This window comes from Streptomyces sp. NPDC107498 (assembly GCF_055582805.1).
On the sequence record NZ_JBVJPE010000028.1, the window covers coordinates 1 to 57,671 of the forward strand.

Genomic DNA, 57,671 nt, shown 5'->3' on the forward strand with positions numbered 1-57,671 from the left:
CCGCTACGACAAGACCGCCACCATCTACCTCGCCGGACTCCACATCGCCGCCATCTTCATCTGGTCGGCGAGATGATCCGAAGGAAACGGCCTAGGCGCCGTGGTCGGTGTGCAAGACCGCGGCGGCGAGGCTGCCGCGGGCTCGCTCGGCGGCGGCCAAGGCGTCGGTGACGAGTTCGGTGCGCATGTGATCCGCGATCGACCAGCCAGCCGGGTGGCGCGCGGCAAGGACGGTGACGGTGGTCAGGTGGAGGAACTTTCGGCCGGCCAGCGGGAGATAGGTGATACCCCGGCGTACTTCGTGTTCGGTCACTCGCGGTGAAGCCGCGGCCGATCAGGTCCGGGGGCTTCGCTGTGGCCCGGTCCGCGACCGTGGTGCGGTGCCTGCGACACAGTCGTACTCCTGCCAGGCCGGTGCTCTCATCACGCGCGCGATCCGCTTGTGGTTGACGCGCCGGACCGCTTCGCGGAGCTCGGCGGTGATCCTGGGGACGCCACAGGTGCCGTCCGATTCGAGCTGCACCACCCGTATCCGGGCGGCAAGCCGAACGTCGGCCGCCTGCCGTGCGGCCCGGTTCGCGGCCGTCCGTCGCCAGTAGCAGAAACTAGACCGGGCGACGCCGAGGATGCTGCACAGCCGCTTCACGCCGAAGCGGCGCTAATGGTCGGTGACGAACAGGAAGCGGTTCACCAGCGCGTCTCTCTGGCGAAATACTTCGCCGCCTTCCACGGGATCTCGCGCTCCTCCTCCCCCCAGCTCGCGGACCTTCTTGCGCAGAGCGGCGTTCTCCGCCTCCAGCGGCGTGGGCGGTTCGGCCGACGCCTCCGCCCGGCGGCCCCGGGACCGGCTCGCGCCGACCGCCCGGACCCACTTCCGCAACGTCTCCGGGTTGACTCCAGATCAGCGGCGACCGACCTGATCGTCGCCTCGGGCCGCAACTCGTACAACGCGACCGCGTCCGCCTTGAACTCCAGCGGATAGAGCTTCGTGACCACGAGACACCTGTTCTCCTGAACCTCGAGATCCAAGTGTCTCGGGAGTCCAAGAACCGGGGTCGAGCCCCAGCGACTGATATACGGCTTTCTTCGGGGGCTCGACGGTCAGTTGGGAAGCCAGGAACCATGCAGTCCGAGAGGAACCCGAACAGGAACCCGGACACGGGCGATCGGTCCCGCCGTGGGGTCATCCGCGGGAATGATCAAGAACCAGCTGGACCCATCGGTCCGGTCGGTCGCAAAGGTCATCCAGTAGCCGCGTTCGTCGGAGTCCTGCCCCGGCTCGGGGGCGAAGACGGGTTCACCGAGAGAAAGGTCGCCCGACGACCAGACGCGTACGGTACCAGTGACGGTGTCGTACCAGCGCAGGGCGTTGTACTCCCCCGCGAGCAATCCCGCCTGGCCCGTCTCTGAGGCCAGTGCGACGTGCCGGTGCCTCCGGCCGATCCGTCGGTCGTCGACCCGGGGCAGCTCGACACGCGAGTCGTCCAGCTCGGTGCGGATCATTCGGCCCGTCGCCGGATCGATCCGGGCGCGGACCAGGCCGCATCGCACCGGCTCCGCGGCGAAGGTCGAGGGATCGCCGCCTACAGTCAGCCGGCTCCATTGCACGTAGTCGAGGACGACGCGAGCCTCACCGTCCGTAGACTCGTCATACGCGTTGACGGTATGCCACAGCCAGAACGCTTCGTCGGAGGCCCAGACGGGGCGTCCGCCGTCTCTGGGGATCAGGGCCACTCGAGTGCCGCGCTCCGGTCTCCAGGCCAGGAAGGAACCGCCCGTCATGGCAGCCCCGATGTCGATGAAGACCGGCGAGAGAACCAGGACGACATAGCGCTCGGTCAATGCCATGTCGTGGATCATCATGGGCTCGTCGACGCTGTCGATCGGTGTCGGTTTGCGCACGACGGCACCTGTGGGGTCGATGACCGACCACGTGAGGTAGGGAGGCTCCAGCGCGTAGCAGAAGACCACCATCTCCCCCGTCACCGGGTCGATCTTCGGATGTGCGGTGATGCCGGCCGGCAAGGCGCCGCCGAAGTCTTCTTTGCCCACCGTCCGCAGCCCCGCGTCCACCCGGAACGGGCACGCGGCTTCTGCGAGTGCCAAGGTCCGACCGGCGTGACGGACTACGTTGATGTCCGGGATGTCCTTGAAGTCGTTGGCGAGTTCCGGTCCCACCTCCTCAGGGCCGGGCAGGATGAATGATTCGACGCCACCCCACAGGGCTCGACCGACACGTTCCTCTGCCGCCATGGCCGGCGTCCGGACGAACCGATTGCGGTAGCGGGCACGCCCCTCGCCGAGCCACACGCCGTGCAGCATTCCGTCTCCGTCGATCGGATACAGGTAGGACCCGATCGGGGAGAACCGGGGGTTCGGGCCGTTGCGGACGTAGAGGCCGTCCAAGGATGTCGGAATCTCTCCGGTCACCTCCAGGTCGATGAAATCGACCTCCTCGGTCACCGGCGCGAACGACCCGAGCAGATGCGGCACACGAGTCGGGTCGAAACGCGGTTGAGTCTGAGTGTTCACGTGCCCTCGCTCTCGCCCTCGCAGATGCGATCCGGTGCAGATAGCAGAGGTCTGCTCACGCCTTCGACGCGGTGTTGGCGCCTGCGTCAAGCCTGAGCAGCGCCGGCGGCTTCGAACGTGCCGATTTCAACGTAACTCGACCTTCATCCAGCATCACACGAGGCACGGGCGTGCTCAAGGCGGTACCGCGTGCGCAGCGGAAACCACGGGTTCAGGATGACTGTGCGACGGCCGGCCCTCGGGGCGCCCTGCTTCGCCTCCCGTCGGCTGGCCGACTGCTCGATCACGGATCACATGCGGACCGAGCCGACGGTTGCCACCGTCGGGGATCCGGCCGAGTTCCTTCACGTCGACGTGAACCCGGCGTCGTCCCTCTCCGAGGCGGAGGCCTCCCTCGCCGCAGACCCGTCGCGTTGATCCGCTGCCGGTTCGAGCACGAGCATGGTGACGTCGTCCTGGACCTTGGGGGCGAACTGCTCGAGGTCGGCCCAGACCATGTCGGGCAACGCTTCCAGAGGGGCGTCGGCCAGGCGGGTCAGCCGCTGTTCGAGGGGGTAGAAGACGCCGGCCGCGTTCCTGGCCTCAAGGACGCCGTCCGAGGTCAGGAACAGCCGGTCCCCGGGCAGCAGCCCCAGCTCCACAGCGGCCGCCGGAGCGAACTCGGCCAGACCGAGCCCGAGCGGCGGGCCCGACTCGAGATCGATCGCCCCGACCGCGGAGCCGCGCAGCAGGGCGGGCGGGGGGTGCCCGCAGGAAACGACGCGGACCGACCGTACGTCCGGCGAGAACTCCAACAGCACCGCGGTCGCGAACAACTCCGCGTGTTCCGTGTCCTCCGAGTCGGCCCTCAGCCTGCGGTCCAGCCGGGCGGCGATCGCCTCCAGGTCCGGTTCGTCGAGGACCGCCTCACGAAACGCCCCCATCACGGACGCGACCGTCGCGATGGCGGACAGACCATGCCCCTGGACATCGCCCAGGACCGCCCGGATGCCATGAGGGCCGGTACGCACGTCGAAGAAGTCGCCTCCTACCAGGGTGCCGCGCTGCGCCGCTCTATAGAGACTCGCGCACCGCACCGCCCCCACCCGCTCCCCCACGGCGGGCACGAGGGCACGCTGTGCCGCCTCGGCCACCGTGCGCTCCAGATCGAGCTGGGCGTCACGACGACTGCGGACGAACGAGACGAACACGCTCAGCGCGGCGACGAAGCCGAGAGTGAGCAGATCGGTGCTTCCCGGGCGGTCCAGGTGGAGACCGGGAACGACGAGAAGGCCGACCGACGCGGCGCCCAGCGCGGCAGTCGCCAGCGGCCCGTAGGAAAGGACGGCCAGCGGGCAGATCGCCCCCAGCATGAAGTCGATGTCGAGCGGCTCGGAACTGGCGAGCGTGGCCGCCCCCACCCCCACGACCAGCACGACGGGCAGCAACCGCACCCACCGCGGCGGCGGGGCACCACGCAGCCAGCCACGCCGGTCCCGGCGCGGCCTCGCAACACCCCGCCTCGTCACTCCTCGCTCGCTGTGGATCATGCGAACCATGGAACCCCGTTCCAGGCAGCCGCGGACCAGGAGAAACCCCTAATGGCGCAAAAAGCGCAAACGGGCTCCGATCGTCGGGCCGTGGTCGGCGGACCCCCGGGGAGCCGGGCGGACGACGGAGACCGGTTCGGCCGCCCTCCACGGGGGCGAGGGCGCCCGGACCGGCAGAGTACGAGAGTACGAGGAATCAAACAGCTGGTTGGATGTCGAAAGGGCGGCCAGAAGGGCAGCCTCGAGGGCCGAGACGTGCTGCGACGATGGAGAGGGTGAGCGGGACGGCGCCTTTCAATCTCCGAGAGTGACGCAACGACGCCGGGCCGTCCTGTGCGGCGCGTTCCGTTGACCTGTGCACGGCGGACAACCGGCGAAGGAGGTTCGGAGGGTGATGCGGTCGAGGCGCCCCAGTCGGCCTTGTCACTGCTCCTGAGGAGATGAGAAGACCCGTCTGCCCGGACGGCGGCCCCGGCCAAACCAAGTCGTCCGGGCATATCGTCCTCCCCCGGTGGAGCCTGTCGACGCCGTACCGCTCGTGCCGTGCGACTCGCAGGCGCATGCCGAAGCCGGAGACCTGGAATCGGGAGCGCCCGTCTTCGTGCACGCCTTCGTCCTCGACTGGTTACCGGCCCGGTGTCCCTACGGCGAAGGACCGATGGCCCCGCCGACCGTCCCCGCGACCCGAAGCTCGTACGTGGGGCCCGCACCAGAGCTCGACGCCGCCCGGGCGCCCCGTACGTGACCTCACCTCCGCGCCGCCCCGCCCCTCCCGCGCGTACCGGTCCAAGGACGAACCATGCCGCCCACCGCCCTGCCCCGCCCAGCCTCAACGAGGAAGACGAGGGCGAGGACGGCGGCCGATGGGCAGACAGGAGAGAGGCCTCGGTCCCACAGCGCGCCGGCGGCACGAGCGTGGCGGCTGCCACCGCCGGTCTGAGCAGCGAGACAGTGACGGTCAACGAGAAACCCGGACGGGTCGGCGGAGCCGTTCGTACGTCCCACGCAGCGACCGGCCCGGTGTAGCGCGCGGCGAGCAGGCCGAGCACGGCCAGAACCGGGACATAGGCAGTGAGCCGTTTTCATCCTGAATAACTGCAGTCCAGGGGCGTGTGGAGGGCCTGGATGATGGTGCCGATGCGGCGGGTGGAGCACCTGGCCCGGCGGAGGATTCGCCAGGACTTCAGCTGTGCGAAGGCGCGTTCGCCGGGTGCTCTGAGCCGGGCGTGGTCGCGGTTGAACTGCTGGTAGTGCTCGGGCTGTTCGCGGTGGTTCTTGTACGGAGCGCGGACGGTGGCGCCGGCGCCCTGGCCGGCACGGTCGGCGAGGACGAGGATCTCTCTGGGGAGGCAGGCCTGGACGATGCCGTGGGCCCGTGCCGCGCCCAGGTCGTGGGTGCGGCCTGGGGTCGCGCGCGAAAACCAGAGCGGTGTGCCGTCAGGCCGGGCGGTGAAGTGCACGTTCGCGGCTGTGCTTGCGATGTTTCATCGAGCAGTACGACTTGTCTGCGGCGATGCTGTCCGGGGAGCGGGACGGCCGTCAACGATGACGTGGTCGCCTTCACCGAGGCCGGCAAGGGCTTCGTGGAGGCCGGGTGCCCAGCCGGCCAGAACGTCCAGCGTCTCGTCGACGTACCGCCAGGCGGTGGCCTGCGATATCCCGAACCCTGCTCCGGGCTGACTGCCCGGCCCGGCATCACGTCTTCTGCTCTGCCTCTTTTGTCCTGCGGTCTCGTGGTCGCCGTGCGGTTTGAGACTTCGGTGAGACTACCAGGACGCAGACCCGGCGATAGCTTGCGATCCGCCCAAGGACACGGGCAGACCCCGCCCGCGCAGGTGTGGGGCGTCGATCGAGAGGATTCACTGTGAAACTGGCTCGCTGGCCGGTCATGCTGGCCACCGCCGCCCTGGCCGCTGTATCCATGCTCACCGGCATGTCATCTGCCATAGCGGCCGAAGCCTCCGCAGCAGCACCGGTCGCCCGGGCCGTGGCCACCGCCGAACCCACCGCGCCCAAGTACTTCCTCGGCACCGGATACGGCCCGTACAACATCGCCCTGGATGCCGCCTACAACACCGCCTATGCGGCAGCGGCCAATGAGGGGTACGCCAGCTCGTCTTGTCGGCTGTCCGCCGGCCCGGTGCCCAACGAACTGAGCTCGGGCTATTACCAGATCATGCTTGAGATCTACTGCGTCCCGCCGGCCCCGGCCGGCGCCGGCCAGATCGTCGGCGTTCACTCAGGCAAGTGCCTGGATGTACGGGCGAGCGGCACCGCCGATGGCACACCGGTGCAGATCTACTCCTGCAACAACGGCTCGAACCAGTCCTGGAAGCTGTACCCGGACGGCACCTTGCGGTCCCTCGGCAAGTGCCTGGACGTCCAGTACGGCAAGACGGAGAACGGTTCGCTGCTCGGCATGAACACCTGCCACGGCGCACCGAACCAGCAGTGGCAGCTGCTGGAGGGCGGGCTGCTGCGCAGCGCCCACTCCGGCAAGTGCCTGGACGCGCTGGGCTGGGGTACCGGCAACGGCACCCGCGTCGGGATCTGGGACTGCACCCCCCACCACACCAACCAGCAGTGGCGGGGCCCCGGTCTGGGCATCTGAGTCCAGGTGCCCGGGTCTCCCCGGTGCCCGTAGGGGTACCGGGGAGACGGCCGCCGTCAGCCGCCCGTGCGAAGGCGGGCGGCAAGGGCGAGCAGCCCGCGTCGGTGACGGCGGAAGTAGGTCGCGCGGCCAAGGTGGAGGCGGCCGGCGACCTGATGGTGGGTTGCAGGTGTGTGGCCCAGGTAGTACGCGCACAGCACCGCCCCGGCTTCGGCATCGACGGCATCGTCACTGGCAGCCAGGTCATGAGCGGCGTCGCACAGCCATCGGCGCAGCGCCTCGGGTGTCGGCGTGGGCAGGTACGCCAGCAGGACGCTTTCGCCCAGCGCTGCGACGTCACGGACTCGGGCCAGCGTATGCGCGATTTCAGGCACCAGGCGCCCGTCCGCCTCAGGGTCCGCGATGCCGCTCGCTGGCCCGAGTCGGTCGAGCCACGAGCCCAGGGAGGCTGGGGTGAACTCGTTGCTGAACACCTCAGGCCGCCGGCCGCACCGAAACACATCATCACGAACGGTGCCGTGCACCCGGAAACCGAGAACCCGCACAAGCCGCTGGTAGTCACCGGTCGCCGTCGACACCACGAGCCGCCCTGCGTGCACCGCACGCTCCAGGATGTCCAGCAGCACCCGGGAGTGGGCCACCGGGTCGGGAGCATACGCCGCCCCAAGGAGAAGACCACCGGGCTGCCGACCAGTGACGAACTGCTCGGTGTGCTGCTGGAGCAACTGTTCCACACCTTCCGCAGTCCCCTCGCCGACAGGCAGCAGCGAAGCAAGACCCGCGGCACGGCCCTCACCATCCCGCGCCAGCCGGAACGCCGATGGACCGTGGGCCATCCAGAGGTCGGTGATCCGGTCGGCCCGCACCCGGTCGAACCCGCCGCGCTGCGCCCACTGCCGCATCAGCACACGTACCTCGTCGGCATCATCCCAAGTCGCCTCCTTCACGGTGACGGGCGACTCCGCGGCCGGGAAAAGCGCCGAGCGCAAGGCCGGATCTCCCGTCAAGAAGAGTCCCTGCCGCACCAGAGCAGCCTGCCGGTCGGCTTCGTGCGCCCCTCGCAGCAACGTGTGCCGGTATGCCGCGGCACGTGAACGTACGGTGTGATGGGCCAGCGGACGGCGCCAGCGATACGCGCTCTCCAGCACTGTGCGAAAGGGCTCCTCGACGGCGAGGCCAAGGGCCGTGCGCCGTACCACGCTGAGCCGCCCCAGACGGGTGAACTGCTCCGGGCCCGCAGACAGCAGGTGCTCGTCGCCCGCCCCGACGGTGGCCAGCAGCCGTAGGGCGTGCAGCATCCGCCCGCCGGGCACCTCACGCCTGAGCCGGGCCGCCAGTTCATCGGCCATCCGGTCCGCGACAGCCCCCTCATCATCCGCGTAGGTCCCGGCGTGCAGGGCCCGGCAGGCAGCGTGCGCGAGCGCCGGAACACCGCCGGCCAAGCGGACGACCAGAGCGCGGGTCTCCGAATCATCAATTCCCGCCGCCCTGGCCAAGTCATCGATGTCCTCATCGGCAAGCGGCATCAGCCGCACGGTGCGGATGCGGTATCCGCTCCAGCCCTCCTCCGCGAGCAGCGGCCGACGGCTGACCGCCACCAGGCGCCCTGGCTCGGCGCGCTTCACCCAGGCGAGCAGCGCAGCGGCCCTGTCCGGACCATCCACACTGTCGATCACGACACCACCGTCCTCACCCCCGACCGCCACGCTGGCACCCGAATCCAGCCGGGCGGCATCCAGGTCCACGACAGGCAGCCCCATCTCCCCAGCGAGAACAGACTTCCCCGCCCCCGGCGGGCCCACCAGATTGACCACGCCATAAACGGCCCACGCCGCACGCAGCGCGTGCCGTTCCGTATCCCGCGACACCCGCCCGTGCCTGGTCGCACTCATGCTCCGCCGTCTCCCGCCCCACCCGGTCCCCACCGGGCGCACCGAAGATACGACCGCCTCCACCGCAAACAACGACAACCGGCCACCTGGAAGCGCGAATTCCACTCCTGCCAACTCGCTCCCGACGCATCTTGCTTCGTCGGCGTCCCACCGCGGCCACCATCACTGTGCGTGGCGAACCCAGTCCGACCACCCTGAACGGCGGACGAGATTTCCCACCGTTATAACGCTCACCTGGAAACCGAGCCTTTCAAGGCATCTGGAAGCGCCGTGGGCGCCAGTACCGTCCGGCAGGACTGCAAGGTGCCGTCATCCGGGGCAGCAATCGGCCACACCGCCGTAGCCGGCGCCTTTGGCCCTGGCTACGAGTGGCTGAAAGGCAACCGTGCAACAGCGATCCGACCAGGGACACCCGCGGAACTGGTCATCAGGCCACCCGAGACAGGCGCCGAAGACGCCCTCGAAAACATCGCGGGCCACCCGATCCCTGCCAACCGGCTGTACGAAGAGGCCTGACCGATAGCAGCTGCGTGAGCGCCCCAGAGGACCGTGTGCAGGACGACAGAGAGGGAAGAGTCCAACACGCGACTCCCCGACTGATGAGACATCATGTCTGCGGCCGGTGCCGAGTCGGTCCAGGGACATCACCGTGAGGTGAACGCACTTCAGTGCGGCGTTCTCCGAGGGGAAGTGGCCGCGGATCCTGACTGCCCGGCGGATCCTTGCGTCGGCGGACTCGATCGTGTTGGTCGTGCGGACGACCCGCCGGATCTCCGCGTCGAACTGCAGGAACGGCGGCGTTCTCGGCCCACGCGTTCTCTCACAACCGGACGATCGCCGGATACTCGCCGTCCCCCTCCTCGCGGAATCGACTGGTGGCCGTGTCCTCTGTCGGAGCGGTGTAGGCCGGCTTCAGTGCCTTCGCGGTCATGTCCCAGTCCTGACGGCCGGCATAGCGGAACGACACCGTCAGCAGGTGAACGACGCAGGTCTGTACGACAGTCCTGGGCCAGACCTCGCCGACCGCGTCGGGCAGATCCTTCAGTCCGTCGCAGACCAGCATCAAGACGTCCTCGACGCCGTGGTTCTTCAGTTCGGTCAGGGCCCATAGCCAGTGCTTGGCGCCTTCGCCGTCCTCGGCGACGGCCCACAGGTTGAGAAGGGCGCGGTGGTTTTCGGACCCGTGAGCCGCACCCGGACGTCCGGTCTCGCCCGTGGACGCCGACGCGCGACGAGCCGCTTCCCGGCCGCTCCCGGTGAGGTTCCGCGCCGACGGGCCGCACCCGCCGGGCCACCGCGTCGACGGGGAAGCACGTCGCTTGCCTTTTCGTCTGGTCACAGGGGAGGGAAGGGCGCATGCACACTGGTGGAAGATCGGCTGAGACGGAGCGGGACGCATGGGATACGTGCTGATGGGCCGTGGGGGACTGTTCACCGACGGGCGTACTCGGCCTGGTACGCAGATTGCGGCCATCCCAGCGGGGACGACCCTCCAGTTCTACGCGGGCACGGGTCAGGTCCTGGCGAACGGAGATGCCCAGCTTGCTCAGTGGCGGCAGCCACCGCGTCGAAGTCCACGATCGCCCGGAGGATCGCACCCACACTGGGGGTCTGCTGAACGAACGCGGTTCCTCGCGTAGTGGGTTGCGGGCACGTCGGCAATCACGGCTCCGGGTGGGAACCAGCGGGCTACGGCCCGGAATCGTCGCCACCGAACTCCTCAGGGGCCTCAGCCGCAGCGTGAAACCAGGGAAAGGTGTGGCGCGCGTGCACAAGCGCAGCATGGAGCTGACGCGGTCCGGGTGGGTGAGGGCGAACCGCTGTGCCACCTGCGTCGAAGGAGCGGTCAGATCGACCGCCGGGACACCGCGGAGATCGAGGAGCACGGCGACGTCATCGGCGAAGATCTGCGCCTTGATTCGCGTTCCGGGAATCCTCATCGCTGTTTCCCGCCGGATCGTGCCGGTCATGGCCGAGATGATCGCTCCTCTTGCCCTCAAGGGCGGACTCCAGCAGCCGCTTCATCAACCACAGCAGCCCACCCCCGCCCCTCAACTGCGGATCTTCGGTGATCGAGTGTGCGGTTCACCGAGCACCCCGAGATCGAAGACACCCGGTCCTCGATCGGCAGCGTCGGGGACGACGTGTATGACAGTGCGCTGATGGAGACCACCGACGCCGGTGCACGCGACTGTCCTGGCGAGTGCCCGCTCCACGAGATCAGGTCGGGGAAATTCACCGCGCTTGCCAGAGCCGGGGGACAAGCACAGCAGGCGCTTCTGAGTGCCGGAATTCGCTGCTCGGTCGTGGAGCGTCTCACCGTTTTGCATTCCGGGTGACTCCCCAACCCGCCTTTCAGGCAATCAAAAGGGCCGGATTTTGTGCCTCAAAGGGCAGTGCCGCACTCCCGCTACGTCATCCACATAGACCTACCGCCTTCAGAGCGGAGCCTTAAGCTTGTCGGAATCCGTCGGCCGCCGCTTCGTCCCGAACCAGCCCGTAACGCTCTATATGTCCATTTATGGGCTCCGTCGAATCCTTTCTGCATGTTTCACGATATCTAATAGAAACCAGGAACACTGTGAATCGGACCTCGCAGTCAGCCGCACGCCCCGATGAGCCGAACTTCGTGCTGCCCGCTCCGCGGACGCCGTGCCCCCGTGAAGCGCCTGCTCTGAGGTGGGGGGTCCTCGCACCGGGAGTGATCGCGGAACGCTTCGTCGACGCGTTGCGGAACCACACTCGGCAGAGCGTGGTCGCGGTCGGATCGCGCGACGCGGGACGAGCGCGGGCGTTCGCGGACCGATTCGGGATCCCGGCCGCGTACGGAAGCTACGCCGAAGTGCTCGACGATCGCGACGTCGACATCGTGTACGTGGCCTCGCCGCACTCCCAGCACTTCGACCAGGCCATGCAGGCCATCGAGGCGGGCCGGCACGTGCTGGTCGAGAAGGCGTTCACCCGCAACGCCCGTGAGGCCGAGCAGTTGATCGCTGCCGCCCGCGAGCGGGGGGTGTTCCTCATGGAGGCCATGTGGACGCGCTTCCTGCCCCACATCGACGTCGTGCGACAGGTCCTGGAATCAGGGCTGCTCGGCGAGGTGCGGACCGTCACCGCGGATATGGGGTTGCCCGCGAAGCCCGACCCGGCCCACCGTCTGTTCGACCCCGCGCTGGCGGGGGGAGCGCTCCTCGATCTCGGCATCTATCCGGTCTCCTTCGCCTCCATGGTGTTGGGACGTTTTGCGTCGGTGACAGCCGTAGGGACGAAGACCTCCACCGGTGTCGATGGGCAGACCTCCGTCATCGTCACCGGTGAGTCCGGAGCGCACGGCGTGTTGAACACGACGCTCTTCGCACGCACGCCCACCACAGCGTCAATCTCCGGGGACCGTGCGAGGTTGGACATCGTCAGTCGCTTTCACCGCCCCACAACCATCCACCTGATAAGCCCGGATGACGAAGTTCTCGACACCTTCGTCCCCGAGGAAACTGAAGGTGGACTGTGCTACGAAGCCACGGAGGCAGCACGCTGCGTCGCCGCTGGAGAACTGGAGTCCAGCCTCATGCCCCTCGATGAAACCCTGAGCATCATGCGTGTCCTCGATACCATCCGTCGCGACCTCGGAATCACCTACCCCGGCGAGTGACCCCGGCTGAGGAGAGAAGGTGCCGCCCCGACGCCCGGCTGGTGCACGACCTCTTCAGATTGACCAGCCCTCTGACCTGCGATAGCACCCGGCTCTTGCGGGCGTAACCGTCACCCGAGCCATGGCCACTCTGAAGCTCGCAAGGGAGAACCTCCACAGTTGGCCCGCCCTGATCGGTGCCGCCAGGTGGAAAGTTGCCCGAATGTGCCGTACCAGCGGTCCGATGAGGAAAATGGCGCCTCCCTCATGGCTGGTTCCCTTTTTCGGCGACCTGTCGCAGAATAAAGCGACATCCTTTCCGAATGGCAGTCGGTGGGGTTGTCCAGGCTCGTTCACAAGGAGCGAGCGGCTTGGAGAGCGGTTATCAAAAGGGGACGGCTGCTCCTCCGGGCGGTTTGAGGCCCACTCTGGTGGACAGGCCGGAGTGGGCCTTGCCGCATTCTCCCGGCAGATGATGCGGAGGTCATAGATTGCGGTCGATCGTTCCCTGCGTGCACATTACCGGCTCCGCGGTCTAGCGCACTCTTCCCCATGACCTGCACGCCTGGGGCCAGTCCCACTCCCCCGGGGCTTTCGCCGAATGCGAGGGCCTGGGCGATCTGGGCCATGTCGGCTCCGATCTGATTCCTCGCACAGCAGCTGCGGCGGCGGCACCGCCGTGCGATCGGCTCTCGGTGGCGGCGCCTGACCGCCGGCCGCCAGGCCCTTCACACCCTCACCCATCTGCGGATGGGCCACACCTATGCCCAGCTCGCCGTCGGCACCACGACGGCCTACCGCTACGTCACCGAAGCGGTCGACCTCCTGACCGCTCTCACCCCCGGTCTGACCGACGCGATACGGACCGCGTCGGCGAAGGCGTACCTGATCCTGGACGGCACGCTCCCGCCGATCGACCGCATCACCGCGGACCGGCCGTTCTACTCCGGCAAGCACAAGAAGCACGGCATGAACGTGCAGATCCATGCCGACTCCCTCGGGCGACTGCTGTGGGCCTCACTGCCCCTGCCCGGAGCCGTCCACGTCATCCGCGCGGCCCGCGAACACGGCATCGTCGACGCCCTGCCAGCATGCCCGGCCTCGGCGTCATCCGCAGGCACCGCAACCGTGGTCTACGCCCGCAAGCGCTCTGTCGGCGAGAGGACCTGATCCGAAGTCAGACGGTCCTACCTGCTTCTCCGCTCCTCCCGACCGGCGTGCCTTTGCACGCCTTTCCGTATGACGTGGTTGTTCGTCGAGCCGTGCAAGGCGGATCTGGTCGAGCGGTTGATGCCGGACGAGTTGTAGGTGTCGCTCCCGTGGGTGGGGCCACCGACGGTGCTGCTACGTCCGGAGGGCGGGGGCCGTGGGCGGGCGGGTGACCACGAAACTCTGGCGGTGGTCGCCTTCGCGGCGAGGCCGAGGCGCACGTGGCGGCGGTTGCCACCGGGTTCGGCCCGGCCTGGCCCAAGGTCTGCCTCCGGTTCGCCCAGTGGAGCCGGGACCAGGTCTGGTCCCGGCTCCACCACGTGATCCTTTCGACCTGGGCCTGCGCCTGCGGCTGCTGGAGCAGCCGTAGCCAGGTTCATTCGCCTTGGCGGATCGCAGGGCGTCGTCACGAGCGATGGTGGTCGGCCACGCGGTTGCGGTCGGCGTCCTCAGGCCGGCCCGGAATAGCTGGAAGGCGACGGGTACGGGGGCAGCCCTGCCCGGAGACGGCCCGAGTTCTCCGCCCACTCGGGAGAAGGCGACCGCCAGGCGGCTCGTGAACCTCCCCCCGGCCTCCGAAGCGGACCACGGCAACCAGCTCGCAAGGGAAAGGGGCACATGGACAGGACACAGTGCCCCGCCCCTCCGGAGCGGACGGGCGCGGTCCAGAGCCGTCCGCTCGGTGACAGGCAAGGCGCGATCGCTGTCCCGCTCCGCTCCCGTGGGGAACCGCCCCGGGCAAGCGCCGGCCACAGCTGTCGTCAGGCCGGGGGGCCGCCGTCTCTCGAACCCTCGTTCACCATTCGGGTCGTCTCCCCTCCCAGGCCGACGAACACACAGTCCCAGCGCCTCCCCACTTCCTGAAGGGCCTGTACGGACGGATTGCCGTCCGTAGAGGCGTTCAACTCCGCCATCTCCGCGAAGAAGCCGTCGAGAGCCGGTGAGGTGATGAACAAGAACGTCACTTCATCGGTACTGGTGTTGTACGGACGGTGCACCTCGCCTCTGGGAACGATGGCGTACTCGCCCGCCCGCACTGTCAGCGTGCGATCACCTACATCGAGCGTCAGCTCGCCCTGGAGCACCCGGAACGCCTCCTCATGGTGCTCATGGACGTGCGGAGGAGGGCCCGGCGCACCCGGAGCGTGCGAGTACTCGATCAGTGAGTAGGCCCCTCCGGTCGCCGCGCTGTCGATCTTCACCGTCATCGGCCTGCCGGTCGGACCGGGAAAACGTCGTCCCTGGCCGGCCGCGATCACCACGGGATCACTCATGTGCCACCACCTCGCGTTCGGGTCGGCACGTTCATCGTCCCGCTGCGGCCCCGGAGGCGCAGCCCGGCCTCGGCGGGCACCGCCGGTGCGTGCACACGACATCCGGGCCACGAGACGCCGAAGAGCGTGACCGCCCGCCGGTGGGCCGCCACGCCTCGGCTCCCGCATGCCGACAAAGACCTACGGCGTCCCTCACCTGCGCAGCCGTCGCCCTCGGCGAATCACGCGAGCCGGGATTCGACGCCCGCGGCTACTGCCGAGACGAGGGCATCCTCCGGACCTGTTCCGCCCTCACTGGCGACCGCCTCTGCTGTCGGCGAGGACCCGGACCCGTCGACAGCAACACGAGCTCGAACGGAGGATCGCGCACGGCGCGGGTCGCTAAACGGAGGGGGCGCGAGGCACGGGACTCGTAGGGGCGGTGGAGGCCACGGCGCCCACCAGTTCGGCCGCCGCATCGACCACGTCGAGTTCGACCAACTGGGGGTCGTCCAGTACGAGCAGAAGTTCATCGAGGGCGCGAGCGAACAGCCCTTTGTTCCTGTACAGCATGGTCATGCCCCCCTCGCGCAGAGCGGCACGGACTCGGGGGGACGTCAGCATGCCGTCGTCCGCGGTCGAGGCGAGGAGGCGCTGGGCGATCTGTGCCTCAAGAGGCGACGGGATCCAGGTGGCCATGCGAAAGGCCATCATGAGCTCAGCGACGTGACGGCGGGCTCGACTGGTGGCCGCGGGCTCCAGGTCGAGTTCGGGGTGCAGAGGGGAGAACGTGGTCACGTGGGGTCCTCTCGGAATGCGGGCGGGAGCCGGGTCCTTGACGGCCTTCGCGTACACGAGGCGAGACAGGTCGGCGTGCGGCCCGGCGACGCGGGTGGCATCGCGCGTGGATATGGCCCGATAAGTCCATTACCTGCTCCGTTTCATTAGCCCTCCACCAGGGGTCGTCCGGACCGGGGAATGTCCCTAGTCCGGGCGGACGTGCGTCTCCCCGCCCGACCGGATCGACGGCAGGCGCCCTCGATGCCCCGGCGCCGCCGGGACGGCCGCCCGAACAGGACGTGGCCCCTTCGGGGGTGCCTTCGACCGGCCACAATCCCGTCAGCTCGATGTGGAGTCCGGTCCGGGGACCCTGTCCGCCAAGCCCGTGTCTCTTGCGGTCCGGGCGGGACGCGGGGCACAGCGGGCGGGTCAGGGCGCGCTCCGCCCGCGACGGGGCAGAGCGGAGCCGATGGCCCGCGAGGACTCGATGTCAATCTTGTGCGCCTCGTCCAGCCGGAACAGCGCAGGCACGCCTTCGAGCAGGGGTCCAGCAGATCGGTGACGGCCGCCTCATGCCGAAAGGCGAACTCCAAAGGATCTCTCATCCGTCCGAACGCCCGATGAAGCGATGACCGCGGGATTCGCGCACGCGCCCTCCAGACACCGATGCTCGACGGGACCAGCAGTGCGCCCGTTCTTCTGAGAGCGTCGTGCGGGCATCGAGAGCGGCGGGCGGGGAGGGCACGCCGGTCTCGGGACGCAGGAGGTCCCGCGCAGGCCGGTGCCGGTGGGCGGCTCCGCCGTGACGAGGTGCTCGCTTCGGCCGGTGTGCGGGACGGCGAAGCCCGGCTCTCCGCGGCCCCGCGCCGTCGAGAGCCGTCAGTGGCGCTCCGCTGCCGGCTCCAGCACGAGCATGGTGACGTCGTCCTGGACTCGGGGAGGGCGAACTTTTCGAGGTCGGTCCAGACCATGTCGGGCAACGCTCCCAGCGGGGTGTCGCTCAGACGGGTCAGCCGCTGTTCGAGGGGGTCGAAGACGCCGGCCGCGGCTGCTGGAGCAGTACGCCCTTACCGGCTGGGGCTCTACCGCCTCGCTGGTCCCGGCCACACCGAACGGTTTACCGTCCCTCTCCTCTGCCGATCAGCGGCGGCTCCATGGAGGGCTTCTCGATCAGGAACTGCATCGAGGCGAGCAGGCTTCCGTCGGTACCGGCCGCGGTGATCGTGCCGAGGGTCGGCGCGGCCGCGCGTCCCACCGGGAAGTACGCGGTGAACTCACCGGTGCTCGTGACGGTGACGAACTGGACGGGACCGGTCGTGCCCCACGTCAAGCTCACCTTCGCGTTCGGGGTGAACCCATGGCCGTGGACCCGGGTCACGCGTCCCGGATGTGCGACGGACGGCACGATGCTCAGCGAGCCCGGTGGCACGATCCTGGGCCCTGGCGGAGGCGTCGGGCCTGTCGTGGCGGGTCCGGGCCCGCCAGTACCGGTTGGAGGGGGCGAGGTCGGCGGATTCGAGGGGGAGACAGTCGGGGACGGGTCGGGAGCGGGGCGCACCTCGGCGCGTAGCGTCGTCCGGGCGGCCTGTTGGGCGCGCGGGGGGCCGCTGCTGCCCCGTACCTCGAGAACACCTTCGTATGTCCCGGCGCTTGCGGGGGTGAAGGAGACGACGGTGATGCAGGTTTCGCCGGCGCTGAGGGTCCGGCCCGTGCACGTGCCCTGCTCCCGGAACGGCGGAGGGAGCACCACGGCGTCGATCTTGACGGCGCCCGGCCCCGCGTTGGTCAGGGAGAGCGGGAGCCCGATGCCCGCCGTAGAGGGATTGTCGTGCGTCCCGAAGTCCAGGCGCGTGGGGTTGATGGTCAGACGGCCTGGGAGCGGCTGGGCATAGGCGTCGTCCTTGGTGTTGGTGTCGCTCTCCGTCAGTGATTCCCGCGAGGTGAAGAACGCGCGGGTCGCGTAGGTGTCGAACGCCGCGGCCGGTCCCTCCCCGGCGCCGAGGCTCGCGATGGCGGTGGGACTCTCGTCTCCGGCGAGGGCCCTGACGAAGAGCCCGGGAGCCGACGTATCCGCTGCCGTGCCGAGGTTGGAGGCCGTCGAGCTGAAAGCGACGACCTTGCCGTCCGGAGAGAGCGCGGGGCGGTCGCTGTCCTTGTCGCCGGGCGTGCCGTCGGTGTTCGCCGATACGACCCTGGGGTTGTCGCCCTGGGCATCCGTGACGACGACCTGCCTGGGTCGCGCGTCCGAAGCCGCCTGGGGGCCTCGGACGAAAGCGAGCGTCGTTCCGTTCCGTGACACGGCCGGCGCGGTCAGCGCATCTCTGTCGCTGTCGACGATGACGGTCGCCGGACCGGGCCGGTTGTTCGCCAAGGAGGCGCTCAGGATGGCACTTTCGCTGGACGACATGTCTGGCCTGTCCTGAATGGACGGACGGGCGAAGAACAAGGTCTTCCCGTCTCCCGAAAGTGTGGGCTGGACGCCGTCGACGATCTTCGTCCCGGAGCCGCCCCCGTCAGCCACATCGGCGATGGTGGCTGGTCCGGGTATGAACCCGGGGGTGGAGGCGGTGTCTTCCCGCAGCTCGATCACTTGGCGCTCGACCTGCACGGTGATGGACAGGCCGTTGATCGGGACCCCCGAGGACCCGTACGGGGAATTGTTCGCGCTGAAACGTGCGGTGTGGGTCCGGGGGCCGTCGTGCGTCACCCCGGGCGCGTCAGTTCCGGCCACCTGCGGCTTCGGGTTGATAAGAAGGTAGAGGGAGCCGGCAACGGTTCCGGATTGACCCGCCAGGATCGGTACGGATTTGCTGCCGACCTCCTCCAAGGCTGCGGCGCGAGCCCGCACACGTGGGCCGGGATCCACCAGTTGGATGGCGGAGCAGTCGTCGGCGCTGAAAGTGAAATCTCCGTTGAAGGGATCATAAGAGGGAACCACGGCGATGAATGGACGGCCGGGAAGGGCGCTGCCTACGGAGACCACGTTTCCCCTTGTCTGATCAAACCCCATGACCATCCTGCTGAGGCGCAGGGGGAGATTCGCCATCTGTTGTTTCGTGAGATCCGGGCCGGATTCGCACCAAGGGGCGCTGAGGGGGCCGGCGCACCGCGCGACCAGGCCGATGGTGGACTGCCCCTCAGGGGTGGCTCCGTTGGTCCGAAGCTGTCCGAAGTAGACGTTGGAGGGGGAGCCGTCGCACACTGACGGGTGGAATGTGACCTCGAAGCGGCACCTGCCGTCGGTGTCACACGTCTTGCTTCCGAGCGAGAACGCGGGAGGCGTGGAGTCCGGCTTTGTGTTCTCGATCGTGGGCTGGCCAGTGAGGTCCTTCTGCTCCTGCCCGTGCAGTAGCGACCAGGTGCCGAGGGTGACCGTATGGTCCGCGTCCCGCCCCTGGAATCCCATGTGGGAGATACCGGCCAGGCCGTTGAAGTCGACGACGCTCCCGAGAAGGGCGAGCGTCGGTTCAGTGCGCCCGTTGGCGACCGCGATCTCCAGATACGGCGAGACCGAGGAGAGGACGCTGGGTTGGACGATCTTCGACCCGTCGTCGGAGATGCGCGGTCCGCAGTCGCTCTTGCACAGACTCGGGAAGGAGGACGCGACCGCGCCGGGCGCGTTGCCGAGGTCGTAAGCCTTGATGTTGCCCGCCTGGTCGAGGGTCTTCCGGCCGTCGACATCGCGGTCGACGACGGCCGTCGACACACGGGGTGCGTAGGCGCCTCCGGAGGTGGACGTCCGGTAGGTCACGACCCGCCCATCTGCGGAGAGTTGAGGGGCGGTGGAGTCGACGGAGGGGTCGCTGAGGAGGGTGACGATGCCGGTACTCAGGTCTCTGCCATAGACACGGCTGGTGTTCCCCTCCGCCCGGGGGTACAACGGTGTCAGCGCCGGCAGGTCGGCGTTGCTCTGGAAGACCGCGTGTCGGCCGTCCGAGGAAACCTGAGGCGCCGCCCCTCCGGCCGCGGACTCCTGTCCGTTGCCTGACGAGAGCAGTTCGGCCCCCGCGCTCGGGGTGGCACTGACAGTGGTCCGGTCCAGCAGTCCGACCCCGTACAGGGCCAGTACCAAGGCCGCCGTCAGTAGACCGACGAGTGGAAGGGGTCGCCATCGGCTCCGCCGCTTGTGCCTGTGCTCCATGAGTCGATGAGATCACCGTTGCTCGGGCAGTCTGTGCATCTGGAGACGAGCCCACCCGATGGGGCCGCAAGGCCTGCCCTTCGGGGAAGGCCAGCGCTCCCCCTTCCGCAGTCTGTGGAAGCACTTGCGGGCGGCAGGGGTAGTCGTGCCGTGAAGGCGATGATCCGTGTGCCGTCCTCGACGCCTTCGGCGAAGGAAACGTCGGGCAGCGGAGAGGGAGGGTCGGCGACTCCGCGGCGGGCGATCACCGGTGTCGGCGGCCTTCCCGGCGTCAGTGAGCCGCTGAGAACGCTTACCGCTTGACACAGGCCATAGAGGCGCCCTCCTGGCGCAGGCGAGCCGATGGCCGTGCGGGACGGGTCGAGCAGGCCGACTCGTCGATACGGTGCGGGATCCCGTGCGACCGGCCCCGGACGGTCGCTCCGTACCGGGTCGGGAGCCGGCGACGGGTACCGGCTTCGATCCCCCTGATCAGGGCCTGAAGACCGTCAGTCACAACCACTGCCCAGCATGTCGATGATCACGGTGAACGGCGTTTCCCGGAGTCAGGTCCTGCGGGCGTGCATCAAGTCCCGCAGCTCTCGCCTCCCCCTGAGATCATTTCTGACATAGATGTTCGCCAAGTGGTATTCGACCGTCTTGACGCTGAGGTAGAGCTCCGCCGCGATCTCGCGGTTCGTCCAGCCGCGGGCGATCAGTCCGGCGACGTCCCGCTCCCGGTCCGTCAGCGATTCCCAGAACCCCTCGTCGTCCCGCTGCGTCGACGGGCCCTCGAGCGCTTCCGCCAGTAGTGCGCGGCACCGCTGCCGGAACGGTTCCGCGCCCAAGTCGGCGAAGGCCTTCTCCGCGGCTCGCAGATGACCGCGTGCCGCTTCCGCATCGCCGGCTTGCAGCAGCACGGCGCCCAGGTCCTGCCGCGTGGAGGCTTTGTGCAATACGGGGTTCCCGCCATCAGGAGGCACGGCGACACCCTCCCTGTAGAGGCGCACAGCCGACTTCAGATCGCCCTCGGCGGCCGCGATCGCCCCGCCGACCCACCGCACCACTACGGGAAGCAGCGCTCCGCGCGGTTCGGCCGCCGCCAGTTCCCGCAGCACCGATCGGGCCCGGCGGGTGTCGCCGGTGCGTGCGTACGACACCCCGAGCAGTGGCATGTGTCGGAGGGCGTAGAGGCGCGAGCGGCTCTCGTTGACGGGGTCCTTCACGGTCGGCCCGATGAGCTCCACCACCCTGTGGTGGTCGCCGGCGGCGAACTCCACCGTTGCCTGCGTGGCCGCGAGATGGAAGGCGGGACCTTCGAAATCGGCTGGTGCCCGGGCCTGTGCCTCCCCCAGGGCCGACCTGGCTTCGTCGAACCGGCCGCTGAAGCCCTCCAGGACCGCGATGAAGCAGTTGAGACCGAACGAGTCCGAGGGCCGGCCGGTGGTGTGGGTGATGTCCAGCGCGACGGAGAGATGTCGCCGGACGTCCTGCCACTGACCGAGCGCGAGGTGGCACCAGAGGATGTAGGTCAGTGCCGAGACGCTGCTGATGTTCGACAGCCCCACGTCGCGCCGCTGGGCCGCTGCGGTGAGGTCGTGGACGCCACCCGTGAGGTCTCCGGCGAGACCGCGGAACATGCCTCGGTAGATGAGCGCGTCGGTGTGGGTGGCCGGTACGCGCCCGGGTGGGTCCGGCAGGTGGTCAAGGTGTTCCAGGCCGGCGGCGGGACCACCGATGAGGGCGCGACCATAGGCGAGGGCGGCCTCGGCCATTCCCCTCACCGTCTCGTCGTGGGCGTGCCGTAGGGCGAACCGGGAGGAGGCGAGCGATTCCTGTCCGAGCCCCAGGGAGCCTTCCGCGATGCCGAGCTCCGCCGCAGCGGACGCGGCCGAAGTCATCTCTCCGCGAGCGGTGAAACCCTCGAGCGCACGGTCGAGGTGAAACCGGGCGCGCGATGCCTCACCCCTTGCCAGACTCAGCAGGCCCAGGGCCTCGTCCCGCTGCGGCCCGTCCGGGGACTCCAGCACGGCGTCCTCATGGCGCAGCGCGGTCCGAGGCCGGCCGCCCGTCACGTGAAGGCGCACGGCCGAAACCAGCGCCTCCTGCCTGCGCCCTGCCTCCGGATCCACGCGGGACGCGGCGAACAGGTAGTCGGCGGCCAGTGCCACCTGCCCGGCTCGCACCTCTCGCGCGGCCGCGTCGCGAAGCTCACCGGCCAAGACGGGGTCGTACGTCTCCGCCGCCGCTACCCTATGGCGCCAGCTCGCCGGTGGCTCCAGGATCTGGGCTGCCCTGCGGTGCATACGGTTGCGTTCCGCTCGAGGAAGGGCCGCGTACAGTGCGTCCCGCTGGCCGGCGTGCACCAGAGCCAGAGTGGGTACCGCGCCGGGCACCCACACAACGGCGTGCTGCTCCACGAGTACGTCGGCATCGGCACCCGCTGATTCCGAGCCCAGCAACTCGTTGAGGAGCGGTACGGTCGCCGGGGTGTCGAGGACGGCGAGCATGTTGAGGATCGCGCGGCTCGCCGCGGGGAAAGTGCGCGACCAGGCGCCGACGGCGTCGCTGAGGGAGGCGGGTACGCTCGCCGTGGAGGGCTCGTCGGGCAGCTCGCCTCCGAAGGCTCCGATGACGGCCTCAAGGAAGAGCGGGTTGCCACCGCTCCATACGGCGAGACCGTGCAATTTGTCCCGCGAGTGCGGCCGGGAGGTTCGGTCCTCGATGAAGTCACGTGTCTCGTCGGGTCTGAACCCGCGCAGCCGGATGTGTTCAGGTCCTGGCACCAGGTCCGTGAGCCCCATGTCACGCATCGTCTGCGCGGAGTGCTGGGTGCAGACGACCGTCAGCACCCGCTCCGCCCGCTGCCTGTGCAGGGCGAAGCCGACCGACTGCAGCGACTCGATGTCGATCTTGTGCGCGTCGTCGAGCCAGAGCAGCAGGGGCGCGTCTTCGAGCAGCGAGTCCAGCAGGCCGATGACGGCCGCCCCCACGCCGAGGACCGAGAGCTGAGGTACCGCGGTTTCCCTGGGATGCGTCGCCGGGAGGTGGGCACCACCATCGGTGAGCAGGCCGGTGACGGTGTAGAAAGGCAGATCCGGCCTCGGAGGCACGTCCCACGCCCGCAGGACGGTGAATTCCTTTGAGGCCTGCTCCGCGAACTTCTCGACGAGCACCGTTTTACCGATGCCATCCGGGCCCGAGATCACGATGACCCGGGGAATCCCTCGCGCAGCGGCCCGGGCGGAAACCCGCAGAATCTCCAATTCCTCGGAACGTCCGATGAACCGGTGGCCGCGTGATTCCTCCACACGTACTCCAGACGCCGTTGTCGGAAGGGACTACCCCATGCGCCACTCTACTGAGAGCGCTGTAGTGTCGCCGTCACATAGGGCAGGGCGCGCCGCGAAGGCTTCCAGAGCGTCTGGATGACGGGTCCGACTGAGCGATGGATCCCCGCAAGCGCGGGGTGAACGTGCGGATCACCGCCCCTCGGACCGGAAGGCCTCGTGATTCTCCCCGCCTTGCCGGGTGCCGGGCTCACTGCCCGGCCTCGGCACGGGCCCATGGCATCACCCCAGCCCCCCGTCTCACCCGCCGAGCCCCGTGCCGACGGACCGCTCCTGTTTCATCGGCTCCAGGACCTCGAGGGGAGCGGGGCATCGCAGCTGCCCGGTTCGAAGGCGGCGGACCTGGGGCGACAACGACACTCCCGACCCGTCGACCCGGGCGCGACTGCCCGGTCGGAGGCGCCTCAGACGCCTCTCACCGGAGAGCGGAAATTTCGTCGTCCGTGATCCAGTTCCCGTGGAACCCGAAGGGGACACGGCGCGGCAGGTGAACGCGGGCTACCGGGTCGGCATGGATGTCCGCCGCGTCGAGAACCACCAGTTCGGACCGGTTGATGTTCGCGTCGTAGACGACGGAGAGAATCCACCCGTCGTCCTCCGATTCTGCGTTCTGCCGCGGTACGAAGGCGGGTTCCATGGTCACCCGACCAGGACCGTAGTGGCGAATCTCCGTCGTGCCCGTCAGCATGTCGACCTTCACCAGGGGACCGGTTTCGAGGCCGTCCCTGGTGTGCAGGCGTTCGACGTCCTTCGTGATCTCGATGCCGTGCTGTCCCACGCCGGCGAACCAGCCGTATCGATGGCGACGACCCACGAGCCTGGAGTCGATGCGGGGAAACTCCACGCTGTAGGCGCCCACGATCTGCTCGTTGACGTTGCGCGTTGTGGGGTTGATGTTCCAGCGCACGAGCGTGGGGACGCTGCCGCCGGGTCCGTTCATGTCGCGGAGGAACACCTCGTCGTACCGGATCACGTCGAGGGTGATGGACCCGTCCGGATTGTCATGGGCGTTGAGCGTGTGGAACACGTAGCAGCGCGGCACCTCCACCCACACGACTTCTTCCGCCGTGCCCCGGAGCGGCAGGACGCCTACCCGGGCAGGGTGGTTGTCGTCCCACACGGCGGGAAGGTTGGACACCGGTTGGCCGGCCCGAGCACGGCGCATTCCTGCGGCGTAGGTGACCGGGAAGTCAAAGACGAGGACACGTGTCTCGGTCACGGCGACATCGTGGATCATGGGGCCGTCGTCAAGGGGGATGTCGGTGGAGTGGGCGACCTGACCGAGCTCGTCGAGGACGATGTAGCGTGCACCGCTGAGCTTCGGCCCGTAGACCATGGCATGCATGTCCCCCGTGGAGGGATCCACCTTGGGGTGAGCGGTGAACCCGCGGTCCAGAGCGCCGTCACAATCCCAGATCGCCACCTCGGAGAGATCCGGACTGACCTCCACCGGAGGACGTCCGCCTTCGACGAGAGCGAGGATGCGGCCGCCGTGGGCGAGGACGTTCGTGTTGGGAGCGTGCCCTTCCGCCTTCGTGAAGCGGCTGCGGTACCACTCCGCCTTCCCGTCGCGCAGTTGAATGCCGTGCACCATTCCCTCACCGGAGAACCAGTGATAGGCGGCGGGATCCTTCTGGTGCCGCGGGTTCGGACCGATGCGGAAGTAGCGGCCGTTCAGCTCGGGCGGAAGTGTTCCGGTGACCGGCAGATCCGAATAGTCCGCCTCATCTTCTACCGGCGCATAATTCCCGGTGAGGTAGAAGTTTTCAGTCGATTCGGCCATCACGTTCTCCTTAGACGACGACTCTGGGCATCGTATGATTCGGACGGTTCACGCAGAAACCTTGAGATTCAGACCGTCGCGACCGGGCCGTTCCCAGCGGAGGGGATTCGGCCGGCGCCACGTTTCCCGTCGTTCGGGATCGCCGGCGGTCGCGGTGAAAGGGAAGCCCGGTGCGCGTGCGCACCGGGCGGCAGGAGGGCGGAACCGTCTGTTCCCGCCGTGGGCGGTCCAGGAGGAGCGTCGGGCACCTGTCGAGCCGGGTGGCCTTCGCCGGACGTCCGGGGCCGCCGGATCGGCGGCCTGTGCCGTCAGCGCACGACGGGGCCCGCAAGGCTGGTCATCCCTCGCCCAGCGGGTCTCCGCCCGGCGTGCCGGGACCGCGGCGGATCTGGGACTTCACGAGCTTTCCGGACGCCGTGCGGGGGAGTTGGTCAACGTAACGCACGGTCTTCGGAACCTTGTACTTGGCGATTCTCCCGGCGAGCCCGTTCAGCAGATCTTCCTGCGCGATGACCGCGTCCGGCCGGAGAACGACAAGCGCATGCCCGACTTCGCCCCATTGGGGATCGGGTACGCCGATGACGGCGCAGTCCAGCACTTCGGGAAGAGCGAGCAGGGCGTTCTCGACTTCGGCTGGATAGACGTTTTCGCCGCCCGATATGTACATGTCTTTCAAACGGTCCGTGATGGAGACGTACCCGTCTTCGTCGACGTGGGCGGCGTCCCCGCTTCGGTACCAGTCGTCGGTGAACGCCGATGCCGTCTCCTCGGGGAGGCCCCAGTAGCCGGAGGAGACCTGGCGGCCGCGGACGAGAAGTTCGCCGGTGACGCCCGGCGGTGCATCCGTCCCCTCAGGTGCGACCACTCGTACGTCGGTGAAGAAGTACGGAATTCCGGCGGCGCCGGCCTTGGAGGCCGCGTGTTCGAGATCGATGCCCAGCACGCCGGGACCGGCTTCGGTCGACCCGTAACCCTCCAGCAGGTGCAGGCCGCGCTTCCGGTAGGTGTCGAGCAGGGGCAGCGGCACGGGGGCGCCGCCGCAGATGAGGTACCGCATGCTGCTGAGGTCGGCTGTGGGCCAGTTCGACTGCCGCGCCATGAGGTCGTACATCGTCGGGACGCCGAACATGTACGTGATGCGGTGCTTCTCGATCAGGGAGAGCACGTCCGCCGGATGGAAGGACTCCGTGAGGTAGCAGGTGCCGCCCTTCAGGAGAACGGGCAGCGCCAGCATGTTGAGGCCGGCGGTGTGGAACAGAGGTGCTGAAGCCAGACCGCGCTCGTTGACGCCGAGGTCGAGGTGGACGAGGGCGTTGAAGGCGTTCCAGATCAGGTTGCCGTGGGTGAGCAGCGTGCCCTTGGGGCGTCCCGTGGTGCCGGAGGTGTACATGATCACGCACAGGTCGTCGTGCGTGACGGGTTCGTCCAGCGGGGTCGTCGGTGCGAGCGCCAACTGCTCTTCGTACGCGGTGTCCACTTCGAGCGCCTGTCGGGCACCGGTGGCGACGAGGTCCTTGCAGATGGACGCGTGGACGACGATCGTCGCCCCGCTGTCCGCGAGCTGGTAATCGATCTCGGAGGCCGTCAGACGGGTGTTGAGGGGAACGAAGACCGCCCCCAGCATGCCCGTGGCGAAGAACGCCTCCAGGAAGGAGGGGTGGTTGGGGCCGAGATACGCGACCCGGTCCCCGGCGCCCACGCCGGAGGCTCGGAGAACGTGAGCGAAACGGGTGGCGCGTTCGTGCAGTTCGGCGTAGGTGATGGTTCGGTCCTTGAAGACGACCGCACAGCGATGCGGAGTCCGACGGGCCCGGCGGGCCGGCCACGAGCCCAGTCCTTGGTTGAGCATGGTCATGCGCCTTTCGCCTGGAACGAGCAGGGGAGTCGCTGCGTGCTGCCTAGCGGATGTGAGGGAGGGGCCCGGTTCGCTGCTCGCCTGGAGTAGAACGGCTTTGGCAGCGGAAGGGCTCTGGCCGTCCGCGTCGGCGTGCCGGGGAGTCTCCCCCGAGCTGTGGTGGGAGGTGTGTCGCGGCGGGGAAACGGGCGCCTGCGTGGTCGATGGGTGCCGGAAGCCACCACGCGACGTGTTGTGATCTCTTGCGGAGGGGACACATGGGGTCCCGCGCCGTCTCGGGGGAGACCGCCTCCGTTGTCCGGGGTGCTGACCCCCGCAACGGGGTCCGATCGGGCGGAGATCGGGCACCTGCGGCAAAAACTAGGGTCAGCCGTTGGCCTTGTCAATGAGGGTGCAGGGCGCGGAACCGGCCTGTGGACGAGCCGGCGGCCATGAACGCGTGAGCCACGGCGGGGGTGGGCCGCCCGGATCCGACCGCGTCGCTGGCCGGCGACGCGGCGCTACCCGCCGCTGCGTCATCGCCTCGCACGACGACGGCCGGCGACCCGCCGCGGGCCTCGGGGCGGCCTGCGGCGGTGCTCCGTAGGAGAGTCCGGGACTCCCAGCGGAACATGAAACCTTCTAACAGGTTGCACTGCATCATGCTTCACACTAGCGTACGTGGCATGGCACGGGAACACGGAATTCTGCTGTCCTCGCAGGCCCCACGAATCGACCGGAGAGCGCCTGCGTCCGCACCTGGTCCTGCTCGGAGGCGATCGACGGCATTCCCTTGGTGGATCGACGTGTGCGCCAGAGCGTCGAGGAGTCCGTCGAATTGACCGGCCGTCGGTTTCCCGGCGCTGTGGGGGACCGGGAGCTCCCGCGTGGGTGCGCGATTACCCGTATCACCTGCGTGAGGGGTGAACTGGCGGACGTGGGCGTGACAGGTCGGCCTCACAGCCCGGAGGGCCCTTTCGGCCATGTCTCCCTCGCGAACTCGACAGGCGATGCTCAGACCCTGTCGATCTTCACGAAACGTTGCGCTGTGTGTAGTTCACGTTCGATCCGCTGTCGCGTCTCGCGCAGACGAGGGAGGATCCTCCGCTCCCAGTCATCCGCTGGACTGTGTCCACTGTGCAGGGCGACGTTCAGCGCGGCCATCACCCCGCCCGTGCGATCACAGACGGGCACGGCGATGGAGCGGAGTCCCGGCTCGAGCTCTCCGTCGATCTTCGCGTAGCCGTCTTGGGACGCCCGGAGAAGGGCGGTCTCGAGCTCGTCGCGGTCCGTGACGGTGCGGGAGGTCAGTTCTCGTATCTCCACTCGGTCCAGAAGCGCGCGCCGATCGGCAATGGTCAGGCCGGAGAGCAGTACCCGTCCCAGGGACGTCGCGTATGCGGGCAGGCGGGTTCCCACCGTGAGGTCGACGTTCACGACGCGGCGGCTGGTGGCTCTGGCGATGTACTGCACCATGTCGTGGTCGAGGACGCCGAGGGACACCGATTCGTTGATCTCCCCCGCGAGCGCTTGCAGGTGCGGTTGGGCGAGCTGCGCGAGCGTAGTCCTGGCCAACAGGGGGTAGCCGAGGTCCAAGACACGGGGAGTGAGCCGGTGCTCGCGGTCGGCGACCGACACGAGGCCGAGGTGGGTGAGCGTGATCAGCGCGCGACGGGCCGTGGCGCGGGGAAGGCCCGTGATGTGCGCGACCTCGGCAAGTGTCGGGGTCGGACGGGCTTCGAAGGCGGTCATGACCGTCAGCCCTCGGGCGAGGGACTCGATGAACTCGCGGCCCAGAGCCTGCTTCGAGTTCCCGGTCCAGGTAGCGGTTCCGGCGGTGGGAGGGCTCGCGGGCGGCGGTGACATGCGTTGGACGTGCTCGGCCATGGAGGCCGCTGCCTCGCGCAGACGCGGCAGCAACCGCTCGCGCAGATCTCGGACGCTGTACCGGCTGGTGTGGCTGACGACGCTGACGGCGCAGGCGGTCGGTGTCCGAGGGATGCGGACGGCAAGCGCGACGAGGCCTTGTTCGATCATCTGGTCGTCGGCGGCCCAACCGGATTCCTGAGCGGTCGCCACCCGGGCCCTGAAGTCGTGCTCGTCCGGACCGGGCCCGTGGGGAAGCCGGGGAAACCGGCGGCCGTCGGGGTCTGCGGCTTGCCAGTCGCGCCACGCCTGCCATTGGCCGGGGTCCCAGTCGGCGGCGAAGAGCGCCCCGGGCGCGGTGCGTTCGACGGGGAGTACGTCGCCGGTGCGGAAACTGACGGACATCGCACGGCGTCGAGGCGCCTGATGGATGAAACGGATGGCGTCCTGGTCGGGAACGGCAAGGGAGACGGACTCGTCGAGTTCGTCGGCGAGCCTGTCCACCTGCTCTCCGAGGAGGGCGGGCAGGCGCAGGGATGACAGGTAGGCGTTGCCGAGTTCCATGAGCCGAGGCGCCGGCCGCACGTGCTTGTCGACGACTCGCAGGTATCCCATGGTCGCAAGCGTTCCGACCGAGCGATCGACGGTGGACCGGGCGAAACCGGTGGCGCGTTGCAGTGAACTGAGGCTCAGTTCGCCGCGAGCGTTGCTGAGGGTGCGCAGGATCTCGATGCCGCGGACAAGTGGGGCGACCACCTCGGTCGGTGTCCTGCTCGGTGAGGGGGTCGGCTGCGGCATCTGCGCTCCAGGGCGGTTCCAGTCGGGCTGATCACTGTGTCAGGGCCGTTGACGGCCACACAAGTGATGGGCGACCTGCGACCCCCCGAGTGAATCGCACTTCACCATACGAAGACAAAGCGGCCCACCCTCTCCCGGCCGGAGAGCCGGAGGCCGGGCGCTGGCGCCGGAAGCGCGCCGCGCACACAGATGCACCCGATTCAACCGTACAGAATGTACGGTGCAATCTGCTATATTACGGGAGCGATCATCCAGAACGGGAGATTCACGTGAATGCCCTGCCGGTCAGCACCTATGTCGTCCTCGGCCTGCTCGCGAGCCGAGGGACGTCGACCCCCTACCAGCTCGATCAGGCCATTCAGCGCGGCCTGGGACATTTCTGGGTGTTCCCGCGGTCCCAGCTGTACGCCGAGGCCGGACGCATGGCGCGACGGGGCCTCATCGTCGAGAAGCGGGAGGCGGGCGGTCGTCGGCGGCGGACCCTGGCGATCACCGACGTCGGCCGGGCGGAGCTTCGCCGGTGGCTCGAGACGCCGACCGCTGCGGCGACCGAGATCCACGACGAGGGGGTTCTCCGCCTCTACTTTCAGCCTCTCGGCCGACACGAAGGCGACGCCTCCGAGACGTCCGCCGCTCAGACGATCGCCAGGCTGGCCGCGGAGCAGGAGGAGGCGCACAAGAGGCGTTTGGCGGTCTACCACCGCGCCGTGGCCCATGCCGATGCCGATGCCGATGCGAACGCCAGGGCCATGAAGCCGGGCTCACCCCAACGAGCCGCTCTGGAGCTCGGGATCAGATTCGAGCAGATGATCACTGATTTCTGGCGTGAGATCAGGGAGTCTCCGCATCTGCTTCCCCCCGCGCACGGTGGCGAAGCAGACGGCGGGCAGACTTCCTGACGACGACCTTGGAACGCTGTCGACCGGAAGCCACGGGGCTTTCATGGCCCGACGGCCGGAGGCAGGACCGCGGGCTCCTCCACCGAGGACGGCCGGCGAACGGATGCCCCCGGTCTCACGAGGCGGCCTCAGAACGGGAAGTGCGCCTGGTCCCCGGCGATCGTGACCCAGCGAATGTTGGAGAAGGCCTCGATTCCCCAGCGGCCGCCGAAGCGGCCGTACCCGGACGCCGCGATGCCGCCGAAGGGGGCCTGCGGTTCGTCGCCCACGGACTGATCGTTGACGTGGACGATGCCCGTACGGATCCCCCGCGCCACCTGGAGCCCCCGAGTCGCGTTCTCGGTGATGATGCCGCACGTCAGCCCGTATTCGGTGTCGTTGGCCAGCTCGACGGCCTCGTCGTCGGTCGAGAAGGAAGAGATCGCGACGACCGGACCGAACGCCTCGCCACGATGCAGCGCCGCGTCGGAAGGAAGGTCCACGAGCACGGTCGGCGGGTACACCGCACCGTCCGGCCGGCCGCCGCCCGCCAGCAGTCTCGCGCCCTTGGCCACGGCGTCGTCCACCCGCTGCGCGAGCCGTTCGGCCGAGTCGGCGCTGATCATGGGTCCGACGATGGTGGAGGGCTGGAACGGGTCACCGACGCCCAGACCGCCCGTCTTCGCGACGAACTTCTCGGTGAAGCCGTCCACGAGGGACTCGTGGACGAGGACGCGGTCGGCTGACATGCAGATTTGACCGGCGTTCATGAACGCCGCGAACGCCGCGGCGTTGACGGCGTAGTCGAGGTCGGCGTCGTCCAGCACGATGACCGAGTTCTTGCCCCCGAGTTCGAGAACAGCGGGCTTCAGGTGATCGGCCGCGAGTCGGCCGATCACCCGGCCGACCGCTGACGAGCCCGTGAAATTGACTGCGCGTACACGTGCGTCGGCGATCAGGGTCTCAGCGATCGTCGCGGCGTCGGCCTTGTCGTTCGTCACGACGTTGAGCACGCCGTCCGGCAAGCCAGCCTCTCGCAGAACGTCTGCGATGAACAGGCCGCCGGCGATCGGCGCCTCTTCACTGGGCTTCATCACCACGGTGTTTCCGGCGGCGATCGCCGCCGCGACCGCGCGTACGCCGAGTATGAGGGGCGCGTTCCAGGGCGAGAAGGCGGCCACGACGCCCACCGGCTCACGCACGGCGAGGCTGAGGACGTTCTGTTCCTGGGAGGTGAGAACGTCACCGCGCGGTGCTGTGACGGCGGCGGCGGCTTCACGAAGAGTGCCGGCCGCCAGAGCGACGTTGAACAACGCCCACGGACGAGTTCCGCCCACCTCCGCGGCCATCATTTCCACGGCTTCCTCACCTCGGCGCTCGAACAGCTCCGCAGCCGCGAGGAAGATCTCCCGTCGACGGGAGGGCCCCGTCCGGGCCCAGGCGGGGAACGCGTCATCGGCCGCCTTCACCGCCGCCGACACGTCCTCGGGTCCGGCGGCGGCGACAGTGGCGTACGGCTGACCGCCGAAGGGGCCGACGTCCTCGGTCGTCCTGCCCGACACGGCCGGGACCTCGTCGGAGCCGATGAGAAGAGAGCGTTGCAGAGGCATGGCTGGTTCCTTAGCTGAGACCGCCCACGTGGGCCCACCAGGCAGGGCGTGACCGGCGACGTCGCCCATCGCGGATGATGTGTTCGCCTGGTGAAATCTTATTCAATCGATGCCCCGAGTCTGAGGTGCGCGAAGCGCCGATGTCAACGCATCGGGCGGATGGAGCCCCCGGCAGCGGATGCGCGCCCTCTGACACACCGGCAACGGCCGGGCGCCCGGACTCAGGTACCGAGGCCGGGGCTCCGCCACTGCTGGTTCGGCGCACCGTGGCGGGGGCGGCGATCGCGGAATCCGGTTCGAGGACATCGCGATAGGCGCGCACGGAGCGCGATGCCCTCCCTGGCTGGGGGGCGGAGCAGGTGCGGTGGACGCACCGGCCCCGAGGGGCCGCCCGCCCCCACGACGTCGCGCCGTCCGCCGTGGTCGGCCCTCCGGCGGCTTGAGGTCCCACGCGGCAGGGGCCCACGGCCGAAAGAGGGGACCGACGGCCCGACCGGCGCGGTCCAGGGCATTTCCGACTGGGCTTGACCAGGGCCACGGGGACACGAGAGAGTGATAAAACTTGCACTGCTAGTTTCGAGGCCGGTCATCGTGAATCTCGAACTTTCCGAAGAACTGACCGCCGTCCGCCCCGCCGCGGACTTCGTGAACCGCGCGATCGCCTCCCACCAGCCGGTACAGGAGATGCTCGCCGACACCAAGGTGGAGCTGGAGGCCGCCCGGCCGCTGGTGTGGTGGTCGCCGACCTCGTCGAGCGCGTGCAGCCGTTCCGAAGGGAATTCCCCGTCGCCAGACCGTACGCCTCCGAGGCCGCAGCCAAGGCCGCCCGCACCGCGCTCCAGGCCCTCGGCGGTTACAGCCTCCTCGACGTACATCCCGTCGACGCATCCGTGACGCCCGCGAGACGACCCGCCACGAAGGCACGACCTCGACCCAGACGCTGATCACCGGCGCGCCCTCACCCGGCGGCAACGCCTCCCGCCCCCGTAGTCCCCTCGCCCCCTGGAGCCATGACCGTGCGACCCGTGTACTTCGCCGCCGCCCGCCGCACCCCGATCGGCCGCCTACGCGGCGCCCTGTCCTCCGTACGTCCCGACGACCTCGCCGCGACCGCCCTCCGCGCCGTCCTGGATGACGTGCCCGGCCTCGACCCCGCCCGGATCGACGACGTCTACTGGGGCGCCGCCAACCAGGCCGGTGAGGACAACCGCAACGTGGCCCGAATGGCCGTCCTGCTGGCCGGCCTGCCCGACACCGTCCCCGGTGCCACCCTCAACCGGCTCTGCGCCTCCGGCCTGGAGGCCGTCACCACCGCCGCCCGCGCCATCGCCTCCGGCGAGGCCGACATCGTCCTGGCGGGCGGCTCCGAGTCCATGAGCCGCGCGCCCTTCGTCCTGCCCCGCCCCGACCAGGCACTCCCCCACCAGCAGGAAATCTTCGACACCAAGCTGGGCTGGCGGATGACCAACCCGCGCATGAAGGACCTCCACGGCGTGCTCTCGATGGGCGAGACCGCCGAGGAGGTCGCCGCCCGGTACGGCATCAGCCGCACCGACCAGGACGCCTTCGCGCTGCGCAGCCACCGGTTCGCCACAGCGGCGCGTGACGGCGGCCTCTTCGACGCCGAGATCACGCCCGTCACCCGGCCCGACGGCACCGTGGTCACCCAGGACGAGTCCATCCGGGCCGACACCACGGCCGAGAAACTGGCCGCCCTCAAGCCCGTCTTCCGCCCCGGCGGCACCGTCACCGCCGGCAACGCCTCCCCCATGAACGACGGAGCCGCCGCCCTCCTCCTCGTCAGCGAGGAGGTCCTGCGCGAGCTGGACCTGGAACCCTTCGGCCGGTACGTCGCAGGTGCCAGCGCCGGAGTGCACCCCGACGTCATGGGAACCGGGCCGGTCCCGGCCGTCCAGCGCGTCCTTTCCCGCACCCGTCGCGCCGTCGGCGACATCGGCACGGCCGAGTTCAACGAGGCCTTCGCCGCCCAGGCCCTCGCCTGCGTCCGCGAACTCGGCATCGACCCCGAACGCGTCAACCCCCAGGGCGGCGCCATCGCCCTCGGCCACCCCCTCGGCGGCTCCGGCGCCCGCATCCTCACCACCCTCCTCCACCGCATGCGCCGCACCGGCGACCGCCACGGCCTCGCCACCATGTGCGTCGGCGTCGGCCAGGGCACCGCCGTGCTCGTCGACCGCGACTGACCCCACCCTCGACTCGTACGGGAGAACCAGAGATGAGCCGTTTCACCGACAAGGTCGCCGTGGTCACCGGCGCCGCCCAGGGCATCGGCGCCGCCACCGCGCTCCGCCTCGCCGAGGAGGGCGCGACCGTCGCCGTGGTCGACCTCACCGAGGACCGGGCTCAAGGCACCGTCGACGCCATCACCGCCAAGGGCGGCACCGCCCGCGCCTACGGCTGCGACGTCGCCGACTTCGACGCCGTCAAGGCGGCGTTCGCGCGGATCGCCGCTGACTTCGGCACCCTCCACATCCTCGTGAACAACGCCGGCATCACCCGGGACAACCTCTTCTTCAAAATGCCCAAGGACGACTGGGACACCGTCCTCGCCGTCAACCTCACCAGCGCCTACAACTGCGCCCAGGCGGCCCAGACGTACCTGGTCGGCCAGAAGTACGGGAAGATCGTCTCCCTCAGCTCCCGCTCCGCCCTCGGCAACCGCGGACAGGCCAACTACGCCGCCGCCAAGGCCGGCGTCCAGGGGCTGACCGCGACCCTCGCCATCGAGCTCGGGCCGTTCGGCGTCAACGTCAACGCCGTCGCGCCCGGCTACATCGCCACCGCCATGACAGCCGCCACCGCCGAACGGGTCGGCTCCAGCGCCGACGAGCACCAGCGGCTCGCCGCCGAGCGCACCCCGCTGGGCAGGGTCGGCACTCCTGAGGAGGTCGCCTCCGTGGTCGCCTTCCTCGCCTCCGACGACGCCTCGTACGTCAGCGGCCAGACGCTGTACATCAACGGCGGTGCGCGCTGACCGGTGGCGTGATCTGACCGGTGTGACAGACGGGTGGGAGGCGCCCGGGCCGCCCGGCATGCGGGGCCCGGGCCGTGCCCTGTCAGAGAACCGCGGCGGCGAGGCGCATGCCGCCCTGCCGACCCTTCGAATCAACCCCTCTGATCGGCGCGTTCTCTCGATGCGCCAGGACGGGCCGGCCCGAGGGCCGGCCCGTCCTGCGACGTTGTTCGCCCCACTCCCAGGGCATTGTTCATCGAGTCGATCGCGCGGCGGGACCAGTCCAGCTCGCCTCGGGCCCGAGTTCGTCGAGGACCGAGCGGTAAAGCCCGGCCCGTACGCGGGCCTTCATCCGTTCCGGGAAGCTCCGGTGGGCCGTCGCTCCCGACGGCCCGAACGACGTCGGCTCCCCCGACCCGTCTGGCACCGGCCGTTCGACGAACTCCGTCACGGGCCGGCAGCCGACCGGGCCGACCGCATGAGATGGTTTCTGGCCCAAGAGCCGCTCCACCGGATCAGCCGGATCCCTCACGGCATGGTCCCGGATGCGCCCAGGGCCGCGGGCGGCGCCGACGGCACAGCCGCCGAGCGCCACACCACCGCCCGGATCGTCCCGGAGGAACGCGGCGCCCTCGGAGCTGGGCACCGCGCCGAGATCGTCGAGCGGTGCTGCCGGTCCGAAAGCCGCCGACCATCCTGAGGACGAGGTCGGCGTGCTCCGCGCCGACCTCGTCCTCAGGATGGTCGGCGCTCAGAAGTAGTAGCGGGAGACCGACTCGGCCACGCAGACCGGCTTCTCGGAACCCTCGCGCTCCACCGTCACCGCCGCCGTCACCTGCACGCCGCCGCCCGCCTCCTCGACCTTGGTCAGGACCGCGGTGGCGCGCAGCCGCGAGCCGACCGGCACCGGGGCGGGGAAACGCACCTTTTCCGTACCGTAGTTGACGCCCATCTTCACGCCCTCGATCCGCAGTACCTGCGGGACGAACTGCGGCAGCAGCGACAGGGTGAGATAGCCGTGCGCGATCGTTGTCCCGAATGGGCCGGCGGTGGCGCGCTCCGGGTCGACGTGGATCCACTGGTGGTCCCCGGTCGCCTCCGCGAAGAGGTCGATCCGTTTCTGGTCGATCTCCATCCACTCACTGTGCCCCAGCTGCTCGCCGATCCCCGCGCGCAGCTCCTCGGCGGAGGTGAAGATCCTCGGCTCGGTCATGCTCCTGGTCCCTTCTCGTATGACATGTCAACGGTTCGCACCTAAGCGCTTGCTCAGAACGTGAGGGGGGTGCCGCCCTCAGTACCGGCACCCCCGCCTCAACCCGTCGGCCCGCAGCTCTCGGTGTCGATCTCCAGGAGCGTGGCTTCGTTGTAGCGTGCCCCGTGGACGGTGGTGCCGTTCAGCACCCGTCCGGCCGCGTCGAGGACCTCGCCGGCTACGTCGAGGCTGAGGACGGACAGGTTCTCCCGCAGGTGGTGTACCGAACGGGTTCCCGGTATGGCCACGACGTGGGAGCCGTGGGAGAGAACCCAGGCGAGGGCCAGCTGGGCCAGGGTGAGGCCGACGCTGTCGGCGATCTCCTCCAGCGAACCCCGCAGCGCCAGGTTGCCCGGATAGTGACGCTCGTCGAAGCGAGGCATGTTCCGGCGGATGTCCCCCGCAGGAAGCGCACCGGGGTCCGGGGGCGCCGAGGTGAGGAAGCCGCGGGCCAGCGGGCTGAAGGCCACCAGGGCGACGCCGAGTTCCCGCGCCGCCTCCAAGGTTCCCTGCTCGGGGTTGCGCGTCCACAGGCTGTACTCGTTCTGCAGGGCGGCGATCGGGTGCACGGCGTGGGCCCGTCGCAGGGTCGCGGCGGACACCTCGGAGAGGCCGAGCGCGCGCACCTTCCCCGCCGCGACGAGCTCGGCCATCGCGCCGACGCTCTCCTCCACCGGGACCTGCCGGTCGAGCCGGTGCAGGTAGTAGAGGTCGATGACGTCGGTGCGCAGTCGGGCCAGCGCCTCGTCCACGGTGCGCCGGAGGGTCTCCGGCCGTCCGTCGATGACGCGCCGGCCGTCGACCCCGGTCATCCCGCACTTGCTGGCCAGCACGATCCGGTCCCGGTGTGGGGCCAGGACCCGGCCGACCAGCTCCTCGTTCGCGCCGAAGCCGTAGAGGGCGGCGGTGTCGAAGAGCGTGACGCCCTCCTCCAGCGCCGTCAGCAGCACCTTCTCGGCGGCCTCCTGCGTCGGCGGGACACCGTACGCGTGGCTCAGGTTCATGCAGCCCAGGCCGATGGCCGGGACCTCGAACGGACCGACCCGGCGCGGGGCGAGCCCCGCGCCGGGTCGCGAAGCGGCGGTCACGGGCCCGCGACGGCGTTCAGCTGCTGCTCCAGCGCCGCGTCGCCTTCGCCTCCGAGGGCCCGCACCAGCATGTCGGCGAGGACCTTCACGTCGTGCAACGCCGGGTTGAGGCAGGCGGGGCCTGCGCCGACTACGGCGACGGGGGCCGAGACGGCGGTGTCGACGGGGGCATCGGCCATGGCAACTCCTGAGCGGCTGAGAACGTTGCGGACCCCCGAACGTTGACAGCCGGTCCCACGCCCCGTCGCTGCCGTTTCCATCAGGCGGAAGCCCGTTCTGGGCCGGAACTCAGGAGGTCGTACGGCTACGGCGACCGAGTTCGTCGGAGATTCCGTGAACGGCCCGCATCAGCGGCTCCCGCAGACGGTGGGAGCGACTCGCCCTCTGCGCCGCGATCACCACCCCCAGCGCGGCGGTCACTGGCCCTGCCCGGCCGAGGCGTACGGGCGCGGCCACCGCGACGGTGCTCTCCGACAACTGGCGGTCGCTCACGAAGACGTGCTCACGGCGGATCCGGTCCAACTCGGCGCGCAGCGCTTTGCGGTCGACGACGGTGTGCTGGGTCCACGCCCGCAGCGGTGCGTCGAGAACCTCTTCCTGGATTTCTTGCGGCGCGTGTGCGAGGAGGATGCGGCCCATGCCCGTGGAGGCGACTGGGAAACGAGTTCCGACCGTCGTGAGCAGGTCCACCGAGCGGTGCCCGGCGATCCGCTCGACGAAGACGAGCTCCGAGCCTTCCCGCACCGCGAGCTGGACGTTCTCGTGCGTGACCTCGTACAGGTCCTGCATGAACGGCAGCGCCACATCACGCAGGATCTGGGTGCGGGGGCACCCCGAGGCGATCTCCCACAGTCGCAGCCCCACATGCCACGTCCCGTCTTCGGCCCGCTCCAGGACGCCCCAGCGCGCCAGCTCGGCCACCACCCGGTGCGCGGTGCTCAGAGCAAGCCCCGTGCGCTGGGCGATCTCCGACAAGGTCTGCGACGGATGCTCGCGGTCGAAGGCTGAGAGGACCTCCAGGACTTTTCCGGCCGCCGTGCTCCTGGTTGTGCTCATGTCGGCAGTCTTGCAGACCCTCGTCGAGGAGCACCGCCGGGCGCCGTAGAGCAGGTTCGGCACGCTCGCGGACTGCCCGTGCGCTTCGATCGCGCCGACGGGGTCGAGATCGTTCGACGGGTGGGCGAAGGTGCCGAAGCCGATCTGCTCGTCCTCGCCGACGGCGCCCTGGCCGCGCTGGACGGGGAGGGCGCGTCCTCCGGGTGGTCGCGTGTCGGCGCCGTCTGCGGACGTGGTGCCGCCGCTGCTGACGCCGTGCGCGTCGGCCGGCAAACCCGTGGGGCGCGGGACGCGCGCCCGCCTCACAGGGCCGGCCGAGAGGGGCGGCTCCCATGGTCGCGCCTGCGCTCCGCAGCCGTTCGACCGCGGCGTACCACGGAACGCGTACCGTTGCGCCGGACCCGGCCGGTGTCACCCCGGACGGCACGGCGTCGCTACGGGTGAGGAGGAAGCCCCGGAAGCCTTCGGCAGAGGCACCGGGCCGGTCCGCGGTGCGCCGCTGTCGCCCGATCGGACGCGGACACGACGAACGGCCCGCGCGGCACACGCGGGTCGGCACGATCCGGCCGTGTGGCGGCCTCCACCGGACGCGGCACCCGTGTTCCGGCGTCCGGCGGAGGTCGTCTCCCCTCCCGGCGTCTCAGCGCAAGTAGATGCGGCCGGGGTCGAGTTCCTCGCGCAGCAGACGCAGTTCCTCAGGGGTCGGCGGCGGGCTCTCGGCCAGATCCCCGTCGACCTTCAGGTCCCAGCCCGTGGCCGCGACGACCTGGTCGGCCCGGACCCCGGGGTGCACGGCGACCAACCGCAATTCGTCGTCGATGTCCTCTCGCGCGAGAACCCCGAGGTCGGTGATCACCCGGGTGACCCCCCTGCCGTGGGGCCGGGCGCCTCCTCCGATGTCGCGGGCCCGCCGGGGGCTCGGGGAGGTGCAGAAGTCCAGCTCCTCCACGAAGTTCTTGATGGAGTGACGGCGCATCACCGCAAAGACCTCACGTGCTCCGGCCATCACCTCGGCAGCACCGCCCGATCCGGGCAGCCTCACCCTGGGCCGCCGTGCGTCGCCGATGACCGAGGAGTTGAGGCTGCCGTAACGGTCGATCTGCGCCGCACCCAGGAACCCGACCTCGATCCGCCGGCCCTGGAGGACGTAGCCGAAGAGCTGCGCCATGCCGAGCACGGACTCCGCTCCGGTGACGAGGACCGGGTCCGTGACGCTGCGCGGCGGAGCCTTCGGGTAGGCGCCGATCACGCCCGACTCGTAGGCGGTCTCGATGTCCGGAGCCACCGTGCGCCGGGCGAGTGCGACGGCCAGGGTGGGCAAGCCGTGCCCCGAGAAGACCAGCCTCCGGCCCGCCAGCTCGCGCGCCGCGGCCACGGTCAGGAGCTCGCTTCTGGTGACGTCGGTCATGGTCGCCTCCCGTAGTCGACCGGCGCCGCCGGCTGCTCGCCGACCACCAGCCCGTCCCAGTGGTCCGGCCCCAGGCCGGCGAGGAATTCGTCGTGGTTCCTGGTGCCCCGGATGTGCCGGTCGATCCAAGTACGCAACGCCGACGCGTCACGTGCCAGTTCGGACCACTCGCGCTGGAACGCGTCATCCCGGTCGTAGTAGCCCTGGGCCGGCGACGGATGGGCTCCACGCGGGCACTCCACCACCGCGTCCACCACGTGCGAGGGCACCAGGGTGCGGTTCGGATCGGACCGCACGACGACGTCGTCGACGATCTCCTCGACGGTCACGATGACGGCTCGCGCGGCGAACGCCGCCTCTTGCTGGACCCCGAGGATGCCCCATGCCTGGATGTTCCCGGCTCGGTCGGCGCGCTGCGCATGGATGACGGAGACATCCGGGTTCAGTGGTGGCACCACGTGGATCTGCCCCCCACCGTAAGGATCGGTGACGCTTCTGATCATGGGGTTGTGCGTGACCAGGTCGCTGCCCGTGAGGGAGCCGATCGGCGCGAACGGCAGTCCGGCCGCGCCCGCGGCGTAGCGGGTGACCATGCTGCCCATGCTGTACTCCTCGAGTTCCAGCGGTTCGGGATCGTGGTGCTCGATCCGCCGCCGGACCTCGTGCAGCGAGCCGGCCGTGCTGTTGCCCACGAAGGACGAGACCAGCTTCGACACACAGCCGGCGGCGAGCAGTTGATCGACGAGGGGGTCACCGGCCATCCGCACCAGGGTCAGGTCCGTGATGCCCTGCCGAATGATCTCGTGTGCGGCGGCGCTCGGCACCAGGTGGCCGAAGCCTTCCAGCGCCACGGTCCGCCCGTGCCGCACGTAGCGGGCCACCGCGTCGCTCAGAGACATGCGCTTGTCGCGCCTCTCGACGGCTCCAGGCATGCCGGTCACTCCCCCTCCCGGGTCCCGCCCGGCGGGCGCAGCTCGGACTTGAGTACCTTTCCGGCGGCGGACCTGGGCAACGAGTCGACGACGTGGACGGCGCGGATCTTCTTGTACGGCAGTACGCGCTCGGCGACGTACGCCATCAACGCGTCCGGGTCGACGGCGGCGGTGCCGAGGCGCGCCACGACGAAGGCGACCGGTTCTTCTCCGACGGCCGGGTCCGCTCTGCCGACGACGGCCGCGGCTCCCACGTGGGGGTGGCCGTGCAGGATGTCCTCGAGTTCGCGCGGGTAGACGTTGTAGCCCTTGTAGATCAGCATCTCCTTGGCGCGGCCCACGAGGAAGACGTAGCCCTCTTCGTCCAGGTAGCCGAGGTCTCCCGTGCGCAACCAGCCGTCCGTGTACTGCTCGGCAGTGGCTTCGGGTCTGTTGAGGTATCCAGCGGTGACCTGCGGTCCACGCACCCAGAGCTCCCCGACCTCGGTGGGGCCGAGTGCGTCCCCGCCTTGCGAGGGAACGATCCGCACGTCGGTGTCGAAGAGTGGCAGCCCTACGCTGCCGGGCTTGCGGCGCGAGCCGCGCAGCATCGGTGTGGAGGCCACGACGCACGTGCACTCGGACAGTCCGTAGCCCTCTGCGACCACCGCCCCGGGGAAGGCGGCCTCCAGAGCGCTCAGGGTGGTCGCGTCGATCGGCGCGCTTCCGGAGGAGAGAGCACGGACCGAGGAGAGATCCCGCTCGCTCACCTCGGGGCTCTGCAGCAGCGCGTGCCACATGGCGGGGCTGCCCAGGAGATAGGTGGCTCGATGGCGCTCGACGGCTCCGAGCAGGCCCTCCGGAGAGAACCGACCGATGAGGACGACGGTGGTGCCGCACAGCAGCAGGAAGGTCGTGGTGACGAGTGCGTGCACGTGGAAGAGGGGAGACACCAGGATGGTCACTCCGTCGCCGGGTCGCAGCGCGGCGTCCTCCTGCTCCTGTGTCATCGGTTGCAGTGTGAGGTCACCCCGCTGATCGACGACGGCCAGGTGGGCGGCGCGCCAGGCGGTCATCTGCGTCACGTTGGCCACCACGTTGCGGTGCAGGACGCGGACGCCCTTGGGCACGCCGGTGGTGCCTCCGGTGTAGATGAGGTGGGCTACGTCGTCCCCGCTCACGGTGACCTGCGGCAGCTCGTCAGGCGGGTCCGTAGCGAAGTCCCCCAGGGCCACTACGTCCTCGTGGTCCGGCAGACCGACATCGGACGGAGCGCAGGTGCTCGGCGGGGCCACGACGACGGTCCGCAGGGGGGTGTCCCGGCGTGCGTCGAGGAGTGCGGTGATGTGGGCGGGATGGCTGACCGCGAGCACGGCGCCGGTGTCGAGGAGCTGGTCGCGCAGTCCGGACGTGGGCTGGAGCGGGTTCGTCGGCGCCGCGGTCGCGCCGGCCATCAGCGTGCCGTAGTAGCCGATCAGGAAGTACGCGTTGTTGGGCAGGTGCAGAAGCACGACGTCACCGGCGCCGACACCGGCCTCGCGCAGTCCCTGCGCGAATGCCAGGGCGTGCGCGTGCAGTTGGGCATAGCTGAGCCGCTCCTCACCGTCCACGACGGCGGGCCGGTCACCGTACATCCGTGCCGCGGCTGTGAGCAGCGCCCCCACGGGGAGGTCGGGGTAGTCGAGAGAGGCCGGCATGCCCTCTGGCCAGTACGTACGCATAGCTCCGCTCCTTCAGTGGAAGGGGGCCTCCGAGTGCCGGAGAGCGGTTGCTCACCGGCACGCTTCCCTCTCCGCTGCGAGGCGGCGAGAACGGAGGAGCCTGCGGCCAGACCGGCCGCCGGGAGGAAGAGGGAAGATCGCCGGGGGTCGGCCCGTCACCTGAGGGGAACGTCCAGCACGGACTTGCGGTGGCTGAACGCCTCCATGGAATGACGACCGCGGTAAGCACCGAAACCGCTCTCCCCCACACCCCCGAAGGGCAGTCCGGGGACGGACAGCTGCTGCATCGGCCAGCCGAACACGAGACCGCCGGAGGTCGTCTCCGCGGCGAGCCGACGACGCGTGGTGTCGTTTCCGGTGAACGCGTACAGGGCCAGGGGCCTGTCGCGGTCATTGATGAAGTCGATCGCCTCGTCGAGACCCGTGACCGTCAGGATCGGCAGAACGGGGCCGAAGATCTCCTCGCGCATGACCGGGTCGTCCGCCGTCACGTCGGCCAGGACGGTCGGCGCGATGTATCGGTCCGCACGGTCGGTCTGGCCGCCCACGACTGTCCGGCCGGAGTCCAGGAGCGCGGTGAGACGGTCGAAGTGGCGCTCGTTGACGACCCGACCGTAGTCGGCGGAGTGCTGCGGGTCGCTGCCGAAGAGCGCGCGCACGGCGTCTGCGATCGCTGCTTCGAGGGCAGGGGCGGTGTCGGGGTCGGTCAGAACGTAGTCGGGTGCGATGCAGGTCTGGCCGGCGTTGGTGAACTTCGACTGCACCAGACGCTCTGCCGTCACGCTCAGGTCGGCGTCACGGTCGACGAACACCGGTGACTTGCCACCGAGTTCCAGCGTGACCCGGGCCAGATTCGCTGCGGCCGACCTCATCACGATGCGTCCGACCGTGCCGTTGCCGGTGTAGAAGACGTGGTCGAGACGCTGCGCCAGCAGCGCGGTGGTCTCGGGGACACCGCCCTCGACCACCACGACGGCCTCCTCGTCGAGGTACCGGGGCAGCAGTTCCGCGATCAGAGCCGATGTCGCGGGCGTCTGCTCGGCGGGCTTGACGATGACGGCGTTTCCCGTGGCGAGCGCGCCTGCCACGGGCACCAGGAGCAGGTTGACCGGATAGTTCCACGCGGAGATGACCAGAGTGACACCGAGGGGGTCGAGCTCGGTTCGGGCCGTGGTATCGGTCGGGAACCATCGGGGCACGGGAACGGGTCGCGGGGCCAGCCATTCGTCCAGCTGCTTCAGACAGTTGTCGATCTCGCGGACGGTCGAACCGACCTCCATGCGGTCGACCTCCGCCCGGGGCTTGCGGAGGTCCTGGAACAGGGCTTCCGCGAAGTCGTCGGCGTTCTCGGTGAGCAGCTCGCGCAGTCGCATGAGCTGTTCCCTTCGCCATGAGAGCTGCCGTGTGCGTCCACTCCGGAACGTGGCGCGCAGCCGTTCGACGATCGCGGCTGCGTCAATGCTCGCAGAGTCCGTGGTGGTATCGGTGACCTGGGTGGTCATGGGGCTCCCCTTCCTGCTGTCGGAAACGGGTGGATTGTTGCCGGATGGAACGACGGCCGCGTTGTCGCGCACCGATGTCCCGGCCGTATGCCGAACCCAGGTTCGGCCGGTGAAAGGGCGCGAACAGCGGCGCCGAAGGCGTAAGGCCGGAGGGCATCCGCTTGCGACGCGCTCGAACGAATTGCGAACAACGCGGCAGGTATCGAACAGGCATCGCCGAGCAGGGCGGCTCCCGCACCGCACGGGCAGCCTCGTGCGGCGGTCCAGCAGATCGGAGGTGCAGGTCTTACCGACACGTCGTTCGCGGAATCACCGAACCGGTCGGCGACACCCTCATGGATGTTGACTCGATCATACGAGCCGGACCGCGCAGCCGACATCGTCAGGTTCGGACGGTTGCCCGCGCGGAGAACGGCTGCGGCACCACCCCCGAACCGTAAGCGCTTTCTCAGCGTTCCGACTTCGCGAACTCGCCGACCCCGGCCGGTGACCCTTTGGTCGAGACCATCCAGAGGCCAATATCAAAGAATCATGCAACTCGTTGCATACGGAGGGGTGTGGCTCTACAAATAAAGAAACGGAGCCCAATGAAGAAAGAGCCGCGCTCATGAATGCGTATCCCCGTCTGCTGAGCCCACTCGACCTCGGATTCACCACGCTCGCGAACCGGGTTCTCATGGGTTCGATGCACCTTGGCCTTGAGGAGGCGGAGCATGGCTTCGAGCGCATGGCCGCCTTCTACGCGGAACGCGCCAGAGGAGGAGTCGGACTCATCGTCACCGGTGGAATCGCGCCCGAACAGCGTGGCTCGACCCGCCGCAACGGAGCGAAACTGACGACCGAGACTGAAGCCGAGCAGCACACGCTGATCACCGAGGCGGTTCACCGGGAGGGCGGGCGCATCGCGGTACAGCTGCTGCACGCCGGCCGATACGGCCGCCACCCCGAGCTGGTGGCCCCCAGTGCGATTCAGGCACCCATCAACCGGTACCTGCCGCACGCACTGACCGACGACGGAGTCGAAGAGACGATCGAGAGCTTCGTCAGGGCTGCCGGGCTGGCCCAGGCCGCCGGGTACGACGGCATCGAGATCATGGGCTCCGAGGGGTACCTGATCAATCAGTTCACCGCACCGGTGACCAACCACCGCGCCGACCGCTGGGGAGGTACGCCCGAGAACCGGATGCGCTTCCCCGTGGAGATCGTCCGCAGGGTGCGCGAACGGGTGGGCGACGACTTCATCCTCATCTACCGCCTGTCGATGCTCGACCTGGTGCCCGGCGGCAGCACCCTCGACGAGGTTGTCGCCCTGGCCAAGGCCGTGGAGGCGGCCGGGGCCACGATCATCAGCACCGGAATCGGCTGGCACGAGGCACGCGTTCCCACCATCGCGGCCTCGGTACCCCGCGCGGCGTTCACCTGGGTCACCCGCAGGCTCATGGAGAGCGTCACCGTGCCCCTCGTAGCGAGCAACCGCATCAACACGCCCGACGTGGCGGAACGCGTGCTGGCCGAGGGACACGCCGACCTGGTCGCCATGGCACGCCCTTTCCTCGCGGACCCCGATTTCGTCGCCAAGGCCGCCTCTGGACGCCCCGAGTCGATCAACACCTGCATCGCCTGCAATCAGGCGTGCCTGGACCACACGTTCAGCGGAGAGGTCACCTCGTGCCTGGTGAACCCCAGGGCGGGCCGCGAGACGGAACTGGTCCTGGCCCCGACGCGCCACCGCAAGCGTGTGGCAGTCGTGGGCGCCGGCCCCGCGGGGCTGGCCTTCTCCGTGACAGCCGCCGAACGGGGTCACCTGGTCACGCTCTTCGAAGCCGGCGACGAGATAGGCGGACAGCTCAACATCGCCCGACGAGTACCGGGGAAGGAGGAGTTCGACGAAACCGTCCGCTACTTCCGCGTCCAGTTGGAGGCCAAGGGCGTGGACGTACGCCTCCGCACCCGCGCCACGGCCGCCCGCCTCGGGGACGGCTCCTTCGACGAGGTCGTCCTCGCGACCGGCATCACGCCTCGCGTCCCCCAGATCCCCGGCGTGGACCGGCCTGAGGTCGTCAACTACCTGGACGTCCTGCGGGACCGCGTCCCGGTGGGCGAACGCGTCGCCATCATCGGAGCCGGCGGCATCGGATTCGACGTCGCGAGCTATCTCACCGACCCAGGGACCCGGGCGAGCCTGCGACCCGAGGTCTACTTCGCCCACTGGGGGGTGGACACCGAGTACCGCTCCGCCGGCGGCGTGGCGACACCCGCCCAGCCCGCCGTGACCCGTACCGTTCACCTCCTGCAGCGCAAAACCACGAAGGTCGGCGCCGGCCTGGGCACCACCACGGGGTGGATCCACCGCACCGAATTGCGCCGCCGCGGTGTCACGATGACCGCAGGCGCCACCTACGAGCGCATCGACGACCAGGGACTGCACATCACCGTGGACGGAGAACCACTCGTCATTCCCGTCGACACCGTGGTGCTGTGCACGGGCCAGGATTCCGATCGCGCGCTCCTGGACGAGCTGCGCGGCTCAGGCCTGAGGACCCACGTCATCGGGGGCGCTGAGGTTGCGGCCGAACTCGACGCCAAGCGGGCGATCCGACGGGGAACCGAGCTGGCCGCGGCACTCTGAGCGCCCCGCCCTGCCCGTCACCACGCACACCCGCCTGCGGATCATCTGGCCCGGGGCCCACCACCTCCGGGCCAAGGCGGACCTCCCCGTCGTACCCGTGGCTCAACCCGCACGGTGCGGTGCGACGGACCGGCGGGACCCGTCTCCGAGTGGACGCGTCCATCAGTGCGCGCTCCACAAACTGACGCCGTGTTCCGCCCGGCTGAACCAGTTACGCATCGGCGCCCCGACCCCGATCCCCCAAAGGACTCGGGGGCGAAGGACGTCGGGGATTCACGTACGTGGTGTCACGACTTGGGTGGTCTCCGAAAGGGACTGCGACGAGCGCACCCGATCGAAGGCCGAGGGGACCATGAAGACCTTTTAGCCACCGGGATGCGAACTATGCTCACAAGATCGATTTCGTGAGGATCAGCCGGCTGCCGGAACGCGCGACTGAAATCGGCCAGCCCCTGAGGAGGCCAACATGTATCCAGAACTTCGCGGATTGTCTTCCATGGCGACCCGGCTCATTCTCGCCGAACTGTCAGAGCGTGTCCGGCCCGACCGTCGGATCACCATCCGCTTCGAATCCGCCGGCGGGGTCGACATCGCCCGGCGCATACGCGAGGGTGCCGCGGCCGACGTGCTCGTGCTGGGCGACGGGGCACTGGCCCGGCTGGAGAGCGAGGGCCTGTTGCGGGAGGGAACCATGCTGCCGCTGTGGATCTCCCAGGTCGTCGCCGCCGTGCCGGAGCGGGCTCAGTTCGGCCCTGCGCTTCGTACGACGAACGACCTGCGAAGGCTCCTGACGGCCTCGAAGCGCATCGCCTACTCCACCGGCCCCAGTGGCACGGCGCTGGTGGACCTGATCAGCCGGCTCGACCTCACCGACGCGCTGGAGCACCGGCTCGTCCAGGCACCTCCGGGTGTCCCCGTGGGAAGCCTGCTCGCCTCCGGAGAAGCCGACCTGGGCTTCCAGCAGCACAGCGAACTGCTGGGGCTGGCGGGTGTCACCATTCTGGGAGCGCTGCCTGAGGATACGGCGATCACCTCCACCTTCAGCGCGGCCGTACTGGCGTCGTCGGCTCAGCCGGAGCGCGCCCTTGAGGTCCTCGACTACCTCGCCTCCGTCGAAGCGGGAGACGTTGCCCGCACCCGGGGCATGCTGCCGGCACGGGGACCGCGGGGGGACTGACCGGTCGGTGCGGACGAACGAGTCGGCTGGCGTCCCCTGCCCCCGGTTCTGACGGCTGCCCCTGGTCAGCGGCCCTCGGGGTAAGGCACTGGGCGCCGGAGGGACCGGCGCCCAGTGCCGCGCCATACGATCAGGCTTTGTGTAGCTTCAGGACCGTGATGCTGTGGGCAGGGAAGTTCCAAGTGAAGCTTCCGGTACCGACGGACGTCGTTGCCTCATCGATGTGCACCGTGTTCGGCGCCGACGGGGTGTTGTAAGCCTGGAAGCTGGGCCCGGCCAGTGTCCATGAATCAACCGCCCCGGTGTGTGTGTAGGAGCTTCCGGCCGTCACTGTCGTGGAGACGTCGTTGGCGGGGTCGCAGTTGATGACTGTAATGAGTACGTTGCCGTCCGCATCCTTAGAGGCAAGGGGCAGGAGCGAGTAGAGTTGCGCGCCCGTGGACAGCGTGCGGTACGGATTGTTCGTGACTGAGTTCTTGATTCGGTCCTGGCCAGCCATCATTGACATGAGTTGGATCGCCATGGCTGAAGGCTGGACGACGGGGCCCTGAGTAGCTGTCGCCGGGCCGCCGAAGAGGACGTTGTCCATTTTGGAGACGCCAAGATCCACCGGTGGCGGGGAAAACGTGTAGTCAATCAGTGCGTGACGCTCGGCAGCCATGACCTTGGCATTCGGCTGGAGCAGGATGAAGCTGCGCAACTGTGCGGCGTTGAGCAGCCCCTGGGCCATCCATTGCATTGAATCTGAGTACTTGGTGTTGCCTCCGAGGTTACCGTACTCGCTCAGCAGCAAGGAGACCTGGGCAGCGCGGGAACCTGCGTAAGTGGTGATGTCGGTACGGAGGTTCGAGAGTGCTGTCGACTGACTGCTCGGCTTGCCCATGAGCTGGCCCATGAAGTCGGCGGCGTCGGTGGTTTGGGTCGGATCCTGTACGTAGGGATGTACGCTCAAGCAGTCGTAGAGGTGGGTGGAGCCCATTATTTGGAGGAAAGCCTTACTGTGCAGTGAGGCACAGACCGGCAGATCGGGTGCCACCTTCTTGACGGCCGCATAGTAGTCGACGAAGCCCTGGTGCGGACCTGTTCGGTAGCTGGAGGTCAGTACGGCTCCGTTCGGCGGTACGTTTCCGTGGGTTCCGTCACCGAACGTCACCGTGCCGGTGGTGGGGTCCAGTGCGTAGGCGTTCACCGCTCCTGCCGAGGCCAGGGTGTCCACCTGGGTCCAAGCAACCCCGTTGACATAGACGTTCGTCGCCGAAGCGACCACGGGGGCGTACCTGATGACGAAGGACTGGTTCGCCGCGCCGGTGCTTACGCCTGCGGTGTCTCGCCAGTCATCGGGTTTGCTCAGTCGCTGTCCGGTGAAAGACGTCGTCCCGCCGAAGGCATAGAGGCATGCGAGCTTGTCGATGCTTGCGCAGGACGGGTCGTTGTAAGAGACCACACTGCCGCTCATCCAGTACTGTTGGTAGTCCAGGTAAGGCTCATTACCGATTTCGGCGTAGCTGATCGAGTACGGTGCCGGGTGTCCGTTATCTGCGCGTTTCTGAGCCCAGTCCGTTCCGCCATCCGGGTTCACGCCCGGCGTCCCTCTCATGTACGCCACGAAGTCGGCGGTCTTCTGCGCGGTGGCTGTGGCGAAATTGAGCATGAGGTTACCGGTGGTGCCGGTATTCTCGAGGGTCTTGCCGAACTCGTCCGGACCGAACGTGCTGTCCACCGGGCGGGGGTTCTTGGTCTGTCCGTTGACCTGGCTCGAGCGGACGGACTGGGGGCCGATCGCCTTCTCGAACTGGAAGGTGTTGGCCATCGTTCCGCCGGGATAGCGGAGCATGGTCAAATTCGTCTTCTTGATCGCGTCTTCGACGCTCTGGTAGGTGAGGCCGGTCGTCGGGTCAGAACCGCCACTGCCGTTGAGTGCGAATCGGTGGTTGGCACCGAAGAGCAGCGGGCTGATCCCCTGACCGGTGATCGTTGACGGGTCGACGGTTATCGTCGTATCAGCCGCTGACGCCGGCGGTGAGACGGTGGCGAGGGCTACGAGCGCCATGGTTGGCGCCACGAAAGCGAATCGCCATCCTTTCCTGCCTAGGGACATGATCCCTCCTCCTTCATCTTTCGGGGGTCGGTCCAGGGGGTGTGGGTTGTTGTGGTTACCCGCGCCGGGAGGGCCGGATGCCGGCTCCCGACTCGCCGCCGCAGCGGAGTTCTGTCGAAGCTGCGGTGTCTGAGGAAGCGAACTGCGGTGAAGCCATCCGGCAATCGGAAGATGCTCCCGGACGCTACGGTTGCTTGACATCGGTGATGCGGAGTGACCGCCTGAAGCGCGGGGCCGGCGGACAGCCTGGCTTCGACCTCGGCGGGCCCGCCTGCGTCCGAGGCGGGTCATGCACCGATACCGGCAGGTGGTGTACGGGGTGCCAGAGGACCGCCGTCAACGTGGTGGTCACGCTCGCGGTGATCGTGACGGCCAGCGTCGTGGCGGCCACCACTCGCGCGGGTCTGTTCGCAACGGGGTGACGCCCCCGGCGCAGCGCGTGGCCACGACGGTAGGCGATGCTCGCGATGATGACCAGGGCGCCTGCGACGGCCACCGCTGGCACTGCGGCGACGAGGCCGGGTTGCCGAGCCGCATCACGAATTTCGACTGCCGCCACCGCGCCGACCGTCAACGTGGTCCGCCGCCAGGAGAGTGCGGTTCGCTCAGCTTGGAGGCCGGCATCGGACGTCTTCGAAGAGGTGACGGTCATGACAGGACCACTGAGACGGCCGCAATCACGGCGACGGCCGTGCTGCCCCCGGCGAGCAAGGGGATGAGCAACGAGTTCGGGAGGGGCCGATCCTCACGGATGGCTGCCTGAGCGCGGCTCCATTGGACGTAAGCTCCGGCGGCCAGGGTGGTCGCGATCGCCAGGCAACCCATTGCGATCACGGTATGCGTGGTTGATGGTTCGACCAGTTGGTCGAGGGCGACACCCCCTGCCATGAGGCCGAACGACGTCCGGATCCAGGCCAGGAAAGTCCGTTCGTTCGCGAGGGTGAACCGATAGTCCGGCTCGCGGTTGGTCTCAAGCTCGATGGTGCTCACCTTCTTGTCCGATGACCGGCGGCACCGGATAGCCGACCGCGGCTGGGCAGCGGATGCCGGTGTGACCGTCGAAGGGGCTTATCAGAGTCCCGGAGCCATGCGGCCCAGGTAAGTTGCTGGCTGGAATTTAACCGTTCATGCGAAGGCTGTAAAGAGGCCTCTTCCCAACGCGCCGACCGAGGCCGTGTCTTATGTGGTGAGGCGGAGGAGTCGCTTGTAGCAGCAGACGGCTGCGGCGAGGCCGAGGAAGGCCGGGTAGTTGCAGGGGCTGTGCTCGTAGCGGTGGTTGAGCCGGCGGTAGCCGGTCAGCCAGGACATGGTCCGCTCGATCACCCACCTGCGGCGGCCGAGTCGTCCGCTGGACTCGATGCCCTTGCGGGCGATGCGGACGCCGATGCGTTTGCCGCGGAGCCATTTCCGCAGTCCAGGGCTGTCGCAGGCCTTGTCGGCATGCAGACGCTGAGGTTTGAAGCGGCGGCCGCGGTGAGGGTCGTGTCTCGTTTGGAGACCCGTGATCATGGACTTCAGGGCCTGGCTGTCGTGGGTGTGGGCCGCGGAGAGGCCGACGAGGAGGGGCAGTCCGTTCGCGTCCGACAGGACGTGCATCGTGGAACCCGGCTTGCCCCGGTCCACGGGGCTCGGACCGGTGAGTCCGCCCCCTTTTTCGCCCTGACGCGGGCGGAGTCGAGGACCGCCCGGGACGGGTCGAGCAGGCCGTCGTCGTCGAGGCGGTGCAGGATCTCCTCGTGCAGCCGGCCCCACACCCCGGCCCGCGACCAGATCAGGAACCGGCGATGGGCCGTGGACTTCGAGACGCCCGAAACACGGCGGCAGGGCCCGCCAGGCGCATCCGCTGACCAGCACGTAGATGATCGCGGCGAACAGCGTCTCATCAGGGGTGTCCGGCGTCCCATTGCCCTGCGGACGCACCCTGGGCGGCGGGATCAGCGGCTTCGCGATCTCCCACAACCCGTCCGGAACAATCCAACTCCACGTACCCCCATGACGACCGTCAACGACCACCTCACCACATAGGACACGGCCTCAGTCGGCGAGGGCCTCCTCGTAGGCGAGCGGGTCGGCGTAATAGTCGTCGAGGAATACGGTCGCCGAAGCGCTGATCAGCGAATGACCCCCCAGCAGAGAGGGGACCAGACGGGAGCCTGCGGCGGAGCCGTGGCTACTCCAACGCTCCAGTTCACGCTGAGTGACGGGAAGGAACTCGGGCGTCGCCAGCGGACCGCCCGCCAGTACGAGCAGCTCCGGGTTGATGATGTCCAGCAGAAGGGCGGCGATCTGTCCGACGCGGCGGGAGCGTTCCCGCAGCAGCCGGGAGGCCTCCTTGTCTCCCCCGCGGCTGAGTTCCACCAAATTCTCCAGGCGGGCGGAAGATTGCAGCAGGCCGAAATCGTTTGCCTTTCGGAGCAGAGCGGCGTCGCTCACCACGCTCTGTACACAGCCGCGCCTCCCGCAGCCGTCACAAAGCGTGCCGCGGGCGCCCTGCACGGGAAGGTGCGTGAGCCAGCCCGCGGCCGAGCCTGGGCCATGGTGCACCTCACCCTTGATGATCAGAGCTGCGCCGACGACGTTGCCGACGAAGAGCTCGACGACGGATCGCGCCCCGACAGCCGCACCGAAACGGGTCTCGGCCAGCGCGAGGCCACGCACGATGTTGTCACACAGCACGGGACCGGGCAGGCGCTCTTCGAGCATCCGACGGAAGGGCACGTCCTTCCAACCCAGTGAGGCGTGCTCCACCACCACGCCCGCCCGCGTGTCGACCCGTCCTCCTATGGTGGCGCCGACACCGAGGATGCTGCGTCCGCCGTCGCGCTTGGAAAGCATTGCCGTCAAGCCCTCGGCCGCCTGATCGACAATGTCCTCCGGGGTGGTCGACACGTGCTCAAGCGTGACCCGGTCCAGAACCTCGCTGCGCAGGTTCACCAAACCGATCTCGGTGCGCAGGAGGCCGACATGGACGCCCACCGACAGCCTTGCGTCGGAGGCGAGTTCGATCGGGACACGGGGGCGGCCGGAGTCGGAGGGACCCAGTACCGAGGGCAACTCGCGCAGCAGACCAGTCGTGAGGAGCCGACCGGTCAGGCGGGTGACGGCGGCGGGAGAAAGACCCGTCAGCTGGGCGATCCGAGTACGCGGCATCGAGCCGCGGTCGAGAAGGGTCGCCACGATAGAGGCCACATTGCGGCGCGCCGCGTCCAGCGAGGTCGCGGCACCGCCGCTGCCGTTAACCATCTTTCTTTCCATCCCCTCGGATCCCACCGCCCCTGGGCTCTGCAGTCCGTACGAGGCGGGTTCGGCGCGAAAGCCACCGAACCTGGTCCAACTAAATTACACCCAGTAATTTTAGGGTCATCCTGGGCGGTGTGCGGGTGATTATCCCGGGAGGGCCCGGTTGCCGCATCCGATCCGCCTCCGTCCTGCACACGCCACGGGAAACTCGGCAGGCGAGAACCGGGCCGACACCACCCGTGGGCTCGCCCTCGGCGATAAGCGCGGCACCGCACCCCGCGCATGTGAGCCGATCAAGGAGCTTGTTCGGTGTGGTCACTGATCGGGCGATGGCAGGAGCGGCGTGACGAGCGAGGTGAGGCCGATTCCTTGGAGTGGACATCCCGACAATGGATCTTGATGATTCAGGAAGGGATGTCCAGTGGGACGCGAGTCTCCACATCCGGAGGAGTTCAGGAAGGACGCGGTCGCGCTCTACCGAGCCGCGGCCGGGAAGCGGACCTGCGCGGCCGTGGCCGCGGATCTGGGCATCGCTGCGGAGTCGTGGAGTCGTCGCGAACGCGGGTGCCCAAGGCCGAGGCCGAGGTCGTGCCCGGATGCCGTGACACGGGCGGCGAGGCGGATGAGCCGGCTCGGCTGAGGGCGGAGAACGCCCGGCTGCTGAAGGCCGAGAAGGAGGGGCACCTCCAGCGCGAGATCCTGCGCCGGGCGTCCGCGCATTTCGCCCGGGAGGTGAAGTGAGCCCTGCCGCCGGGACTTCATCTCCGGCAGACGTGCGGACTTCGGTATCAAGCGGATCTTCCGGGTGTTCGGGGCGTCCCGCGCCGGCCACTACCGCCGTCCGACCACCGGGCAGGCCCGCGCCGAGCGCCAGGCCGAGGAGAAGCGGACCACGAGCGAGATCCGCGCCATCCGCGCCGAGCACGATGGCGCGGATGGTGCCCCGTGCGTCCATGCCGAGCTGCGGGCGAGGGGCGGCGGATCAACCGCAAGCGCGTGACCCGGCTGATGCGGGTCAGCCACATCGTCGGCCGACGCCTGCGGAAGAAGCGGACGACGATCGCGGACGGAACCGCGCAGCCCGCGCCGGACCTGGTGATGCGCGACTTCACCGCGGACGCCCTGAACACCAGGTGGTGCGGCGACGTCACCTACATAGCCGTCGGCACGACCTGGCTGTACCTGGCCACGGTGATCGACATCTGCTCGCGCCGGATGGCGGGCTGGTCGATCGCCGACCATATGCGCACCTCGCTGGTCACCGACGCAATCGAGAGGGCCGTGACCGCCCGCGGCAGCCGGGTGAACGGCGTCGTTCTCCACATCGACAGGGGCGCCCGGTACAACGCGGTCGCCTTCGCCCAGCCGCTTCCGCCCCCCGCAACGACACGGGCAGCAACGGCCGGACGAACTCCCCCCTCGGCATCGGACGGTTCACGGCGACACATCACGACGCGATGATCCATCAACGGTGATCATTCGAGGGCGCCATCTACGGCCGCGCACGTCCCTCGCCTCCGGCGGCAAGAGGGGGCTGGTTTATTTCTGGGCGAAAAAAACACGCCACCAGGTCTTGCCCATCCATCGACCGCCACCCCATTATTTTTCCACCTGAAATTTACTTCGAGGTGAGGATCGTGCATGAGTCAAGCAGCCCTCCACCTGTACCGCGTGGCGGTGAGCGAGCGGACGTCGTGGTGGCTGATCGCCCTGGAAACCGGCACCGTCACGGCGCTGGGAGAGTGTTCCGACGGCGGTCCTGCGGCATCCTTGATGCAAGAGCTCCGTGTCGTGGCGCGCCTACTGGGCGGCCGGGACCTGATCGGTGAACGCGATAAGGTCCTGGACGAGCTGGCCGTCCGTGTCCGGACCATGCACGGCGGCTATGCGCACACAGCGGCCACCGTGCTGGGCGGCGTGGGGCAGGCGCTCGTCGACCTCGCCGCACGCCGGACCGGAATTCCCCTGTTCCGCTGGCTGGGCGCCGAGCCCCCCGGGCCCGTCCCTCTGTACGCCAACGTCAATCGCGTACCCGGAGGCCGGGCGCCCCTGGACGTGGCGCAGGCGGCAAAGCGAGCTGTGGCGGCCGGCTTCGCCACCGTGAAATGCGCCCCCTTCGACGTGCCAGCGCCCGGCGAGGACCTACCCGACACGGGCGTGAACAGGCTGCGGGCGGTCCGGGAAGAGGTCGGCGAGGGCGTCGCCGTGTTCGCCGACTTCCATGAGCGCCTGACCTGGCAGGAAGTCCTCCGCGTCCTTCCGCGGCTGGAGGCGTTGCGCGTGGACTGGCTGGAGGACGTCGTGCCCCTCCACGCCCACGACCGTCTCAAGGCCCTCCGGGATTCCACTGGGGCCAAGATCGCCGGCGGGGAGATGCTGTTCGACCCCCATGAGGCGACCGAAGCCGTTCACAGAGGGCTCGTAGACGTGCTGATGCCGGATGTCAAGCACATCGGAGGAGTGTTGCGTGCCCAGATGATGGGACATACATTCCCAGGAGTTGAGATTTCACCTCATAATCCTTCTGGGCCAGTAGCCACTCTGGCAGCCGGCCATCTGATGGCTGCCATGCCCCAGGCCAGCCTTCTTGAATACGCCTTCGGTGAAGTTCCCTGGCGATCCGATGTCCTCCGCGGCGCCGAACGAGTCGTCGACGGCCACCTGCACCTCGGTGAAGCTCCGGGCATCGGAGCGGATCTCGATGTCACCCACCCTGCGGTCACACGCGTCTGGTCAACCACTCTGAAGGAGACCCAGTGAAGGCAGATCACATCACGGCCGCGCAGCTCAGCCGCCGTACGCTTCTCGGCGGAATCGGTGTCGGCGCCCTGTTCCTCACAGGATGCCGCTCCGCCGTCGACGGGGCCGGCACCAAGGCGTCCACGAGCGGTTCCGGGGCGGCGACCCGCGGCGGGACTCTGCGCATCGTGCAGGCCGCCGATATTGCCCCCACCAGCGTTCTCGCGCAGAACAACGTCAACCTGGCGTTCCTGCGCCTGGTGTACAACACCCTGACCGAGTACGACCACCGAACCCTCGAACCGAAGCCCTCGCTGGCCACCCACTGGACCGTCAGCAGCGACGGCCGCACCCTCGACCTCCACCTTCGCGAGGGAGTGACCTTCCACAGTGGAAGGGCCTTCACAGCAGACGATGTCCTGTTCACCCTCGACTACATCCGCAGGGAAGAGGTTCCCAGCCAGCTGAAGCACGTGGCCAAGGCGCTGAAAAAGGCCGAGAAGACCAGCGCCATGAGCGTGCGGCTGACGTTCTCGAAGGCCGTGGCCAACGTCTTCGACCTGCTGGAGATCATGGTCATTCTGGACAAGGAGACGGCTTCCAAGATCGCCTCCGGGACCTTCGTCGGCACGGGCCCCTTCACCGTGGTCTCCTACGCGCCGGGATCCAGTCTGAAGCTCGCCCGCAACGCGAAGTACTGGAAAGAGAACCGGCCCTATCTCGACGCGGTCGAGATCTCCATCGTGCGGCAGTCGCAGTCCATGCTCTCCTCCCTGCGCAGCGGCCAGTCCCACCTGGCCCTCGACCTGGCGCCCCTGGACGCCGCCGGCATCAGGAACGACAGAGGGTTCCAGGTCATCACGGCCGACACCAACGATTCAGCGTTCTACCTCGGCACCAACACCACCGTCGCCCCGCTCGACGACCGCAGGGTGCGGCAGGCCATCGCCTGGGCGGTCGACCGCGAACGCATCCTCTCCCAGGTCCTCGGCAACATCGGCACCACCAGTTCGCTGCCCTGGTCGCCCGCGTCAGCCGCTTTCGACAGCGGCAAGGCCGCGACCTACCGCCACGACGTCGCCAAGGCGAAGGCACTTCTCACCCGGGCGGGGGCCGTGGGCGAGCAGCTCGACATCGCCTACAATGCCGGGCTCCCCACCAACGCCGCCATCGCCGAGATCGTCGCCTTCGACCTCAAGGCCGCCGGGCTGAAGGTGCGGGCCGTGCCGCTGCAGGGACCGGACTTCCAGGCCAAGCTCACGGCCGGGGAACTGCCGGGCCTCTTCGTCAACAACCACGGGTTCGGACAGATCACCCCGGCCACGCTGGTCAAGGGTTCCTTCCCCTTCAATGCCGACAAGAACGCCGCGCGCTTCGACAACGCCGCCTACAAGGCCCTCGCCGAACGCCTCTGGACGACGACGCGGCCCGACGAACAGCGCAAGGTGTACGCGGAGCTGAACGACTTCCTCCTTCAAGAGCAGTTCATCATCGACCTGGTGGTCAGCGCCCACACCTTCACCGTCACGTCGAAGGTGGCGGGGCTGTCCTACAACATGTTCGATTACGTCAATCTCGACGACGCCTACCTGGCCTGAGTGGACCACCATGCTGTCCTACACACTGCGCCGGGTGCCACCGGCTCTGCTCGTACTGCTCCTCGCCTCAGTGGTGGTGTTCTTCCTCCTGCGTCTCGCGCCCGGCGATCCAGCGGTGCTGGTCGCCGGGCCGGACGCCAGCGAGAGCACCATCGCCGCCGTACGGTCCAACCTCGGACTGGACCAGTCGATACCGGTCCAGTACTGGCTCTGGATGAAGGGCCTACTCACCGGGGACCTCGGCCACAGCTATGTGCTCAGCGCTCCCATCGGTTCCCTGATCGGGAACGGGCTGCAGGGGACGCTCGCCCTCACCGGCGCGGCCGTCCTCCTGGCCCTGCTCCTCGGCGGTGCGGCCGGAGTGGTGCTCGCAGGCGGCGGCAACCGGGTGGTCCGCTCGGTGGTCGACGCCCTGACCTCACTGGCCTTCGCCGTACCGACCTACGTCAGCGGCGTCCTGCTCGTCCTGCTGTTCGCCGTGACGTTCAGGGTCCTGCCCGCCAGCGGCCAGTACGAGGGTTCGTTCTGGTCAGCGCCGGACGTCGCCGTGCAGTACATCGTCATGCCGGCGCTCTGCCTGGCCCTCCCCACCGCCGCCGTCCTGG

The 57,671-nt window shown here is 68.7% G+C and carries 38 protein-coding genes and 7 pseudogenes (1 of these 45 running past the window's edge); 15 read left to right on the forward strand and 30 right to left on the reverse strand.

From position 1 onward, the window contains the following. Nucleotides 1-91: 91 nt before the first annotated feature. From ACZ66Z_RS32690 to ACZ66Z_RS32710, 5 genes and pseudogenes are all read right to left on the reverse strand, one after another. Complete coding sequence (locus tag ACZ66Z_RS32690) at nucleotides 92-313, reverse strand: DDE-type integrase/transposase/recombinase (RefSeq protein WP_469939253.1); 222 nt, start codon at nucleotides 311-313, stop codon at nucleotides 92-94. Between the two features lie 21 nt (nucleotides 314-334). Continuing rightward, nucleotides 335-646 carry an IS3 family transposase gene (locus tag ACZ66Z_RS32695; protein ID WP_469939255.1) on the reverse strand — a complete coding sequence of 104 codons (312 nt, stop codon included), beginning with the start codon at nucleotides 644-646 and terminating at the stop codon, nucleotides 335-337. Between the two features lie 12 nt (nucleotides 647-658). Next, nucleotides 659-886 (reverse strand): annotated as a pseudogene (locus tag ACZ66Z_RS32700) (hypothetical protein); the annotation flags it as partial. Between the two features lie 215 nt (nucleotides 887-1,101). Continuing rightward, nucleotides 1,102-2,532: a carotenoid oxygenase family protein gene (locus ACZ66Z_RS32705; RefSeq protein WP_469939257.1), complete on the reverse strand. Its 1,431-nt coding sequence runs from the start codon at nucleotides 2,530-2,532 to the stop codon at nucleotides 1,102-1,104. Nucleotides 2,533-2,876: 344 nt separating this feature from the next. Next, the gene (locus ACZ66Z_RS32710) at nucleotides 2,877-4,061 is read right to left on the reverse strand and encodes a PP2C family protein-serine/threonine phosphatase (RefSeq protein ID WP_469939259.1); all 1,185 of its coding nucleotides are present in this window, start codon (nucleotides 4,059-4,061) and stop codon (nucleotides 2,877-2,879) included. Between the two features lie 511 nt (nucleotides 4,062-4,572). Here ACZ66Z_RS32710 and ACZ66Z_RS32715 point away from each other — a divergent pair. Beyond that, nucleotides 4,573-4,806, forward strand: a complete 234-nt coding sequence (locus ACZ66Z_RS32715) for a hypothetical protein (RefSeq protein ID WP_469939261.1) — start codon at nucleotides 4,573-4,575, stop codon at nucleotides 4,804-4,806. A gap of 337 nt (nucleotides 4,807-5,143) precedes the next feature. Here the strand turns inward: ACZ66Z_RS32715 and ACZ66Z_RS32720 are convergent. After that, nucleotides 5,144-5,743, reverse strand: a pseudogene (locus ACZ66Z_RS32720) (transposase family protein); the annotation flags it as partial. 182 nt (nucleotides 5,744-5,925) lie between these two features. Here ACZ66Z_RS32720 and ACZ66Z_RS32725 point away from each other — a divergent pair. Then, nucleotides 5,926-6,672, forward strand: coding sequence for an RICIN domain-containing protein (locus ACZ66Z_RS32725; RefSeq protein WP_469939263.1), 747 nt, complete (start codon nucleotides 5,926-5,928; stop codon nucleotides 6,670-6,672). Nucleotides 6,673-6,728: 56 nt separating this feature from the next. Here the strand turns inward: ACZ66Z_RS32725 and ACZ66Z_RS32730 are convergent, their stop codons facing one another. The 3 genes and pseudogenes from ACZ66Z_RS32730 to ACZ66Z_RS32740 all read right to left on the reverse strand — a co-directional run. Then, the gene (locus ACZ66Z_RS32730; protein WP_469939265.1) at nucleotides 6,729-8,564 is read right to left on the reverse strand and encodes a hypothetical protein; all 1,836 of its coding nucleotides are present in this window, start codon (nucleotides 8,562-8,564) and stop codon (nucleotides 6,729-6,731) included. A gap of 612 nt (nucleotides 8,565-9,176) precedes the next feature. Continuing rightward, nucleotides 9,177-9,741 (reverse strand): annotated as a pseudogene (locus tag ACZ66Z_RS32735) (IS256 family transposase); the annotation flags it as partial. A 737-nt stretch (nucleotides 9,742-10,478) separates the two neighbouring features. Further along, nucleotides 10,479-10,622: pseudogene (locus tag ACZ66Z_RS32740) on the reverse strand (IS256 family transposase); the annotation flags it as partial. A 20-nt stretch (nucleotides 10,623-10,642) separates the two neighbouring features. Here ACZ66Z_RS32740 and ACZ66Z_RS32745 point away from each other — a divergent pair. The 3 genes and pseudogenes from ACZ66Z_RS32745 to ACZ66Z_RS32755 form a co-directional block, all read left to right on the forward strand. Then, the gene (locus ACZ66Z_RS32745; RefSeq protein WP_469939267.1) at nucleotides 10,643-10,903 is read left to right on the forward strand and encodes a hypothetical protein; all 261 of its coding nucleotides are present in this window, start codon (nucleotides 10,643-10,645) and stop codon (nucleotides 10,901-10,903) included. A 290-nt stretch (nucleotides 10,904-11,193) separates the two neighbouring features. Further along, the gene (locus tag ACZ66Z_RS32750) at nucleotides 11,194-12,213 is read left to right on the forward strand and encodes a Gfo/Idh/MocA family protein (protein WP_469939269.1); all 1,020 of its coding nucleotides are present in this window, start codon (nucleotides 11,194-11,196) and stop codon (nucleotides 12,211-12,213) included. A gap of 639 nt (nucleotides 12,214-12,852) precedes the next feature. After that, a pseudogene (locus ACZ66Z_RS32755) lies at nucleotides 12,853-13,278 on the forward strand (transposase family protein); the annotation flags it as partial. Nucleotides 13,279-14,162: 884 nt separating this feature from the next. Here the strand turns inward: ACZ66Z_RS32755 and ACZ66Z_RS32760 are convergent. The 7 genes from ACZ66Z_RS32760 to ACZ66Z_RS32790 all read right to left on the reverse strand — a co-directional run bounded on the left by ACZ66Z_RS32760 (nucleotide 14,163) and on the right by ACZ66Z_RS32790 (nucleotide 29,185). Continuing rightward, on the reverse strand, nucleotides 14,163-14,675 hold the full coding sequence (locus ACZ66Z_RS32760) for a cupin domain-containing protein (RefSeq protein ID WP_469939270.1): 513 nt from the start codon (nucleotides 14,673-14,675) through the stop codon (nucleotides 14,163-14,165). A 381-nt stretch (nucleotides 14,676-15,056) separates the two neighbouring features. Next, nucleotides 15,057-15,452: a hypothetical protein gene (locus ACZ66Z_RS32765; RefSeq protein ID WP_469939271.1), complete on the reverse strand. Its 396-nt coding sequence runs from the start codon at nucleotides 15,450-15,452 to the stop codon at nucleotides 15,057-15,059. Between the two features lie 1,099 nt (nucleotides 15,453-16,551). Beyond that, on the reverse strand, nucleotides 16,552-19,506 hold the full coding sequence (locus ACZ66Z_RS32770; protein WP_469939273.1) for a hypothetical protein: 2,955 nt from the start codon (nucleotides 19,504-19,506) through the stop codon (nucleotides 16,552-16,554). A gap of 614 nt (nucleotides 19,507-20,120) precedes the next feature. Then, nucleotides 20,121-22,865, reverse strand: a complete 2,745-nt coding sequence (locus ACZ66Z_RS32775) for an AAA family ATPase (protein WP_469939275.1) — start codon at nucleotides 22,863-22,865, stop codon at nucleotides 20,121-20,123. Nucleotides 22,866-23,319: 454 nt separating this feature from the next. After that, the gene (locus ACZ66Z_RS32780) at nucleotides 23,320-24,687 is read right to left on the reverse strand and encodes a carotenoid oxygenase family protein (protein ID WP_469939276.1); all 1,368 of its coding nucleotides are present in this window, start codon (nucleotides 24,685-24,687) and stop codon (nucleotides 23,320-23,322) included. 337 nt (nucleotides 24,688-25,024) lie between these two features. Continuing rightward, on the reverse strand, nucleotides 25,025-26,536 hold the full coding sequence (locus ACZ66Z_RS32785; RefSeq protein ID WP_469939332.1) for an acyl-CoA synthetase: 1,512 nt from the start codon (nucleotides 26,534-26,536) through the stop codon (nucleotides 25,025-25,027). 999 nt (nucleotides 26,537-27,535) lie between these two features. Continuing rightward, on the reverse strand, nucleotides 27,536-29,185 hold the full coding sequence (locus tag ACZ66Z_RS32790; protein ID WP_469939278.1) for an IclR family transcriptional regulator domain-containing protein: 1,650 nt from the start codon (nucleotides 29,183-29,185) through the stop codon (nucleotides 27,536-27,538). 269 nt (nucleotides 29,186-29,454) lie between these two features. Here ACZ66Z_RS32790 and ACZ66Z_RS32795 point away from each other — a divergent pair, with 269 nt between their 5' ends. Further along, a complete protein-coding gene (locus ACZ66Z_RS32795) occupies nucleotides 29,455-30,084 on the forward strand; it encodes a PadR family transcriptional regulator (RefSeq protein WP_469939279.1) in 630 nt (209 codons plus the stop codon). 128 nt (nucleotides 30,085-30,212) lie between these two features. Here ACZ66Z_RS32795 and ACZ66Z_RS32800 read toward each other — a convergent pair whose 3' ends face one another. Continuing rightward, a complete protein-coding gene (locus tag ACZ66Z_RS32800) occupies nucleotides 30,213-31,673 on the reverse strand; it encodes an aldehyde dehydrogenase family protein (protein WP_469939281.1) in 1,461 nt (486 codons plus the stop codon). Nucleotides 31,674-32,407: 734 nt separating this feature from the next. On the opposite strand from ACZ66Z_RS32800, the gene ACZ66Z_RS32805 reads away from it, so the two are divergent. From ACZ66Z_RS32805 to fabG, 3 genes are all read left to right on the forward strand, one after another. Next, nucleotides 32,408-32,617, forward strand: a complete 210-nt coding sequence (locus ACZ66Z_RS32805; RefSeq protein ID WP_469939282.1) for an acyl-CoA dehydrogenase family protein — start codon at nucleotides 32,408-32,410, stop codon at nucleotides 32,615-32,617. A gap of 72 nt (nucleotides 32,618-32,689) precedes the next feature. Continuing rightward, on the forward strand, nucleotides 32,690-33,877 hold the full coding sequence (locus ACZ66Z_RS32810) for a thiolase family protein (RefSeq protein ID WP_469939334.1): 1,188 nt from the start codon (nucleotides 32,690-32,692) through the stop codon (nucleotides 33,875-33,877). Nucleotides 33,878-33,909: 32 nt separating this feature from the next. Beyond that, nucleotides 33,910-34,668, forward strand: a complete 759-nt coding sequence (fabG, locus tag ACZ66Z_RS32815; RefSeq protein ID WP_469939283.1) for a 3-oxoacyl-ACP reductase FabG — start codon at nucleotides 33,910-33,912, stop codon at nucleotides 34,666-34,668. Nucleotides 34,669-35,398: 730 nt separating this feature from the next. Here the strand turns inward: fabG and ACZ66Z_RS32820 are convergent. The 8 genes from ACZ66Z_RS32820 to ACZ66Z_RS32855 form a co-directional block, all read right to left on the reverse strand. Further along, on the reverse strand, nucleotides 35,399-35,860 hold the full coding sequence (locus ACZ66Z_RS32820; protein WP_469939284.1) for a MaoC family dehydratase: 462 nt from the start codon (nucleotides 35,858-35,860) through the stop codon (nucleotides 35,399-35,401). A gap of 98 nt (nucleotides 35,861-35,958) precedes the next feature. After that, entirely contained in the window at nucleotides 35,959-36,987 is a 1,029-nt protein-coding gene (locus ACZ66Z_RS32825) for an aldo/keto reductase (protein ID WP_469939286.1), read from the reverse strand. Beyond that, nucleotides 36,984-37,166 (reverse strand): hypothetical protein, encoded by a 183-nt coding sequence (locus ACZ66Z_RS32830; protein ID WP_469939288.1) that lies wholly within the window; start codon nucleotides 37,164-37,166, stop codon nucleotides 36,984-36,986. Before ACZ66Z_RS32830 ends, ACZ66Z_RS32825 begins: the two co-directional genes overlap by 4 nt. A 109-nt stretch (nucleotides 37,167-37,275) precedes the next feature. Then, nucleotides 37,276-38,316: an IclR family transcriptional regulator gene (locus ACZ66Z_RS32835; RefSeq protein ID WP_469939290.1), complete on the reverse strand. Its 1,041-nt coding sequence runs from the start codon at nucleotides 38,314-38,316 to the stop codon at nucleotides 37,276-37,278. A 367-nt stretch (nucleotides 38,317-38,683) separates the two neighbouring features. Further along, nucleotides 38,684-39,451 (reverse strand): CoA-transferase subunit beta, encoded by a 768-nt coding sequence (locus tag ACZ66Z_RS32840; protein ID WP_469939291.1) that lies wholly within the window; start codon nucleotides 39,449-39,451, stop codon nucleotides 38,684-38,686. Further along, nucleotides 39,448-40,383, reverse strand: coding sequence for a CoA transferase subunit A (locus ACZ66Z_RS32845; RefSeq protein ID WP_469939292.1), 936 nt, complete (start codon nucleotides 40,381-40,383; stop codon nucleotides 39,448-39,450). Before ACZ66Z_RS32845 ends, ACZ66Z_RS32840 begins: the two co-directional genes overlap by 4 nt. A gap of 5 nt (nucleotides 40,384-40,388) precedes the next feature. Then, nucleotides 40,389-42,083: a class I adenylate-forming enzyme family protein gene (locus tag ACZ66Z_RS32850; protein ID WP_469939293.1), complete on the reverse strand. Its 1,695-nt coding sequence runs from the start codon at nucleotides 42,081-42,083 to the stop codon at nucleotides 40,389-40,391. A gap of 155 nt (nucleotides 42,084-42,238) precedes the next feature. Then, nucleotides 42,239-43,585 carry an aldehyde dehydrogenase family protein gene (locus ACZ66Z_RS32855; protein ID WP_469939295.1) on the reverse strand — a complete coding sequence of 449 codons (1,347 nt, stop codon included), beginning with the start codon at nucleotides 43,583-43,585 and terminating at the stop codon, nucleotides 42,239-42,241. 607 nt (nucleotides 43,586-44,192) lie between these two features. Here ACZ66Z_RS32855 and ACZ66Z_RS32860 point away from each other — a divergent pair. Continuing rightward, complete coding sequence (locus ACZ66Z_RS32860; RefSeq protein WP_469939336.1) at nucleotides 44,193-46,214, forward strand: oxidoreductase; 2,022 nt, start codon at nucleotides 44,193-44,195, stop codon at nucleotides 46,212-46,214. Between the two features lie 496 nt (nucleotides 46,215-46,710). Then, complete coding sequence (locus tag ACZ66Z_RS32865; RefSeq protein ID WP_469939297.1) at nucleotides 46,711-47,391, forward strand: molybdate ABC transporter substrate-binding protein; 681 nt, start codon at nucleotides 46,711-46,713, stop codon at nucleotides 47,389-47,391. Between the two features lie 130 nt (nucleotides 47,392-47,521). Here the strand turns inward: ACZ66Z_RS32865 and ACZ66Z_RS32870 are convergent, their stop codons facing one another. From ACZ66Z_RS32870 to ACZ66Z_RS32890, 5 genes and pseudogenes are all read right to left on the reverse strand, one after another. After that, entirely contained in the window at nucleotides 47,522-49,441 is a 1,920-nt protein-coding gene (locus tag ACZ66Z_RS32870) for an alpha-L-arabinofuranosidase C-terminal domain-containing protein (protein WP_469939299.1), read from the reverse strand. 232 nt (nucleotides 49,442-49,673) lie between these two features. After that, nucleotides 49,674-50,141 carry a DUF202 domain-containing protein gene (locus ACZ66Z_RS32875; protein WP_469939300.1) on the reverse strand — a complete coding sequence of 156 codons (468 nt, stop codon included), beginning with the start codon at nucleotides 50,139-50,141 and terminating at the stop codon, nucleotides 49,674-49,676. Next, on the reverse strand, nucleotides 50,138-50,479 hold the full coding sequence (locus tag ACZ66Z_RS32880) for a YidH family protein (protein WP_469939301.1): 342 nt from the start codon (nucleotides 50,477-50,479) through the stop codon (nucleotides 50,138-50,140). Before ACZ66Z_RS32880 ends, ACZ66Z_RS32875 begins: the two co-directional genes overlap by 4 nt. A gap of 189 nt (nucleotides 50,480-50,668) precedes the next feature. Then, nucleotides 50,669-51,502: pseudogene (locus ACZ66Z_RS32885) on the reverse strand (IS5 family transposase). Nucleotides 51,503-51,523: 21 nt separating this feature from the next. Beyond that, nucleotides 51,524-52,732 (reverse strand): ROK family transcriptional regulator, encoded by a 1,209-nt coding sequence (locus ACZ66Z_RS32890; RefSeq protein ID WP_469939303.1) that lies wholly within the window; start codon nucleotides 52,730-52,732, stop codon nucleotides 51,524-51,526. A gap of 418 nt (nucleotides 52,733-53,150) precedes the next feature. On the opposite strand from ACZ66Z_RS32890, the pseudogene ACZ66Z_RS32895 reads away from it, so the two are divergent. From ACZ66Z_RS32895 to ACZ66Z_RS32910, 4 genes and pseudogenes are all read left to right on the forward strand, one after another. Continuing rightward, nucleotides 53,151-54,088: pseudogene (locus ACZ66Z_RS32895) on the forward strand (IS3 family transposase); the annotation flags it as partial. A gap of 282 nt (nucleotides 54,089-54,370) precedes the next feature. Continuing rightward, nucleotides 54,371-55,489: a mandelate racemase/muconate lactonizing enzyme family protein gene (locus tag ACZ66Z_RS32900; RefSeq protein WP_469939305.1), complete on the forward strand. Its 1,119-nt coding sequence runs from the start codon at nucleotides 54,371-54,373 to the stop codon at nucleotides 55,487-55,489. Then, the gene (locus ACZ66Z_RS32905; RefSeq protein WP_469939306.1) at nucleotides 55,486-57,066 is read left to right on the forward strand and encodes an ABC transporter substrate-binding protein; all 1,581 of its coding nucleotides are present in this window, start codon (nucleotides 55,486-55,488) and stop codon (nucleotides 57,064-57,066) included. Before ACZ66Z_RS32900 ends, ACZ66Z_RS32905 begins: the two co-directional genes overlap by 4 nt. A 10-nt stretch (nucleotides 57,067-57,076) precedes the next feature. Further along, nucleotides 57,077-57,671 carry the 5' portion of an ABC transporter permease gene (locus ACZ66Z_RS32910; RefSeq protein ID WP_469939307.1) on the forward strand. 359 nt of this gene lie beyond the right edge of the window, so 595 of the gene's 954 nt are visible here — the first part of the coding sequence; its start codon is at nucleotides 57,077-57,079; its stop codon lies off the right edge, out of view.

Excerpts from the sequence above, each read along its gene's own strand:
- ACZ66Z_RS32710 (WP_469939259.1), bottom strand. The coding sequence starts at position 4,061 with ATGATCCACAGCGAGCGAGGAGTGACGAGGCGGGGTGTTGCGAGGCCG.
- ACZ66Z_RS32730 (WP_469939265.1), bottom strand. The coding sequence starts at position 8,564 with ATGAGTGCGACCAGGCACGGGCGGGTGTCGCGGGATACGGAACGGCAC.
- ACZ66Z_RS32760 (WP_469939270.1), bottom strand. The coding sequence starts at position 14,675 with ATGAGTGATCCCGTGGTGATCGCGGCCGGCCAGGGACGACGTTTTCCC.
- ACZ66Z_RS32780 (WP_469939276.1), bottom strand. The coding sequence starts at position 24,687 with ATGGCCGAATCGACTGAAAACTTCTACCTCACCGGGAATTATGCGCCG.
- ACZ66Z_RS32785 (WP_469939332.1), bottom strand. The coding sequence starts at position 26,536 with ATGCTCAACCAAGGACTGGGCTCGTGGCCGGCCCGCCGGGCCCGTCGG.
- ACZ66Z_RS32790 (WP_469939278.1), bottom strand. The coding sequence starts at position 29,185 with ATGCCGCAGCCGACCCCCTCACCGAGCAGGACACCGACCGAGGTGGTC.
- ACZ66Z_RS32800 (WP_469939281.1), bottom strand. The coding sequence starts at position 31,673 with ATGCCTCTGCAACGCTCTCTTCTCATCGGCTCCGACGAGGTCCCGGCC.
- fabG (WP_469939283.1), top strand. The coding sequence starts at position 33,910 with ATGAGCCGTTTCACCGACAAGGTCGCCGTGGTCACCGGCGCCGCCCAG.
- ACZ66Z_RS32820 (WP_469939284.1), bottom strand. The coding sequence starts at position 35,860 with ATGACCGAGCCGAGGATCTTCACCTCCGCCGAGGAGCTGCGCGCGGGG.
- ACZ66Z_RS32830 (WP_469939288.1), bottom strand. The coding sequence starts at position 37,166 with ATGGCCGATGCCCCCGTCGACACCGCCGTCTCGGCCCCCGTCGCCGTA.
- ACZ66Z_RS32840 (WP_469939291.1), bottom strand. The coding sequence starts at position 39,451 with ATGACCGACGTCACCAGAAGCGAGCTCCTGACCGTGGCCGCGGCGCGC.
- ACZ66Z_RS32845 (WP_469939292.1), bottom strand. The coding sequence starts at position 40,383 with ATGCCTGGAGCCGTCGAGAGGCGCGACAAGCGCATGTCTCTGAGCGAC.
- ACZ66Z_RS32850 (WP_469939293.1), bottom strand. The coding sequence starts at position 42,083 with ATGCGTACGTACTGGCCAGAGGGCATGCCGGCCTCTCTCGACTACCCC.
- ACZ66Z_RS32855 (WP_469939295.1), bottom strand. The coding sequence starts at position 43,585 with ATGACCACCCAGGTCACCGATACCACCACGGACTCTGCGAGCATTGAC.
- ACZ66Z_RS32860 (WP_469939336.1), top strand. The coding sequence starts at position 44,193 with ATGAATGCGTATCCCCGTCTGCTGAGCCCACTCGACCTCGGATTCACC.
- ACZ66Z_RS32865 (WP_469939297.1), top strand. The coding sequence starts at position 46,711 with ATGGCGACCCGGCTCATTCTCGCCGAACTGTCAGAGCGTGTCCGGCCC.
- ACZ66Z_RS32870 (WP_469939299.1), bottom strand. The coding sequence starts at position 49,441 with ATGGCGCTCGTAGCCCTCGCCACCGTCTCACCGCCGGCGTCAGCGGCT.
- ACZ66Z_RS32875 (WP_469939300.1), bottom strand. The coding sequence starts at position 50,141 with ATGACCGTCACCTCTTCGAAGACGTCCGATGCCGGCCTCCAAGCTGAG.
- ACZ66Z_RS32890 (WP_469939303.1), bottom strand. The coding sequence starts at position 52,732 with ATGGTTAACGGCAGCGGCGGTGCCGCGACCTCGCTGGACGCGGCGCGC.
- ACZ66Z_RS32900 (WP_469939305.1), top strand. The coding sequence starts at position 54,371 with ATGAGTCAAGCAGCCCTCCACCTGTACCGCGTGGCGGTGAGCGAGCGG.